The organism is Cerasicoccus arenae (genome assembly GCF_014651635.1).
Lineage (GTDB): Bacteria > Verrucomicrobiota > Verrucomicrobiia > Opitutales > Cerasicoccaceae > Cerasicoccus > Cerasicoccus arenae.
Genome location: NZ_BMXG01000011.1, coordinates 1 through 57,671, shown reverse-complemented (window position 1 = coordinate 57,671; position 57,671 = coordinate 1). Strand labels below are relative to the sequence as shown.

General features: G+C 54.1%; 55 protein-coding genes (1 of these 55 running past the window's edge). 23 read left to right on the top strand and 32 right to left on the bottom strand.

Features of this window, described 5'->3' with window-relative positions; translation table 11 throughout:
- Together IE065_RS10210 and IE065_RS10205 are read left to right on the top strand one after the other, a co-directional pair.
- A protein-coding gene (locus tag IE065_RS10210; protein WP_189514663.1) for a M48 family metallopeptidase crosses the window boundary here: on the top strand, positions 1–1,140 show its 3' portion. 123 nt of this gene lie to the left of the window's left edge; 1,140 of the gene's 1,263 nt are visible here — the last part of the coding sequence; its start codon lies off the left edge, out of view; its stop codon occupies positions 1,138–1,140.
- A gap of 64 nt (positions 1,141–1,204) precedes the next feature.
- The gene (locus IE065_RS10205; RefSeq protein ID WP_189514661.1) at positions 1,205–2,086 is read left to right on the top strand and encodes an endonuclease/exonuclease/phosphatase family protein; all 882 of its coding nucleotides are present in this window, start codon (positions 1,205–1,207) and stop codon (positions 2,084–2,086) included.
- 2 nt (positions 2,087–2,088) lie between these two features.
- Here the strand turns inward: IE065_RS10205 and IE065_RS10200 are convergent, their stop codons facing one another.
- A complete protein-coding gene (locus IE065_RS10200) occupies positions 2,089–3,072 on the bottom strand; it encodes an IPT/TIG domain-containing protein (protein WP_189514659.1) in 984 nt (327 codons plus the stop codon).
- A 29-nt stretch (positions 3,073–3,101) separates the two neighbouring features.
- Between IE065_RS10200 and hemW the strand changes: the two genes are divergently transcribed.
- The 6 genes from hemW (at position 3,102) to IE065_RS10170 (ending at position 10,185) form a co-directional block, all read left to right on the top strand.
- On the top strand, positions 3,102–4,349 hold the full coding sequence (gene hemW, locus IE065_RS10195) for a radical SAM family heme chaperone HemW (RefSeq protein WP_189514657.1): 1,248 nt from the start codon (positions 3,102–3,104) through the stop codon (positions 4,347–4,349).
- Positions 4,350–4,393: 44 nt separating this feature from the next.
- Positions 4,394–6,061, top strand: a complete 1,668-nt coding sequence (locus IE065_RS10190; protein WP_189514654.1) for a tetratricopeptide repeat protein — start codon at positions 4,394–4,396, stop codon at positions 6,059–6,061.
- 107 nt (positions 6,062–6,168) lie between these two features.
- Entirely contained in the window at positions 6,169–6,744 is a 576-nt protein-coding gene (locus IE065_RS10185) for a YceI family protein (RefSeq protein WP_189514653.1), read from the top strand.
- 88 nt (positions 6,745–6,832) lie between these two features.
- Positions 6,833–8,335, top strand: coding sequence for a COG3014 family protein (locus IE065_RS10180; RefSeq protein WP_189514651.1), 1,503 nt, complete (start codon positions 6,833–6,835; stop codon positions 8,333–8,335).
- Positions 8,316–8,771 (top strand): YcfL family putative periplasmic lipoprotein, encoded by a 456-nt coding sequence (locus IE065_RS10175; RefSeq protein WP_189514648.1) that lies wholly within the window; start codon positions 8,316–8,318, stop codon positions 8,769–8,771. Before IE065_RS10180 ends, IE065_RS10175 begins: the two co-directional genes overlap by 20 nt.
- 166 nt (positions 8,772–8,937) lie before the next feature.
- On the top strand, positions 8,938–10,185 hold the full coding sequence (locus tag IE065_RS10170; RefSeq protein WP_189514646.1) for a Y-family DNA polymerase: 1,248 nt from the start codon (positions 8,938–8,940) through the stop codon (positions 10,183–10,185).
- A gap of 22 nt (positions 10,186–10,207) precedes the next feature.
- On the opposite strand, the gene folE2 is transcribed toward IE065_RS10170, so the two are convergent.
- Positions 10,208–11,185 (bottom strand): GTP cyclohydrolase FolE2, encoded by a 978-nt coding sequence (folE2, locus tag IE065_RS10165; RefSeq protein WP_189514644.1) that lies wholly within the window; start codon positions 11,183–11,185, stop codon positions 10,208–10,210.
- A gap of 96 nt (positions 11,186–11,281) precedes the next feature.
- The gene (locus tag IE065_RS10160) at positions 11,282–11,905 is read right to left on the bottom strand and encodes an OmpA family protein (protein WP_189514642.1); all 624 of its coding nucleotides are present in this window, start codon (positions 11,903–11,905) and stop codon (positions 11,282–11,284) included.
- 27 nt (positions 11,906–11,932) lie between these two features.
- Here IE065_RS10160 and IE065_RS10155 point away from each other — a divergent pair, with 27 nt between their 5' ends.
- The gene (locus IE065_RS10155; RefSeq protein WP_189514640.1) at positions 11,933–12,781 is read left to right on the top strand and encodes a sirohydrochlorin chelatase; all 849 of its coding nucleotides are present in this window, start codon (positions 11,933–11,935) and stop codon (positions 12,779–12,781) included.
- A 45-nt stretch (positions 12,782–12,826) separates the two neighbouring features.
- Here the strand turns inward: IE065_RS10155 and IE065_RS10150 are convergent, their stop codons facing one another.
- The 3 genes from IE065_RS10150 to IE065_RS10140 all read right to left on the bottom strand — a co-directional run bounded on the left by IE065_RS10150 (position 12,827) and on the right by IE065_RS10140 (position 16,088).
- Entirely contained in the window at positions 12,827–13,495 is a 669-nt protein-coding gene (locus IE065_RS10150) for a response regulator (protein WP_189514639.1), read from the bottom strand.
- 302 nt (positions 13,496–13,797) lie between these two features.
- Entirely contained in the window at positions 13,798–14,694 is an 897-nt protein-coding gene (locus tag IE065_RS10145) for a UDP-2,3-diacylglucosamine diphosphatase (RefSeq protein WP_189514637.1), read from the bottom strand.
- A gap of 263 nt (positions 14,695–14,957) precedes the next feature.
- Positions 14,958–16,088 (bottom strand): glycosyltransferase family 4 protein, encoded by a 1,131-nt coding sequence (locus IE065_RS10140; RefSeq protein WP_189514635.1) that lies wholly within the window; start codon positions 16,086–16,088, stop codon positions 14,958–14,960.
- A gap of 65 nt (positions 16,089–16,153) precedes the next feature.
- Here IE065_RS10140 and miaA point away from each other — a divergent pair, with 65 nt between their 5' ends.
- From miaA to IE065_RS10125, 3 genes are all read left to right on the top strand, one after another.
- Positions 16,154–17,068 carry a tRNA (adenosine(37)-N6)-dimethylallyltransferase MiaA gene (miaA, locus tag IE065_RS10135; RefSeq protein WP_200163351.1) on the top strand — a complete coding sequence of 305 codons (915 nt, stop codon included), beginning with the start codon at positions 16,154–16,156 and terminating at the stop codon, positions 17,066–17,068.
- A gap of 162 nt (positions 17,069–17,230) precedes the next feature.
- Positions 17,231–20,230 (top strand): DUF748 domain-containing protein, encoded by a 3,000-nt coding sequence (locus tag IE065_RS10130; protein WP_189514631.1) that lies wholly within the window; start codon positions 17,231–17,233, stop codon positions 20,228–20,230.
- A gap of 45 nt (positions 20,231–20,275) precedes the next feature.
- Positions 20,276–21,553, top strand: a complete 1,278-nt coding sequence (locus IE065_RS10125) for a THUMP domain-containing class I SAM-dependent RNA methyltransferase (protein ID WP_189514629.1) — start codon at positions 20,276–20,278, stop codon at positions 21,551–21,553.
- Positions 21,554–21,632: 79 nt separating this feature from the next.
- On the opposite strand, the gene IE065_RS10120 is transcribed toward IE065_RS10125, so the two are convergent.
- The 5 genes from IE065_RS10120 to IE065_RS10100 form a co-directional block, all read right to left on the bottom strand.
- A complete protein-coding gene (locus tag IE065_RS10120) occupies positions 21,633–22,394 on the bottom strand; it encodes a succinate dehydrogenase/fumarate reductase iron-sulfur subunit (RefSeq protein WP_189514628.1) in 762 nt (253 codons plus the stop codon).
- Between the two features lie 37 nt (positions 22,395–22,431).
- The gene (locus IE065_RS10115) at positions 22,432–24,411 is read right to left on the bottom strand and encodes a fumarate reductase/succinate dehydrogenase flavoprotein subunit (RefSeq protein ID WP_189514626.1); all 1,980 of its coding nucleotides are present in this window, start codon (positions 24,409–24,411) and stop codon (positions 22,432–22,434) included.
- Between the two features lie 23 nt (positions 24,412–24,434).
- The gene (locus IE065_RS10110; protein WP_268244958.1) at positions 24,435–25,214 is read right to left on the bottom strand and encodes a succinate dehydrogenase cytochrome b subunit; all 780 of its coding nucleotides are present in this window, start codon (positions 25,212–25,214) and stop codon (positions 24,435–24,437) included.
- Positions 25,215–25,425: 211 nt separating this feature from the next.
- Complete coding sequence (locus IE065_RS10105; protein WP_189514622.1) at positions 25,426–25,959, bottom strand: gluconokinase; 534 nt, start codon at positions 25,957–25,959, stop codon at positions 25,426–25,428.
- Between the two features lie 2 nt (positions 25,960–25,961).
- Entirely contained in the window at positions 25,962–28,049 is a 2,088-nt protein-coding gene (locus tag IE065_RS10100) for a polysaccharide deacetylase family protein (protein WP_189514620.1), read from the bottom strand.
- A gap of 265 nt (positions 28,050–28,314) precedes the next feature.
- On the opposite strand from IE065_RS10100, the gene IE065_RS10095 reads away from it, so the two are divergent.
- The 3 genes from IE065_RS10095 to rpe all read left to right on the top strand — a co-directional run bounded on the left by IE065_RS10095 (position 28,315) and on the right by rpe (position 30,290).
- Positions 28,315–28,938, top strand: coding sequence for a DUF445 domain-containing protein (locus tag IE065_RS10095; protein ID WP_189514618.1), 624 nt, complete (start codon positions 28,315–28,317; stop codon positions 28,936–28,938).
- A 262-nt stretch (positions 28,939–29,200) separates the two neighbouring features.
- The gene (locus tag IE065_RS10090; protein WP_200163404.1) at positions 29,201–29,614 is read left to right on the top strand and encodes a YybH family protein; all 414 of its coding nucleotides are present in this window, start codon (positions 29,201–29,203) and stop codon (positions 29,612–29,614) included.
- A 25-nt stretch (positions 29,615–29,639) separates the two neighbouring features.
- Complete coding sequence (gene rpe / locus IE065_RS10085; RefSeq protein WP_189514614.1) at positions 29,640–30,290, top strand: ribulose-phosphate 3-epimerase; 651 nt, start codon at positions 29,640–29,642, stop codon at positions 30,288–30,290.
- A 31-nt stretch (positions 30,291–30,321) separates the two neighbouring features.
- Here rpe and recR read toward each other — a convergent pair whose 3' ends face one another.
- The 7 genes from recR to IE065_RS10050 form a co-directional block, all read right to left on the bottom strand.
- Positions 30,322–30,918 carry a recombination mediator RecR gene (gene recR, locus IE065_RS10080; protein WP_189514612.1) on the bottom strand — a complete coding sequence of 199 codons (597 nt, stop codon included), beginning with the start codon at positions 30,916–30,918 and terminating at the stop codon, positions 30,322–30,324.
- A gap of 31 nt (positions 30,919–30,949) precedes the next feature.
- Positions 30,950–31,258 (bottom strand): YbaB/EbfC family nucleoid-associated protein, encoded by a 309-nt coding sequence (locus IE065_RS10075; protein ID WP_189514610.1) that lies wholly within the window; start codon positions 31,256–31,258, stop codon positions 30,950–30,952.
- Positions 31,259–31,301: 43 nt separating this feature from the next.
- Complete coding sequence (locus tag IE065_RS10070; protein ID WP_189514609.1) at positions 31,302–32,210, bottom strand: NAD-dependent epimerase/dehydratase family protein; 909 nt, start codon at positions 32,208–32,210, stop codon at positions 31,302–31,304.
- 37 nt (positions 32,211–32,247) lie between these two features.
- A complete protein-coding gene (locus tag IE065_RS10065) occupies positions 32,248–33,396 on the bottom strand; it encodes a bacteriorhodopsin (RefSeq protein WP_189514607.1) in 1,149 nt (382 codons plus the stop codon).
- A 95-nt stretch (positions 33,397–33,491) separates the two neighbouring features.
- The gene (locus IE065_RS10060; protein WP_189514605.1) at positions 33,492–34,187 is read right to left on the bottom strand and encodes a lysophospholipid acyltransferase family protein; all 696 of its coding nucleotides are present in this window, start codon (positions 34,185–34,187) and stop codon (positions 33,492–33,494) included.
- A 63-nt stretch (positions 34,188–34,250) separates the two neighbouring features.
- A complete protein-coding gene (locus tag IE065_RS10055) occupies positions 34,251–34,670 on the bottom strand; it encodes a secondary thiamine-phosphate synthase enzyme YjbQ (protein WP_189514603.1) in 420 nt (139 codons plus the stop codon).
- Positions 34,671–34,676: 6 nt separating this feature from the next.
- Complete coding sequence (locus tag IE065_RS10050; protein ID WP_189514601.1) at positions 34,677–35,489, bottom strand: SDR family NAD(P)-dependent oxidoreductase; 813 nt, start codon at positions 35,487–35,489, stop codon at positions 34,677–34,679.
- Between the two features lie 122 nt (positions 35,490–35,611).
- Between IE065_RS10050 and hpf the strand changes: the two genes are divergently transcribed.
- From hpf to IE065_RS10035, 3 genes are all read left to right on the top strand, one after another.
- Positions 35,612–35,983 carry a ribosome hibernation-promoting factor, HPF/YfiA family gene (hpf, locus tag IE065_RS10045; protein ID WP_189514599.1) on the top strand — a complete coding sequence of 124 codons (372 nt, stop codon included), beginning with the start codon at positions 35,612–35,614 and terminating at the stop codon, positions 35,981–35,983.
- A gap of 71 nt (positions 35,984–36,054) precedes the next feature.
- A complete protein-coding gene (locus IE065_RS10040; RefSeq protein WP_189514597.1) occupies positions 36,055–36,546 on the top strand; it encodes an HAD family hydrolase in 492 nt (163 codons plus the stop codon).
- 553 nt (positions 36,547–37,099) lie between these two features.
- Positions 37,100–37,666 carry a hypothetical protein gene (locus tag IE065_RS10035; RefSeq protein WP_189514595.1) on the top strand — a complete coding sequence of 189 codons (567 nt, stop codon included), beginning with the start codon at positions 37,100–37,102 and terminating at the stop codon, positions 37,664–37,666.
- Here IE065_RS10035 and IE065_RS10030 read toward each other — a convergent pair.
- Positions 37,657–38,139 carry an SRPBCC family protein gene (locus IE065_RS10030; RefSeq protein WP_189514593.1) on the bottom strand — a complete coding sequence of 161 codons (483 nt, stop codon included), beginning with the start codon at positions 38,137–38,139 and terminating at the stop codon, positions 37,657–37,659. The two genes, IE065_RS10035 and IE065_RS10030, sit on opposite strands and share 10 nt — an antisense overlap.
- Before the next feature lie 100 nt (positions 38,140–38,239).
- Here IE065_RS10030 and IE065_RS10025 point away from each other — a divergent pair, with 100 nt between their 5' ends.
- Together IE065_RS10025 and IE065_RS10020 are read left to right on the top strand one after the other, a co-directional pair.
- Positions 38,240–38,761: a cytochrome C gene (locus IE065_RS10025; RefSeq protein WP_189514591.1), complete on the top strand. Its 522-nt coding sequence runs from the start codon at positions 38,240–38,242 to the stop codon at positions 38,759–38,761.
- Between the two features lie 56 nt (positions 38,762–38,817).
- On the top strand, positions 38,818–40,311 hold the full coding sequence (locus IE065_RS10020; protein WP_189514588.1) for a carboxypeptidase M32: 1,494 nt from the start codon (positions 38,818–38,820) through the stop codon (positions 40,309–40,311).
- Between the two features lie 85 nt (positions 40,312–40,396).
- Here IE065_RS10020 and IE065_RS10015 read toward each other — a convergent pair whose 3' ends face one another.
- Complete coding sequence (locus tag IE065_RS10015; protein ID WP_189514586.1) at positions 40,397–41,206, bottom strand: helix-turn-helix transcriptional regulator; 810 nt, start codon at positions 41,204–41,206, stop codon at positions 40,397–40,399.
- Between the two features lie 64 nt (positions 41,207–41,270).
- Between IE065_RS10015 and IE065_RS10010 the strand changes: the two genes are divergently transcribed.
- Positions 41,271–42,695: a family 4 glycosyl hydrolase gene (locus tag IE065_RS10010; RefSeq protein WP_189514584.1), complete on the top strand. Its 1,425-nt coding sequence runs from the start codon at positions 41,271–41,273 to the stop codon at positions 42,693–42,695.
- Between the two features lie 292 nt (positions 42,696–42,987).
- On the opposite strand, the gene rpmF is transcribed toward IE065_RS10010, so the two are convergent.
- The 11 genes from rpmF to hemF all read right to left on the bottom strand — a co-directional run bounded on the left by rpmF (position 42,988) and on the right by hemF (position 55,988).
- Entirely contained in the window at positions 42,988–43,167 is a 180-nt protein-coding gene (rpmF, locus tag IE065_RS10005) for a 50S ribosomal protein L32 (protein WP_189514582.1), read from the bottom strand.
- A 119-nt stretch (positions 43,168–43,286) separates the two neighbouring features.
- On the bottom strand, positions 43,287–43,700 hold the full coding sequence (locus tag IE065_RS10000) for a hypothetical protein (protein WP_189514580.1): 414 nt from the start codon (positions 43,698–43,700) through the stop codon (positions 43,287–43,289).
- Between the two features lie 245 nt (positions 43,701–43,945).
- Positions 43,946–45,853, bottom strand: a complete 1,908-nt coding sequence (locus tag IE065_RS09995) for a hypothetical protein (protein ID WP_189514578.1) — start codon at positions 45,851–45,853, stop codon at positions 43,946–43,948.
- Positions 45,850–47,760 carry a hypothetical protein gene (locus IE065_RS09990; RefSeq protein WP_189514577.1) on the bottom strand — a complete coding sequence of 637 codons (1,911 nt, stop codon included), beginning with the start codon at positions 47,758–47,760 and terminating at the stop codon, positions 45,850–45,852. Before IE065_RS09990 ends, IE065_RS09995 begins: the two co-directional genes overlap by 4 nt.
- Positions 47,761–47,916: 156 nt before the next feature.
- Complete coding sequence (locus IE065_RS09985) at positions 47,917–49,902, bottom strand: response regulator (protein WP_189514575.1); 1,986 nt, start codon at positions 49,900–49,902, stop codon at positions 47,917–47,919.
- 2 nt (positions 49,903–49,904) lie between these two features.
- Positions 49,905–50,342: a response regulator gene (locus IE065_RS09980; RefSeq protein ID WP_189514573.1), complete on the bottom strand. Its 438-nt coding sequence runs from the start codon at positions 50,340–50,342 to the stop codon at positions 49,905–49,907.
- Entirely contained in the window at positions 50,339–52,000 is a 1,662-nt protein-coding gene (locus IE065_RS09975) for a sensor histidine kinase (RefSeq protein WP_189514571.1), read from the bottom strand. Before IE065_RS09975 ends, IE065_RS09980 begins: the two co-directional genes overlap by 4 nt.
- Before the next feature lie 131 nt (positions 52,001–52,131).
- Complete coding sequence (gene hemL / locus IE065_RS09970; protein WP_189514569.1) at positions 52,132–53,433, bottom strand: glutamate-1-semialdehyde 2,1-aminomutase; 1,302 nt, start codon at positions 53,431–53,433, stop codon at positions 52,132–52,134.
- Between the two features lie 55 nt (positions 53,434–53,488).
- On the bottom strand, positions 53,489–53,911 hold the full coding sequence (locus IE065_RS09965) for a hypothetical protein (protein WP_189514567.1): 423 nt from the start codon (positions 53,909–53,911) through the stop codon (positions 53,489–53,491).
- Positions 53,912–53,950: 39 nt separating this feature from the next.
- Positions 53,951–54,985, bottom strand: coding sequence for a uroporphyrinogen decarboxylase (gene hemE, locus IE065_RS09960; protein WP_189514565.1), 1,035 nt, complete (start codon positions 54,983–54,985; stop codon positions 53,951–53,953).
- Between the two features lie 64 nt (positions 54,986–55,049).
- Positions 55,050–55,988, bottom strand: coding sequence for an oxygen-dependent coproporphyrinogen oxidase (hemF, locus tag IE065_RS09955; RefSeq protein ID WP_189514563.1), 939 nt, complete (start codon positions 55,986–55,988; stop codon positions 55,050–55,052).
- A gap of 193 nt (positions 55,989–56,181) precedes the next feature.
- Here hemF and IE065_RS09950 point away from each other — a divergent pair, with 193 nt between their 5' ends.
- Positions 56,182–56,634 (top strand): SRPBCC family protein, encoded by a 453-nt coding sequence (locus tag IE065_RS09950; RefSeq protein ID WP_189514561.1) that lies wholly within the window; start codon positions 56,182–56,184, stop codon positions 56,632–56,634.
- Positions 56,615–56,953 (top strand): ArsR/SmtB family transcription factor, encoded by a 339-nt coding sequence (locus tag IE065_RS09945; protein ID WP_189514559.1) that lies wholly within the window; start codon positions 56,615–56,617, stop codon positions 56,951–56,953. Before IE065_RS09950 ends, IE065_RS09945 begins: the two co-directional genes overlap by 20 nt.
- Before the next feature lie 58 nt (positions 56,954–57,011).
- On the opposite strand, the gene IE065_RS09940 is transcribed toward IE065_RS09945, so the two are convergent.
- Entirely contained in the window at positions 57,012–57,434 is a 423-nt protein-coding gene (locus IE065_RS09940) for a VOC family protein (RefSeq protein ID WP_229792091.1), read from the bottom strand.
- Positions 57,435–57,671: the final 237 nt, after the last annotated feature.

Sequence of the window (57,671 nt, the reverse complement as noted above, 5' to 3'; positions counted from 1 at the left end):
TACCGCGACGTCGTGGACGACGAGACCTACCGTAAATCTGTCGACTACACTTTGGCCAAAAATGCACTGGGCAAGATCGACACCTTTTACGAAGCCATCGTGCTGGCGCTGATTGTGTGCACGGGTTTCCTCGCCTGGCTTTATAATTCACTAACGGCAGTCCTCGGCGAAGGTGTTTGGGGCCAGTCTGTGGTGCTGTTTTTGGTGCTGATCATCATTGGCCTCCCCTCCATTCCCATGGACTGGTGGAGCACGTTCAAGCTAGAGGCAAAGTTTGGCTTTAATAAATCAACCATTGGGCTGTGGATCACCGATAAGATTAAGGGCTTCGTTCTCGGCGCGATACTCGGTATCCCTGTTTTAGCACTTTTGCTGAGCATTTTTAACTGGCTGCCCGTTAGTTGGTGGTTCTGGGGCTTCTTCACCTTCTTCATTTTGCAACTGCTGCTCATGGTGCTGTATCCGCGCCTGATCATGCCGCTGTTTAACAAGCTCAGCCCACTTGAGGATGGCCCCTTACGTGACCGCTTACTGGCACTTGGCGAGCGCACCGGCTTCTCCGCACAGACAATCCTAGTCATGGATGGCAGCAAGCGCTCCTCGCACTCCAACGCCTTTTTCACTGGCTTTGGCAAATTCCGCAAAATCGTGCTCTATGATACCTTGATCGAGCAACTTGAGCCCATCGAACTGGAGTCCGTGCTCGCGCACGAAATCGGCCATTACAAGAAGGGCCACATCCCCAAAACACTCCTCATTGGCTTCTTTACCGGTCTCGGCGGTTTTGCGGTTATGGGCTGGTTGGCCACGCAAGACTGGTTTTACACCAACTTCGGCTTCGACCCCCACTCCGGCATGGCTCCCGTACTCTTGCTCTTCATGCTCATCAGCGGACTCTTCACCTTCTGGCTCTCCCCCCTCAGCAACCGTATGTCACGTAAGCACGAATACGAAGCCGACGCCTTTGCGCGCAAAACGATGCAAGACGACCCGATGCCCCTCATTAAGAGTCTGCACAAAATGTATGAAAAGAACCTGAGCAACTTCACGCCGCATCCAAAATTCAGTAATTTCTACTACTCGCACCCGACCTTACTGGAGCGCGAAGCCGCCTTACGCCAAGAACCCGCGGAATCATAGTTTATCGGGAGACTGCGAGAATCGGCTTCCCTCTCAGCATGGCGTCACTAGAAACTAAGTTTACATGCGAGGCCTGCTTGTTATTTGCGTATTGCTGATCCCCAGTTGGGGTCTGGCCAAGACCGTTCGCGTAGCCAGCTATAATCTCTACAACTACCTAGACACCAATCGCTGGGTAGAGGGGCACTACCGCACTGATTATCCCAAGCCTGAAGTCGAAAAAGACGCTGTCCGCAAAGTCATCCTCACTACCCAACCGGACATCTTGGCCTTGCAGGAAATCGGCGGTCCACTGCATTTGGCCGAACTACAAAAGGACCTGAAAAGCGAAGGACTCAACTACCCCTACGCGAAGTGCCTATCTGGCCCAGATGAGAAGCGGCTCATCGCGGTGTTATCCAAAATTCCCTTCGAGGCCAAGAGTCACACCGATTTGGATTTCAAGTACTTTGACGAACGCGAAGTCATAAAACGCGGCCTTCTTGAACTCTCATTTGGTGAGGACGAACATGCTTGGACTCTCTTTGTGGTCCACCTAAAGAGCCGTTGGACTGATCGAAAAGACGACCCAAAATCAATCAAACGACGCACCGGAGAGGCCCAAGCTGCCCGGGATTACATCAAAAATGAATTCCCGCCAAACGATGCCCCACGCTACTTGGTCGTGGGGGATTTTAACGACGCCAAACGCAGTGCACCTGTGCGCCGTTTTCTCGAAAGTGGAGATAACAAACTGACGCTGTTGACGCCTGCCGCTGACTCCCGCGGCGAAACATGGACTTTTCATTACCGCCGGGAAGACCTTTACGAGCGTGTAGATTTCATCTTAGCCTCCCCCGCATTGACGCCAGCGATAAAAGGCGAAAGAGCAGTCATCTACGACGGGCAACCGGAAACCAGCCTAGCGAGTGACCACCGACTAATTTACATCGATCTTAATCTATAATCTTACTCGTAGATCTCAACGATCGTCGTCTCTTCTACTATTGTAGTTGGCCCGCCACCATTAATCCCACTGCCTTTAGGTGGGTAATTCCAATTGGTTTCCGAGCCAGATGGGTTGCCCACATAGATTGGCACCTTTAACTCGTTGTAACCTGGAGCTGAAATATAGAGGAAGCCCTTGCCCGGCTTGCCACCCTCAATAGGAATATTCCGCGAACGTGCACCCGCTGGAATGATCACTTCGGGCATGATGATACTGTTCGGAATATCCGTCATCACGCTAATCGGCAGGCCAACGCCAGAGGTGGAATATTCAGTGCCAAAGGCAACTGAGGTCAATTCGCCGGGCCGCAAAGAGATCGGATTCGGCAACACCGTCAGCTTGGAAGCATCCACATGAAATTGGCCGAGGCTCTTGACGCCTTCGCCGCTCACGAGTTCAGCACGATATGACTGATTGGGGGCGAGTGCGGGCACGATGAAGGTCAGGGAAGTCGGAGACTGGTAGTTGGTGTCAGCTTCGAACCCACCGATCACGACTTTGTCAAAATCGGTAAAGCCGCTCCCAACCACAGGAATTTCGGCACCCACCGGACCACGGACAGACTCAATGGTCAGCACATAGCGATCCGTGATTTCAAGGTCATAAATGCTGGAGGAAATTTCGTGGTCATTTTCACGCTGATAATTGAGCAGGTAATAATAACGTGCTTCTGACCGCCCTTCAGGCATAACATAATCATATTCGAAGATATTTTTGCCCACATCGCTCATCACCATGTCTCGAACAACACCATCGATGACCACCTTGGGGCCGTACGAGGAGTCAGAGACATAGCCGTCCTCCTTGCTCACCGTCATGCTCAAGGTATAAATGCCCGAAGCGTTTTGGGGCACGCGAGAGCTGGTGAGATTATTAATGGACGGCCCGCAACCTGTAAGTAATGCGGCGGCGGCCGTGAGAATCACGTAAAATTTTGCTTTCATCCTAAGATCAACCTAGACAAACAAAGTCCGTGCTAGTTTCGCAAGCAAAACCCGCCAATGTTCATAATACTGCCTCATTTCGTGGCGGACTTTACCTCCATGTGCCATTTTGCGCGAGCACATGCGATTTTTGTGCCTTTTATCAGGAAGCACCCCGCCGGGCAGACTTACTGCGGTATCTTGAAGGCATTGAGCGTGAACTAGACCAATGGCAGGCTGAATGGGACGCCGCTGCTAGAGCAAACGACACCAGTGGTTTTTTACCAGCGCTTGACGCCCAAGCTGGGCTAACGGTCTTCTTTGGGGGGGGGACCCCCGGCCTGCTCTCCGCTGAAGATCTTGGGAGACTTTGCCAAGCAGTACGCGACCGCGCCCCAGGCCCCATCTCCGAATGGACCGTGGAAATGGCCCCCTCCACCGTAAAAGCTGATAAAGTTGTCGCAATGCGTGAAGCCGGCGTAAACCGAGTTTCTATGGGCGTACAAAGCTTTGACGAAGCCCTATTGGAAAAGCTTGGCCGACGGCACAACCCCGCCCAAGTCTTACGCGCCTATGAAACCCTGCGCGCTGGCGGCTGTGAGAACGTCAACCTTGACCTTATCTTCGCCGTACCGGGGCAGACCCGTGGCCAATGCGCCGAAGACCTGCGACGGACCATTGAACTGGCCCCAGAGCACATCTCCACCTACTGCCTGACCTTTGAAGAGGACACCAAGCTTTGGGTGAAGCTCTCCCGAGGCGAATTTCGGCGTGATGTCGTTCAAGAAGCTGAACTCTACCAGTTTACCTGGGAAACACTGGCTGAGGCGGGCTACCCGCAGTATGAGATTTCCAACTTCGCCAAGCCGGGCTTTGCCTGCGAGCATAACTTGTCCACTTGGCGGATGGGGGCATGGCGCGGGGTCGGCCCGTCGGCGGCAAGCCAATGGCAGCGTTGGCGCTGGGCCAACCCGAGTGACCTCAACGCCTGGCTCGACGGTCTGGATGGCTGGCGCGCTGGAGAGCTCCCTAGCGCCGCCCAAGAGATCGTGCCGCTTACGCCCGAGCTTTTGGCGGCTGATGCCTTAATCTTCGGCTTGCGGCTCAACACAGGGGTCCAGTTAGGCGCTTTACAGGCGCGTTTCCCAAACGTGAACTGGGAACTTTACGCAACCCTCTGGGAACAATTGATCGATGAAGGTGCTCTGACTCGCAACGGCGACTGCATTCAATTGACCGGTGAGGGCCGTTTGCTGGCTGACGCCGTGGCCGGACGAATTCTTGAGGCCGAGGTTTAACTTGGCGGCCAAGGCCTTCATCTCTATTATCTTTAATTATGACGATGAGTCCCCAAGCAAAACGAAGGCTGATCATCGGCGGCGCAGTGCTGACGGTGCTACTCGTGGCGACTCCCTTTGCTTGGCGGGAATTCAAGCAACAGCGGGCAATCAACTTGGCTGAGGACGCACGTATTCTCTTGGAGGATGAAGAATATGGTGCCGCCTGGGAAGCCGCCAAAGCAGCCTATGCGCTCGATCCCAAGAATATCGAAGTCGCCCGCACTCTGGCAAACATCGTCGACCTTGCCGAGCCGAATAAGGCACCTGCCCTCTGGGAAGGCATTTACGAGCTTTCGGGCGAGAAAGCAGACCTACTGGCGTGGTTCGACAGCGTCATGCGGCTCGAGAATAAAGCTGACCTAGCCCGTATGACTGAACGACTCGCAACCGATTTGCCTGACGCATCAGAAGCACTGCATCGACGGGCACAAAGTGCAATCATCCATGGTCAATTGGAGGAAGGTATTCAGCTCTCTCAGCAAGCTGCCCAAGCAGCTGACGCCTCGGCTGACATCCAGTTTGCGTATGTCCAGATCAGCCAACGAAGCAGTGACGCCGAGGTCCGCGAGGCAGGCCTTGTCTGGCTACGCCAAATGGCACAGCGCTCGGATTCAACGGGCCTCAAGGCTGCCCGCTGGCTTCTCAAGGCTCCAAACACCTCGCGCGACCAACTCATTGAAGCTGCTGAAAAGCTCGCCAATCACCCACTCGCCGAGCGCGAAGACATGTTGACGGAAATTGTCATCCGCCGCAGCACTGGCGAGCAATCCATGGAAGAGCTTCTGGCCGATGCCCAAGCCTTGTTTACCCTCGACGATCCAGCAGAGCTGGTCGAGCTCGGGCGTTGGCTTAATCTTCAGAGACGCTCCAGCGACTTCCTCGCGTTGGTTGATTTTGAGACTGCCATTAGTCGGCGAGACCTTTTTCTGGTCTGGGTGGACTCCATGGCCTACAGCGGTCAATGGGAGGCACTTCAACAAATCATCGAGCGTCCTCGACTGCCACTGGATCCCTTTACCATCGTGCTGTTCCGCGCACGTATTCAGGATGAATTAGGCAATGACCGAGTCAGTAATCTCATCTGGGGGCAGGCCATTCTCGCCGCCAAAGAGGATGTCCATAAGCTGACATTCGCTTACGATTACGCCAGTAAGCTCAACTGGAATGAGAAAGCGCGCGACGTGCTGGAACGATTGGCCCTGTTGCCCATGGCCCAACGCAAAGCCTACGAAAAGATAATCGAACTTGATCAGAGCACGGGCGATATGACTGCAATGCGTGACGCCCTTCGCCGCATGGCCAAAAAATATCCAAACGACGTCAGCGTTGCCAACGATCTGGCCTACACCAACCTCCTAATGGGAGAAGATATCGAGGCCTCGGCTGAGACCGCGTATCGCCTCCTGCAAGAGTCTGAGCGCCCCTACTTGGCCAACCTTATGACGCTCGCCCTCGCTCATTATCAGGCGGGCAGAAGCGATCTCGCTTTAGAGCAGCTATATCCGCTGGCCATTGACTGGTCAGAGGTACGGCCCGGTTGGCGCGCCATTTACGCCGCTATTCTCGCCGCTAACGGGCACGACAAGGAGTCCCAATACATCATGAATGGCGTCAACCCAGACGATCTTCTGCCGCCCGAACGCGAAATTTTGAAAAACGCGCGGAAATAGCGAGGGGGGGGCATAAAAATCCCAAAAAAATGCTTCCGGAAGTTGCAAATATTCGGATCATGAACTTATCTCGACATGAAGACATTAAATTATCAATCTTCCTACTTATGAAAAAAGCCATCCTCTTCACACTGGGACTGTTCTCCGCACTAAGTTTATCTGCGGAAACCGTCACCTATGACATCGATCCTGCACACTCCGGCGTTAATTTCGCTGTTCGCCACTTCGTCAACGACGTCAATGGCAGCTTCGGCGAATTTGACGGCACCGTCACCGTGGACACTGCGGACATGACGAAGTCCAGCACCAAGGCCACTATCAAGACCAAGAGCGTTGACACCAACAACGGCAAGCGCGACGGCCACCTTCAAACGGACGACTATTTTGCTGTAGCGAAGTTCCCCGAGATGACCTTTGAGTCCACCAAGTGGGAAAAAGTCAGTGGCGACACCTACAAGGTCACTGGCAACCTAACCATCCTTGGCGTCACCAAGCCTGTCACGATGGACGTGGATTTCTTGGGCAAAGTCGACGGTACAGGCCACTATTCCGGCATGGAAATCATTGGCTTCAAGGGCGGCACGAAGATCAAGCGCTCCGAATGGGGTCTTGATGCTGGCGGCCCGATTGTTGGTGACGACGTGGAAATCTCCGTCTCCGTCCAAGGCCATCGCAAAAAGTAAGGCCCCGTAAAACTTTCCAAGCCCGGTCGCATGAGTGGCCGGGCTTTTTGTTTTTCATTCGAACAGAAACCCGCATGATGGTCGTTCTGTGAGCAAGCAAACTGCCAGTCGCCGAATTCATCTCGCCCTGTTGACGCTGGCTTGTGTGTTGACGGGCTGTGCCAGCTATAAGGACGAAACTCAGGCCCTGCGCCGCGCTTGGATCTCCGGAGATGATCAATACGCCGCCCAGCTTGCTGCTGAGGGCGCTGCTGATAAAGACAACGGCGTCGACCAGATCGTCTTCCGCCTCGAAGAGGGGGCGGCCCTGCGCGCAGCGGGTAACTACACGGGTAGCCTCATAGCTTTTGCCGAGGCAGACGAGGAAATGAAGCAATTCGACGCTGGGGCGGAAATCCGTCTAGCCGCTGAGGCGGGTGCCACCTTGACGAATCAAAGTTTCCTGCCCTATACCGGCACGGCCTACGACAAAATCATGCTCAACACCTATCAGGCGTTGAACTATTTGCAGTTGGGGAACACTGACGCCGCACGCGTCGCGCTCAACCGCGCATTGGAACGCCAGCGAGAGGCTGTTCGCATCAATGCCGAGCGTATCAATGCCGCCGCTGACGCCGCACGAGAGTCCTCCGCCAGCGCCAAGTCAGCCTACAATTCCCGCTACCAGCAACAGGGCGCGCCGCAAAATTACGACGTCGACCGTGCCAATCGCGACCCGCGTTTCCAAAGTAGCATCGCCTCGGTCTATGGATACCTCGACGCGCTCAAGGCCTACGCGCCCTATGTTAACCCGTTTACCGTCTACCTCGACGGTGTGTTCCATCTGGCGACAGCGGAGGACCTGCCCGACCTCGAACGCGCCTTGCAGGACTTCCAACGCACCGCGTCCATGATCGGCCCCAATCCATACTTGGCCGGGGACGAAGTCGCTGTGCATCGCTTACTTTCCGGACAGCCCATGGAACCGACGACCTATATTTTCTTTGAGACGGGCATGGCGGCTAGTCGCGAGGAAACCCGCATCGACATCCCAGTGTTTCTTTTTGGTGCCCGCGGCGTGCCATATGTCGGCGCAGCCTTCCCGCGCCTGCGCCCGCAGGGTAATTACGTGCCCTATCTGAATGTCGCCGCTGGAGCGCAGCAATACCGCACCGCAACACTCTGCAACATGGACAGCGTCATTGCGCAAGAGTTTGACAACGAGCTGCCCATTATCGTGACCAAGACGCTCATCAGCGCCGGAGCCAAGGCCGCGATCACCTATGGGCTCTATGAGGCGACCAAGGATCAGGGCAGTCTGGGCACGGCGGTGCTCATTGCTGGAGCCATCTACCAAGCCGCGCTCAACCAGGCCGATCTGCGCAGTTGGGTCACGTTGCCCAAGGAAATTCAGTTTGCCCGTTTTCCCACGCCGCCTAGTCGGAAATTGACGTTGACCCCGCCCGGCCGTCCGGAGATGATTAATGTCACGCTGGAGCCCGGCGTTATCAACGTCATATACGTTAAAAGCAACAGTACTACTGCCCCATTGCGGGTCACTCAATTCGTCCTTAAATTCGAACCTACCACGCATGAAACGCGACTGCTATAGCCTCCTCGCTCTTGTCCTCATTGCATTCCTTGCCGGATGCGACTCTGTCAACACCGTGGAGCCCGCCAATCCCAAGGCTGAGCCCAACCTGATTGCGATTCAAAAGGTGGAGACCGATCCCGCATTGGCCCGCAAGGTGTCTGTTCAAAACGTGAACGAAGGCAAGGCTGGTGACCTGATCCGCGTCCAAGTGGAGCTGGAAAACATGAATTACGGCCCTGAGGACTTTAATTACCAATTTACCTGGGTCGAAAAAGACGGCTTCGAAGTGCAATCCCCCCCTGCCCTCTGGAAGCCCGGCTTCATCCTGGGCCGCGAACGCATTTATCTGTCGGGCATTGCCCCGAACCCACGCGTCGTCGACTTCCGACTAAAGCTCCTCGCCCGCGAAACCTACAATGCCACCGTTGGTGGCGGGCACGGCCCTCGTAGGTAAGAGCGGAGAGAGTTCTTCTCTCGGCGACAACAGAGGCAGACCAAAAATGGTCTAAGGTTCAGCTAGTTAAGGGCAAAGAATTTCCAAAATAGTAAACAAATTTCCAGTAAAATAATTTGCAATTAATCCGTAGATCAATAAATTGAGAGGCAATGCTTTTGCAGCCATGTCCCTCCGATTTATATTTGTCGATCTGGATTCTTACTTCGCCTCGTGCGAACAGCAGCGCAACCCCAAGTTGCGTGGCCAGCCAATCGGCGTAATCCCGATGCAGGCAGAGACGACGTGCTGCATTGCCGCCAGTTACGAAGCCAAAGCCTATGGTGTAAAGACCGGCACGACAGTCCGTGAGGCGCGTTGGCTGTGTCCGCAAATCCAGTTCGTGATCGCTGGGCACGCTGACTACGTGAAAATCCATCAGCAAGTTATTGATGGGATTCAGGAAAACTGCCTGCCAGCCGTCACCGTGCGGTCGATTGACGAATTTAGCGCCGAAATCCCCCCCAACTGGCGCAACGAAAAAGACGCCCGCGCACTCGCTGATCGCATGCGCCGCACCATCACCAAATGCGCCGGTGAATACATCGGCTGCTCCATTGGCATCGGGCCCAATGTTTTCTTGAGCAAAATCGCCAGCGGCATGAACAAGCCTCGCGGATTGACGCTGATCCGCTCGAACGACCTCCCCGGCCCACTTGCCACATTGGAGCTACGTGACATCTACGGCATCGGCAGGCGGATGCACACCCGGCTTATGCGACGGGGCGTGCGGACCGTTTCCGACCTTTATGCATGCAGTCGCGCAAAGCTTCACTCGATCTGGGGTGGCGTCGGGGGCGATCGTCTTTACGCCGAGTTGCGAGGGGAAATCATTGAGCACGCCGAAACGGTCCGTCGCCAAGTGAGCCATTCCCACGTGCTCCCCCCTCAATGTCGAAATCGGGAAGACGCGTTCGCTGTCATCCACCGCCTCACACAAAAGGCTGCCATGCGCCTACGCAAGCTCGACCACTATGCCGGTAGCCTGTCCCTCGGCGTACGTCTGGGCTTTGATAATCGGTGGGGCATGGAAGCGCGATTTTTCCCCACTCAAGAAAGTCGAATTTTCCTACGCGCCTTGCGTGAGCTTTGGGCAAAAATTCCGCCCGACACGCCCGAGCCCTGCAAAGTCAGCATGGTCCTTGGCGATCTTGTTTCGGCACAAAACTACACCAATCCGCTCTTTACCGAGATGAACAACCCGCGCAACGTGAAGCTCGATCAGGCCATGGATTCGCTCAACAAACGTTTTGGCTCACGGACTCTCTACTATGCGGGTGCGCATAATGGCCGTGACGAGGCCCCCATGCGCATCGCGTTCTCTCACATCCCGGACCTCTCCACCGAAGCCGATGATCTATTGGCCGAGGATTAACAAGCCCAGCGGCTATGCTGAATTAGCAAACGAGATCTTTGAAATCGCTGAAGTCAGCTGAAAAACCACCTTCGCGACCTTTATTGATCACGGCCACCGCATCGTGTGAATGCAAGGACTCCAAGTGTGCGCAGGCGATTTGGAAATCACGAATGCGCGGCTCGGCGTCAAACTGTTCGTAGAGCAGGCGAGCTGCGTCCTCGACAAATTTTACGTAAGCACCGTTGAGCTCGGCAAAGGCTTGCTCGTCCTCACGCTTCACCATGACTTGCGTCTCAGTTTTGATCGCGTTGAGGCAAAGGAGTTGGATTTCTTCCAGGCTAATCAGCTCGCCTTGGCGGACTTCCAGCGACACACGCGCCTTGCTGCGCTGCGAGTGCGGAATGCCATAGATGTTGCGCGCTTCGCGGGCATGCTCCGACAGCTCTGAAGAGCATGGGCAGGCTGACGAGTAGACGAAATCAAAATGGATGACCTTGCGGAAGCGATTCAGGTCGTCGAGGAAACCTTCAAACGACACCTCATAATACTGCCAGCCCTCAAGATTACTGCGGAGGCTAGGCTTGAGAATCGGATAACTGAAGCCCAGCTTGAGGCGGGCACGGCTGCTGCCCAGCTCCTGCTTGTAGCGCAGAAGGATTTCCTCGAGCAGTTCCAAATCGAACACGCGGTCCTGAAAATCGTAGAACACACGCATGATCCGGGACATGTTAATCCCTTTGGAGTCAGCAGCGAGCGAAACGGTGCCCGTAACCGAGGTTTCCAGCGTAATTTGGCGCTGATCTCCCGTCAGAAAGACCAGTGGCAAACGGAAATTGGAAATGCCCACCTGCATAATCGGCACATTAGCGCCATGAATATCAGCGCTGTCAGCGTTTTGCATGTCGGGTAAGGACTCGCGGTAAGCGGGTGTCACCTTGAAATGCGGATCATAGTGAACCCGAGGCTTCGCGGTTGGCGCAGCCTTAATCGGGTCGATGCTGGATAATGGGTCACTCATCTGGAACTTAACGAACCTAGAAAATTAGCACAAAAAGTCCGCTGCGCAACTCCCGTTTTGCGAACCAATACCCTGCCAAGCGCCAAATAGGACGTGTTACTTGACCTGAATCAAGTCGACGCGGCGGTCGTGGGCCGATTCCGGGCTACCTTTAGCGGCGGACTCATTGGCTCCGATCTCACCCATGGCGAGCACTTCGACGCGATCGCCGGGGATACCGAGCTGTTCCAAGTAAGTCTTCACGCTGTTGGCGCGGCGGTCGCTCAGGCCATTATTGTATTCCGTCGTGCCAACTGCGTCCGTATGCCCTTCGGCGATCAGCTTGGCACCGGGGTTACTGCGCAGATAATCCGCAGCTGCATCCACTTTGTAGCGTTCAGCGGGGGGGACGCTTGACTGGTCGAAACCAAAGTAAACCGAGTCCATGACGTTCTGTCCGCCGCCCAGACCGTCGATACCGCCCATGCTATCTGGGCTGGTGTTAAATGAAGTATCGCGCTGAGTTAAATCAAGATCACCACCGGTGTAGCCGCCGCCGGGGCCGCCACCGATGTCCTCATAATTAATCGGGATACCCCCATCACCTGGACGTTTAGGCGAACCCAAAACAGTATCGCCCGGCTTAGGCTCGGTGTCGGAGCAACCGGAGAATAAGAGGACAAATGCGAAAGAGATAAAGGCGAAGTTGAAAACGCGGAACATGCCGACATAGTTTTGCATGCGTCATTTAGGGCGCAAGTTATTTCCATGCCTTCCATAAAAAAATCCGTGACCGAACTATCGCTCTTACTCGTTGATAACGGCTCCTTGCGCCCAAATGCCACATTAACCCTCCGACGAGTGGCCGAAAACCTGACATCTCGCCTTGGTCGACTGGTCGAACCCGTCTCAGTCCTCCATTCCAGCAAGGTTCCACCCGCCCTGCTCGACGAAATGCCCGCTGAGACACTGGTCCCCGCCCTAAGGCGTCGATTACATGCGGGTCAGCGGCACTTTCGCTTGCTACCGTTTTTCTTTGGCCCCAGCCGTGCATTGACGGATTATATTCCCGGAAAGATCACCGTTTTGCGGGCAGAAAACCCCGATTGGCGCGATTTAAACGTAGAAATCGCTGCACCGCTCTTTGATTTGGCAAATCCTGATGACCGTTTGGCGCGCGCCTTAGCGGAGCGAGTGGACTCCGTTATTGCTCGGCGTCAACTTCATCAACCCGCCGTCGCTCTGGTCGACCATGGCAGCCCGGAACCCGCCGTGAACCAAGTCCGTAATGCGGTGGGGGAGCAATTGCGTGGGTTGCTGGGGGGGAGGGTCAGCGTGATTTCAGTCGCCTCGATGGAGCGACGTGAAGGAGCGGAGTATGATTTTAACGAACCGCTGCTTGAGCGCTTGCTACGTCAACCAGACCTTACGGGGCCCGTTATTGTCGCCCTGATGTTTCTCAGTGCAGGCCGTCATGCGGGCGACGGAGGCGACATTGCAGAAATTTGCGCCAAGGCCGAATCTAATGCGAACGGCTTAGCATGTCACCGAACAGAGACTCTGGGCGAGCATCCGCTCATTGAAGAAATTCTGGCTGAACGCGCCATGGTCTCTTAAAGACCCACAACGCGAACCCAACGATCCAGCCGGATGCTGGAAGAATTAGACTGCTTGCTGCGGCGAGCGGACCATGCCCTCAACCAAACCGTGCTGAATGGCGAAACGGGTCAGGCTGGCGACATCGTGCAAATCGAGCTTCTTCATGAGGTTCGTGCGGTGATTTTCCGCCGTCTTCACACTAATGCTTAGTTTTTGAGCGACTTCCTTCGTGCTGTAGCTTTCGGCAATGAGCTGAAGAATTTCGCGTTCACGGGCAGTCAATACTTCGACACCCTTCTTGGAATTGGCGCTTGGGTTGAGCACGGCTTCACGCAGCATTTGCGCGACTTCCGGGCCAAAATAGCTCCCACCGTTGGCAACGATGTCAATGCCCTTGCGTAATTCAGAGAGCGGGGCCGATTTCTCGACAAAACCATGGGCACCAGCCTGCAAGAGCTCACGAACCAGCGATGGATTCTGGTAACCGGAAAATACGAGCACGCGAGTGTTCCGCAATTGCTTGGCAATACGGCGGAGGACCTCTGCCCCGTTAAGACCTGGAAGCATGATGTCCAGCACGATAAAATCAGGCTTCTGCTCTAGGCAGATGGCTAATGCTTCTTGCCCCTCGCCTGATTCGGCAATGACTTCAAAGCCGGGCGTAGAACGGATGATGTCCGCGATCATTTCGCGCACGGCGGTCTGGTCTTCAATAATGGCTACAGTCTTCATGCCGATACGTGATTGGTGTTTTTGGGAGTGAATAGTGGCTTGATCGCCCGAAACTTACGTTTGCGCTGAATCAGTGTAATATAACTGGAGTATTCAATAAATGGAAAGGTAAAATAACCAAACATCCACCACAATCGACCCCAAGTCTTCTTTTTTGACGCTTTTTTAGTAAATAAATGCCTAAAACTAAAGGGCCATGCCCCCCTGAAAACATGGGGTCTGTTAGCCCTACCAAATTAATCCCAGGGTCTCAGCCTCATTAAGCATAAAAGCTTCAATGTATACAAGTCACTCCCCTACCCTCAACTATGAGCCGTGAGTTCTTCTTCGTCCAACTCGTCGAGCCAAATCACATTGGAGTCCTCTTGAGCAACCGCAACCGCCTCACCATTACGAACAGGCGGCAAGGGCGTCTCTAATTGCCGTATAGCCGCCTGTTCATGCAGCCGGATGCAGAATTCGCCATACTCAAGCACTTCCCAGTTCCCTTCTTTGTCCTCCACCAGTGCAGTCAATGACTCGACCCAGTCGCCGGAGTTCAGGTAATGCGTATCCCCGATCATCTTGTCTTCGGGCGTGTGAATGTGTCCACAAATGATGCCCACGCAACCGCGCTTGGCGGCAAGCGCCTGCAAATGCTGCTCGAAGTCGCAAATGTGGTTCACAGCCTGTTTCACCTTGGCTTTGATCGCCTTGCTCAGCGAATAATACTCCTTGCCCCGCATCGCGCGCCATTTGTTGTAAAGCCGATTGATGCGCAAAAGCTGCTGGTAGCCAATGTCCCCCGCAATGGAGATAAATTTGGAATGCGTGGTCACGGCATCGAAACAATCTCCGTGAACAACCAGATAATCGCCTTTTTTGCCGTGATGAACGTATTCCTCGACAATCTGCAAACGATCGAACATCAGCGGCAAATAACCCGCCAAAAAGTCGTCATGATTGCCCCGTAAATAAATGACCTCCGACTTGCGCTTTTCTGCTATTTTCAACACGCGCCGAATAAACCACGTATGGCTCTTTTCCCAGTGCAATTTTCGCTTCAGGCTCCAGCCGTCCACGATATCGCCGTTGAGGATTAATTTGTCGCAACGGGTGTGCTTCAGGAAGAAATTCACTTCCTCGTCCTTGCAGTCCGCAGTGCCAAGGTGGACGTCCGACAGGACGATTGTTTTGAATTTGAGAACTGGTTTTTTCATGGCGTGAGTCAGCTAGCGAGTATGGTCCCGAATGTTAATAACTGTGAATAACCGCGTCAAAACCCAATTGGTGAACAACTTGTGAGTTAACGGAACTGTGACTCGACTGCCGTGCATTCGGCACAAAAGTGCAAGTTATGTCACAACCATCAGGATGCTGGGCGGCATTTGCGCGACGTTTGGGAGTACAAAATGACTTATTCACTAGGCAATACTTATTCCCTAAACACACTCTCAAGGGAGAAATTCAGTCTTTTTTGCGATTACTTCAGCCCAGCAAGCTGCTCTACTTGACTCGCATAATCGCCAATGATCGACGCCCAGGAAAGCGACTCAGCTTTCGCGCGGGCAGCCTGCCGGATGGCGGGCCAATTCGCCTGATCATCCAACAGACGGTCGACTGAACTGAGGAACGCCGCTTCATCCTTAAAGGGCACCTTGAAGCCGTTTTCACCGTCGATCACGTGGTGATTCGCGGCGGCGTAATCATAACCCAAAACCACAAGCTCACTTGCCATGGCTTCCGTTAAGACGTTACCAAACGTTTCTGTGGTGCTAGCGAACAGGAAAAAATCCGCCGAAGCGTAATGCGCCGCAAGGTCTTCCCCACGCTGCATTCCCGCAAAGATGATTTCCGGATGTTTCTTTTCCAGGCCCACGCGCTCCGGGCCATCCCCCACGACGACTAGCTTGGCGGCGGGCAGACGCTTTTTCAGACGCTCATAGGCAGCAATCGTCAGCGGGATATTTTTCTCTGCCGCGACTCGCCCCACGTAAACCACGATTGGGTCGCCGTTCTGCGCGCCCCAGCTTTGGCGAAGCGCGTCTTGGCGGCGGTGTTTGCCAAAAAGCTCGGTGTCGACGCCTCGGCTGAAAATTTTGACGTTTTTAAAGCCAAACTTTTCCAAGTCACGTACCACGTCTCGCGACGGCACAAAAGTCGCCAGCGTACGATTGTGAAACCAACGAAAATAGCCGAGGAGGGTGTTGGCCAGGAACTTGTAGTTGTAGTGGTCGCCGTAGCTGTGGAAATTCGTGTGGAAGCTCGTGACAACGGGAATCCCCAGCTTGCGGGCAATGTTTAACGCGGAAAGGCCCAACGGCCCCTCAGTGGCAATGTGCACTACGTCCGGGCGATTCGCCGTCCAGAGCTTCTTGAGCATCGAACCGGCAAACCAACCAAACTGCATGCCCGCATAACCGGGAATGGGGATCGCGCCAACCAAGTGAACGGGATACGGCTCGCTGGGCGAGCCACTATCCGCCTTCTGTTTAGGCCGGACCAACTCAACGTCGTGCCCTAGCTTGATTAGGTTTCGCACCAACCGCTCCAGCGTCATTGCGACGCCATTTACCTCGGGTGGATACGTTTCAGTAACAAGGACGAGCTTCATCGGCACTACTTAAAGAAAAAGCGTGACTAGGCTATGCTTGAGAGTTTGTCATGCACATAGGGCCTGTGTCACACATAATTAACATACTCGCGGGACCGACCGCAGTCGGTAAAACCGCTCTAGCGCTGGAGTGGGCAACGGCCCATGGCGCAGAAATCGTCAACGCCGACGCCCTCCTTTTCTACCGTGGGATGGATATTGGCACGGCCAAGCCATCTCCCGAAGAACTGGCCCGCGTCCCGCATTGGCTGATCAACATCCGTCCTGTGCACCAGTCCTATTCGATCAAGGAATACGTCACCGACGCCCAAGCCGCCGTGGCGGACATCATCCGGCGCGACAAAAAAGTGCTCATCGTAGGAGGCAGTGGCTTTTACCTGCGTAGCTATTTCGCGCCCGTTGTAGACGACTTAGAGCCAAGCCCAACCATTCGCGCCGAAGTTCAACAACTGGAGGCCCAAGGCGGACTAACCGCAATGCTTGATCGACTCGATACGCTCAATCCTGAAGGCACTCGCCAACTGGATCGGAATAACCCACGTCGTGTTGCCCGCGCCTTGGAGCGATGTCTGATCTCCGGCCAAACCCTTGCTGCGCTAGAAACTGATTTCGCAGCCAAGCCTGGCCCATTCGACGCCTACGTGAAGCGAAGCGTGCTGCTGCTGCGCGGGAATGACGACCTCCACGCGCGCGTTACGGCCCGCACCAAAGGCATGCTCGATGCTGGATTGGTGGACGAGGTTCGCCGTCTAAAGAGCTGGCTGGAGGAAAATCCCGCCGCCGGAAGCTCTATTGGCTACCGCGAAACCCTCGCTTGGCTCGATGCCGGCGAAGCGCAGCACGACGAGTTATCCGAAGCCATCCAACTCTCCACCCGCCGCTTGATCGCCAAGCAGCGTAAGTGGTTCCGCAATCAGTTCACGCCCGATCTCATCATCGAGGGCGACGCCGACGCCTCGGCATTGACCGTCTTTCAATAGAAACCGCGTAGCAATCACTTGCTTTACATCTACCTATCCTCAGTCCCCAGTCTTAGTCTCTCAGTCCCCAGTCTTTCCCCCACTTTAACCTTTAACCTCCAAACTTTAACCTTGTTCCTGTTTGCGCTTCGGAAGGGCTTTAATAGGCTCCCGAAAATGGCGATGAATAAATGCAAACGTTGGGGCAAGCGACTGGGTATAACCGCGGGCATATTGTTTGCCCTCTATATAATCATTGGCTTCTGGGGCGTCCCGTTGATCATTCGCCATGTCCTACTGGCCAAATTCAATGAGCAAGTCGCTGGCCATGGCGAGATAGAGGCCATCCGCTTCAACCCCTTCACATTCCAGCTCAAGCTGGAGCATTTTTCCGGCTATACGCCCGACGGAGCCAAAGATCTGCATTTCAATGAATTTCGGGTGAACATCCAGCCAACCTCTTACTTCGGCGATGAATGGGTGATTCTGGAAATCTACCTCGACCAGCCCTTCCTCAACCTCGTCATCGACGAAAACGGTAATATCAATATCGCCTCGGCGCTCGGGCGATTACAGGAGCACGTTGAAGACATCCAGGCCCATCAGGCCGAAGTCGCCGCCGAGCCTGACGCGGAGCCATTCGTCATCCCTGCTATCCGCATCGACAGCTTCAAAGTGGTCAACGCTGGTTTTCGCGCGCAAATCGATTCCTTTGGCCAGCCGTTCCTCCGAGAGGTGAACAACCTGTCATTCGTCATGGCGGGCGTCCGCACCAATTCTGAACACGACAACCCCTACGCCTTCCAACTTGAGACCAGCAAAGGCGAACACATTGACGTGAAAGGCAACCTGAAGCTCGATCCGCTTAGTTCGTCCGGCTCGTTCTCCATCGAGCAACTTCACTTAAAGGATTTCCTCGTTTTCGCAGGCGACCAATTCGGAATTGAGATGAACAGCGGCACCTTTAATCTATCAATTGATTACACATTTATGCCCTTGGGTAAAACACCACGCCTAGCTCTGGAAAACGGTCATGTGTTGCTCCAGGACCTCTCCCTGCTGCCCAAGGGCGAGACCGAGCCTTTTGAGACCATTGCTCACATGGAAATTCAAGGCCTCGGTATCGACGTCCTCAAAGACGAGATCAATATCGACTCCTTCACCTTGGACGACGCCATGCTCCGCGTGGTGCGGGACAGCGACGGCGTGCTGAACCTTATCCGCTACATCACCCCCCCCGAGCGTCAAGCCGCCATTGCCAGTGCCGCCCAGCAAGAAGCCGTCGCCAAGCAAGCCACAGCGCGAGAAATCCGCCTGGGAGTCGTCTCCGCAGATCAAGACTTGGGTGTCGCCCTGACCTCTGCTTGGGAGCAGGTTCAGGAGCTAGTCGGCCTCAAGTGGGACCTCGCCGTTGGCAAAGTAAATATCTCCAAAGTGGACCTCATTTGGCGGGACGAATTTCTGGCCCGCCCCGCAGAACTGCGCTGGACCGATATTGCCCTGAGCGCAACCAACCTGACCAACGGCACAGCGCCGTTCCCGTTCGACCTTGGTCTCACCATGAATGATACGGGCCAAATCGCCCTGCAAGGGACATTCACGCCAACCCCTGCAGCAAGCGCATTTACCCTCAAGGTCACGGACCTCCCCCTCCCCCCCCTCTCCCCCTATCTGGACAGCCTCGCCCCCGTCCGGCTGACCTCTGGCGCACTCAGCGCATCCGGCAAGTCCGAGATCGCCTTCCCAAACAAAGGCCTCCCGGAGCTCTCCGCAGAAGTTGAGGCACAGCTAAATGACTTTGCTCTAGAGTGGGCTGAGCCCGCAGGCCCGTTCCTATCTTGGCAGAAGCTCTCATTGGCAGGCGGGGCCATCGGCACGCAGCCCATGTCCGCCCTCGCCAGCCAAGTCACCCTGACCGCCCCCAAAATCAACATCGAGCGACTCGCAGATGGCTCCATCCGCCTCCCCCTCCCCCCAACCAAAGCTCCCGAGACAACGCCCACGCCCACCAGCGCCCCCCCCCCTTCGCCAACTGCCAAACCATATTCCTTGCAGGTCGACGAGCTAATCATTGACCAAGGGCACGTCAATGTGCAGGACCAATCCGTCAGCCCAGCGTTCGCCTTTTCCGTCACGGAAATTGACTTCCGCGCCGCGCCATTCGCCGCGCCGGATATCCAGCCGATGACACTGGCGCTGCAATTTGTTTTAGCCAATGGCCCCACGGGCAAAGTCAACGTGGATGGTGCGCTCAGCCCGCTTGAGCCATTCTCGGCCACAGAGTTTAAGGTCCGCACCTCCAACGTCACCCTCGCGCCATTTGCGCCCTACGCCGTGCCCGTCATTGGCCAACCACCAGTCGGCGGCCAGCTCAGTGCAACGCTAGCCTACAGCATCACGACGGGTGCCATCACAGGAGACAACAAAATGCAGATCAACAAGGTCCGCTTTGGCAAACGCCCAGAGGGAATCGATGCGCCTGACTTGCCCCTCGACTTAGGCGTCGCGATTTTGGAAGACGGCGACGGTGTGATGCACATCGACATCCCGATCAAGGGTGACGTCAACAGCCCGGAATTCACCTTGGCCCATATGATTCAATACGCCATCGGCAACGTGCTCGAAAAGCTCGTCACCGCGCCATTCTCTGCCTTGGGTTCGATCCTGCCCGGCGGTGGAGTAGACTCCCCGACCTACGTGCCGTTCCAGCCCGGTCTCACCACACTTGATGCAGAAACCACCAAAGGCTTGGCGGACTTGGCTCAATTTCTCATCGATCGCCCAGCCATGATCGCCACGCTCACGCCCTCAATCGATCCAGAGGCCGACGCCGAAGCCCTCCGCACCCAAAAGTTTGACGCGATGCTCACAGCCAAAATGGCCGAGGATAACGACGATGCCGAAGACGCCACGGAAACACTTTTCGACGCCTTGCCTAAACCAGACAATGCCCCCGACGAAGACCTTACTCTTGAACAGCAGCAGGAGCGCATTCGCAAAAACATTGAAATAACCACGACCGACTTTACCACCCTCGCCCAGGCCCGAATCGCCGCCGTCCGCACCACCATGTTGGCCACCCCCGGCCTCGACGCCGACCGCTTGGCGACTTCCGAAGACACACCCTACAATCAAGACGGCCCCAAAGTCATCTTCGGCGCGAAAGCCAACTTGAATGAGTAACTTTCCCTCGCCCAAGACGAGAAATCCTGCTCAACTGCGCGGCTCATGAAGGAAACCGCACTTCCACAACCCGATTATTACGTCGCCATTTGCCGGGCGGGGCTGGAGCCCGTCGTCGAAGCCGAGCTCAAAGCTTGGGGCCTGGAAATTGCGTTTTCCGGCAACCGCATGGTCGCTTTCCGCGGCGAAGAAGAGGATTTTTATAAGGCCAACATGGGCCTGCGCACCGCGCTCTCCATCCTCAAGCCGCTCCGCCGCTTCAAGGCGCGCAACATGGACATGCTCTATTTCCAGTCGCGCAAGGTAAACTGGCATCAGTTGTTTACGCCAAACTGCACGATGAAAATCGACCTCAAGGGCGACTGGGGAAATCTCGGTAATCAACGCTTTGCGCTCTATCGCGTTAAGGACGCGATCGTCGACACCTTCAACAAGCTCTGCGGCGAGCGCCCCTCAATCGCCACGCGCGACCCCGATGTCCATATTGTCGCCTTTGCAACCAAGGACGAAGTGACGCTCTATATGGATGGTTCCGGCGAACCGCTATTCAAGCGTGGCTACCGCTATGAGCACGGCGAGGCCCCGCTCAAGGAAGACCTTGCCGCTGGTATGCTTCAGCTTGTTGGTTGGGACGGCTCCACGACCCTTATCGACCCGCTTTGCGGTGCGGGCACCCTGCTTTTTGAAGGCTATCTGCTGGCCAATCGCATCGCTCCAAACATTGACCGCGACTTCGCTTTCCAGCGCTGGGAAAACTACAGCTTGCCCGCCTATCGGCGCGCCAAGGAAGCGCTTCGTTCCCTCGAACGCCAAGCTGGGCCTAAGGTGCAGTTCATCGGCTACGAGACCGACACGAAGACCTTTAACACCCTGCAACGCATTGCACAGCGGCATTTCCCACAGGGTGCCTTCTCGCTGCATCCCAAGAATTTCCAAGATGCTGGCCTACGGCTGCCGGGCTCGCAGATCATCACCAATCCGCCTTATGGCGTGCGGCTGCGCCCAGACGACCTCAACGGCGTTTATCGCGACCTCGGCCAATTCCTGAAAGCCACTGCGCCGGAAGGCCGCGCAGCGATGATCACCGCCGCAATGGAAGCCGCTGTTTATGTTGGCCTGCCGGTCAAACAGAAGTGGAAGCTCTTCAACGGCGCACTCGAATGCAAGCTCTTCGCCTACGACATCCCCGCGCCCAAACCACCTCGTGAGCCTAAGCCTGACGAAGAAGCAAAGCCTATCGACGAACAAATCGCCGAAGCCGCTGATTCCATTGATACGTCGAGCTCACCTAACCCTGACGACAGCAAAGACGCCCAAGCCTAGGAACTGTCTTAAATCGGCTATAAAAAACGCCCGCCAATTGATGATTGCCGGGCGTTAGAAATTGTCTAATCAGGGAAACTTAGCATGCCTTGCTGAAGAATTTCCGGACACGTGCTGTGGCGTAATCACGATTCATCTTGGCAATGAAATCCAGCGTAATCTCCTTTGGGCAAACCGCTTGGCATTCGCCATAATTGGTGCAGTTGCCGAAGCCCGCCTTGTCCATCGCTTCGACCATCTTCAGCGTGCGCTCGTCCTTCTCGGCCTTGCCCTGAGGCAATAGGTTGAGATGGCCCGCTTTAGCAGAAGTGAAGAGCATGGCCGAGCCGTTCGGACAAGCCGCCACGCAAGCGCCACAACCAATGCAAGCAGCGGCGTCCATCGCTTTATCAGCAACGGGCTTAGGGATTGGAACTTCGTTGGCATCCTGCGCTGAACCCGTTCGTGCAGTGATAAAGCCACCAGCCTGAATGACCTTGTCAAATGCGGTGCGGTCAACAACTAGATCCTTGACCACCGGAAACGCCTTGGCGCGCCAAGGCTCGATGGTGATCGTGTCGCCGTCCTTAAAGTGACGCATATGAAGCTGACAGGCAGTCGTGGCGCGTTGGGGGCCGTGGGCCTCGCCATTGATCACCAGCGAGCACATTCCACAAATGCCTTCCCGACAGTCGTGGTCAAAAGCCACCGGCTCTTCGCCTTTGCTGACCATCTGCTCATTCATGATGTCGAGCATTTCGAGGAAGGAGGAACCTTCGTCCACTTCGGGCAATTCGTAGCTGACAAATTTGCCTGGCTGATCGCCGTTTTTCTGTCTCCAGATTTTAAGGTGTAGGTGCATGGAGGTTAAAAATTAAAGATTAAGAATTAAGGTTCTCCTACTTATAACTGCGGGTTGCCATGTGGACGACTTCGTAGGTTAGAAGCTCTTTGTTGAGCTTGGGCTCAACGTCATCCCCCTGATATTCCCAGACGCCAGCGAAAGCGAAATGCTCGTCATCGCGCTTGGCTTCTCCTTCGGAGACCAAGCCGCTCTTAACATCTTCATCTTCTGACATCGATTGGTGCTCCACCCGGAAGTGGCCACCGCAGGATTCCTCACGCATCAGGGCGTCGCGACAAAGCAGTTCGCCGAACTCTAAGAAGTCCGCCACGCGGCCAGCGCGCTCGAGCTCTTGATTGAGTTCCGTGCCCTCACCGAGGACGCGGACGCGGCTCCAGAACTCCTTGCGCAAGGCTTGAATATCCTTGATCGCCTGTTGCAGTTCGGACTTTTCACGGGCCATGCCACACTTGTCCCACATAATCTTGCCAAGGCGCTGGTGGAAGCTGCGCGGGCTTTCGTCACCCTTGATCGAAAGAAATTTGTCGATACGGTCGCGGACCGCCTTTTCGGCAGCATCGAAAGCGGGATGGTCGGATTTGATTTTTCCGGCGCTCGCAATGCCTTCTTCACCGAGGTAGTTACCCAGTGTGTAAGGCAGCACGAAGTATCCGTCAGCCAAGCCTTGCATGAGGGCCGAGGCTCCCAAGCGATTGGCACCGTGGTCGGAGAAATTCGCTTCACCCGCAACAAACAAACCGGGGATGTTACTCTCCAAATTGTAGTCTACCCAAAGGCCACCCATCGTGTAGTGGACGGCGGGATAAATCATCATCGGCGTCTCGTAGGGATTATCGCCCGTGATGCACTGATACATGTCGAAGAGGTTGCCATAGCGCTCAGCGATCACGTCCTTGCCGAGACGCTTGATGGCGTCGCGGAAGTCGAGGAACACACCCAACCCAGTTGAGGCCACGCCGCGTCCTTCGTCACAGGCTTCTTTGGCAGCACGGGAGGAAATGTCGCGTGGGGCCAAATTACCAAAGCTCGGATATTTGCGCTCTAGATAATAATCGCGGTCCTCTTCAGCAATGTCGCTGGCCTTAAGCTCGCCCTTTCGGAGTTTGGCGGCGGCTTCCTTGCTCTTGGGTGCCCAAATGCGACCATCGTTGCGGAGCGATTCCGACATCAACGTCAGCTTCGACTGCTGCTCGCCATGGACGGGAATGCAGGTCGGGTGAATCTGTGTGTAGCACGGATTCGCGAACCCGGCACCCTTCTTGTAAGCACGGTAGGCGGCGGTGACGTTGCAGCCCTGCGCATTGGTCGAGAGAAAGAAAACGTTGCCATAACCGCCCGTGGCCAAGACCACGGTATCGCCCGCCCAACGTTCGATTTTGCCCGTAACGAGATTGCGGGTGATGATTCCCTTGGCGTGCCCGTTGACGAGGACCAACTCGAGCATTTCGTGGCGATTATACATCTTAACCGCACCAAGCCCGATCTGCTTGGAAAGCTGCTGGTAGGCACCGAGAAGAAGCTGCTGACCAGTTTGGCCGCGCGCATAAAACGTACGCGAGACCTGAGCCCCACCAAAGGAACGGTTGTCCAGCAGGCCACCATATTCGCGCGCAAACGGCACGCCCTGCGCTACCATCTGGTCGATGATGTTGACTGAGACTTCCGCCAAGCGGTGCACGTTGGCTTCACGACTACGAAAATCGCCGCCCTTAACAGTATCGTAGAACAGGCGGTGGACACTGTCGCCATCGTTCTGATAATTCTTAGCCGCATTGATGCCGCCCTGTGCAGCAATCGAGTGCGCACGGCGAGGGCTATCCTGATAACAGAAACAAGACACTTGGTAACCCATCTCGGCGAGTGACGCCGCAGCAGATGCGCCAGCTAGACCGGAGCCAACCACAATGACGTGGTATTTACGGCGGTTCGCCGGGTTGACCAGCTTGATCTTGGTCTTGTGCGTGGACCATTTTTGGGCCATCGGCCCCTCGGGAATATTGGAATTTAGTTCCATGGCGATTTGCGGAGTTGGGAAAATTAGTGGCTGGAGGGGGGGGGGGTAACCGGAGCGTTAGCCCAAGCCGTTTCTTTGGCGCTCAAGTAAGGCTCGCCGTAACCAGCAAGGACCGAGGCGGGAATCGACGCAAAGCCGAGGAAAATGACCCAGCCGAAGATCGCCGCGGCGCACTTGAGCTTAGGACGCCACGATTCGTTGCGCAGACCAACGGATTGGAACATCGAAGCAACACCGTGGCTCAGGTGCATACAGAGCAGCCCCATCGTCACGATATAAAAAAACGAAATCAGCGGGCTCGAAAAACCGCTGACCATCATCGCAAACACGTCGAAGTATTCGAGCTCCACATGACCAACTTCAATCGCGGACTGCCCGATGGTCTGGTTGTAATCAACCGGCACGACGCGCGTGGTATATTGCAAGATGTGGAACACTACGAACGCGAGGATCAGCACACCAGTAACTGGCATCGTGCGCGCAGCATAAGTGGCGACGCGTGTTTTCTGACCCAGGTAATCTTCCGGGCGGGCAGCGCGATTTTCTTTGGTTAGCAAGATGGCCATCCAAACGTGAACCACGAGCGCACCGAGCAGAGAACTGCGGATCAGCCAAAGCGAAACCGGGGCACCGGGCAAGTGATGCAAATGGAAGGCGTATGCGTTAATCACCTCGGGACCAATGAAAAACTGGAGATTACCCAGCATATGCCCGACAATGAAGAGCACCAGGACTAGCCCGGAGATAGCCATTAAATATTTTTTAACCAGTGAAGGTATACGACAAGATTCAGTTGCGCTCATAGCGGTGTAGGGACTTTTTAATAAAAACTTGCTTAGCGGTTAGCCCATAAACAGTGCTTATGCAAGAGTTTGCCGTGCGGTCAGTAAAGATCAATGCCTTGGCCATCGATTTGGCCGGTTATTAGCATCAACAATCTCACTCATTAATTAATATTTTTGATAATGAGACACGTTCGCTATTGGGCGCTTGGCGTTTGTTTATTGGTGCCAATTAATCCGATCGTAAATCCTGTAAACAAAGCGAAGCAATCGTGTCAGCGTCTATTGCTTCAGCGTCGAATACCTGGCAATCTGTCTCGGTCTCATTGGGAATTTGCAGATCACGATATTGTCCGTCAAGCAGCGAAGCATACTTTGCGGGCTGAAAGAAATGTTCGTCTTCAGCCATTAGCCGATAGGTCGCGCGAAGCTCCGCCAAGGCCCGAGGAATCGTCAGGAAAACGAACTGACAATCACCATGGCTGCGGAGCGTGTCGCGCGTAAAACGCGTCAACGCCGAGCAGGTAATCACGCGCAAACGGTCTGATGGGCGCTGGGCAATACGCACTCCAATGCGCGAACGCCAAGCCTCACGATCGTCCTCATTAAGCGGCAGTCCCGCGCGCATCTTCGCAATAGCAACTGCGGTGTGGAGTTCATCGCCTTCGATGACTTCTACCCGAAAATTTGCCTGTTTCTGGATGACGTGCGCCAGCGTGGTTTTGCCAGTCAAGCAGACGCCGCCAATGATAAGTGCTGGTCGCACGGTTAAGCGAGGTAAACGCGTTCCAAGGCTGATGTGCTCACATTACCTTTTTCATCAACTGCGGTAATGAAGTAGCGACAATCGCCCGCGCCAATTGGCAAGTTGAAGACCACATAATCCGCCGTACGGGCGGGACCGGTCTGCGAGGGATACGGTGTCTGCGAAACGGGCTTGAGGACTTTTTTGCCCTTCTTTGTGCGCAAAGTAAGCGTGACCTCCTTGAGGCCTGAAATGTCATAAACAAACGTCTGGACTGTCGCCTCACGTGGGGCGTCCTTGAGGCAATGATTGCCCCAGGTCTTGCCACCCGGATTTTCCGGTGTCACCCAAGGCGCAAAAATCGTTGGCCCGGTCTTATCATGTTGCCATACCAAATCCAAATCACCGCCGATGAGATGTAGCGCCTTGTTGGCGGCATTAGTCACCTGCTGATCCCAATTTTGCTGTCCCGTCCAATACCAATAGCAACTGGTTTCGGCGGTCAGCATGAGGCGTTGAGCGTCACCAAGTTTTACGTTGTCCGATTGAAAGTCTTCCAGCGAATGTACGCAGTTTTGCAGAGCGGTGAGCACGGCCCAGCTGTTAAGGTCGGGCGAGTAAGCCTGATCGTAACGGCTGAACCATTTCATGAACTGCGGGTCGCCATTGTCGGCCCCAGCCCAACTACCAGGCTCGACGTGAACCGCGTGCTTCGGGTCCGGTGGAAACTGCTCCAGATAATCTTTAACTGTGCACAATTCAAAGCGTGGATCACTCTGGAGCCACTCAACCATCTGCCGCGTGTTGTGGTCGTAATAGCCATCCGTGCCGCCGCCATAGTTGTCTCCATCGCTATGCAGCAGGAAGAACGGCGGATGCTTGGCGTCATACGTGCCGGTTTCAATCATCTGATCATGAATCTGGCCGAGGATCGACGGGTATTGCAACGCGCCAAAACCGCCACGCGCATCTTCGTTGCCGATATAGCGTTCAGCTGGTACGCCGATGATCTTGTGTTCCTTGCCTTCTGGATCCGTATAGACAATCCACTCAGGGCGCAGCATGGATGGGCTGATTTTACTTGCGGCCCAAATGTTATGCAGTTGTAGCCAATCATCGGCTGGTGCGTTGACTTGCTCGGATCGATTCGGCGGGAGCATGCCCTCCTCAAAGCCTGCGTAAGGGTACTCCTTGCAAGCGCGGAAGCGGTGAATGCTGTCGTAAATGACCGCCTGTATGCCGGCCTCGTTCAGCGCCGGAATCATGCGCACGTGGAACGCAGTTTCAGGCGGGAAAAGGACGTCGCTGGCTGGTGCGCCGAACGTGCTCTCAATAATCCCGCGATGCCACTCAATGTGTTTGACGATATTGCGCCCAGGGATGAGGGCCATCAGTGGATGGAAAAAACCAAAGGCAGAAAAATCGCAACGCGGGTTGCCGAGCGTCGTCTTTTCCTGCGCCGCCCAGCGAAGTTGGTCTGCCCATCCGGGGAAGCCGCCCTTGCCATTCATCTGCTCGATCAGAGAACCGCTCCAACTGGTTGACAAGCCAGCGTGCGGCAGGCCACCGTTTACGTAGTGCCGAATCGCCGTCGGAATAAAGCTGGAGTATGCGCCGCGGCGCGTGCCAAATATTTCGCCCTTCTCGCCATCCCAATAATCAGGGTTTGCGGCGTCATAGTAGGGCTGGTGCATGTGCTTGTGGATGCCGTAGTAAATTTTGACCGCCGATGAATTACCCTTGAATACGTGAAGGCGCGGGGCGGCCTTTACCTCGAAGCTCCCAAAAGCCTTTACCCAATCGTCACCATTGGCTTTGCGCCAGTTGGTCTTGCGGCAACCTTCAAATTGAACTTCGTAACGGCCAATGCCGAGCTTGCCGGCAGGTATCTCAATCGAATAGACGCCATTAACGTCGTCGCGGTCCAGTTCCTCTCCGCTGAAAACGATCGGGCCAGACGGGCCGCGAACGATGATTTGCGGAAACGGCGTCGAGCCATCTGCCGTAAAGGATAACATCGCGGCCGGGCTTCGCCGGGTCTCCGCGTCAGCCATCAACTCGCTTGGTATGCTGGTAGCGGTGATCGAATTAAAGATTTTTAGCGTGCTCATGAATCGTAACTTAGGTGCCCAATAACTTAACGCCAATACGCGCGAGAGGAAGCCCCGAGTTCACGTAATCCACGAATGACTCACATTTGTTTCATAAACAAAATTCATCCGACAATCAGACTTCAAAGATGCTTAGAAAAAAATCCCGCATACAATTAGATTTCTTAATTGCCGAACCAGCATTGACACGAAAATGGTCATTAGGCGGAACACGATTTTCGTTGTGAGTCAGCCGACACTGTATGCAATAGTGAGCCTTTGTCCAATGACTCCTGACACCGTAGATGCATTGATTCGCCTAGCGTGGATCCCCTTCGTAACCGCCTTCATCGGTTGGATCACCAACTGGCTGGCCATCCAAATGCTGTTCCGGCCACGGCAGCCGCTAAATTTCCTAGGCATAAAGTTCCAAGGCCTAATTCCACGCCGCCAAGTGGAAATCGCTGATCGCGTGGCTGAGGTCGTCGAACAGGAATTTCTCAGCCAGCATTTAATCCGCGAACAGCTCGCGCATCTGGACGTGCACAGCTACGTCGATGAATTTGTCCGCCGATTAGTCCGCGAGCGCTTGGGCGTAAAACTACGTGGCATTCCACTGGTAGGCAGCATGATCAACGACTCCACCCTGAGCATGCTCGAAAAAATGGCGCTGGACTCTATCCACGAGGAAATCGAACCTCTGCGCAATCGCATCGCGACCGACCTCGAAACGAGATTGCAAGTCCGTGACATCGTGCGCGACCGCATCCTCACTTTTGAAATGGAAAAGCTGGAGGAGCTCGTGCGCCGAATTGCCTCCAATGAATTCAAGCTGATCGAAATACTCGGCGGCGTATTGGGCTTCATCGTGGGCCTCGTCCAAGTGGGCATCCTGCTGCTAATCGGGTAGCTTCATGCGGATCAGCACGAGGCTGTTGGTTAGCATTTTGGGACCTACGTCTCTCAACGCTAAAAAAGGCCGCCGAGAACTACAGGATCAATGACCGAGACATTACATTAATTCGAATGCATTTTCTAATTGTTTTTATTAAATTTTGCTGTTTACGCTTTTCCCGAAATCATTTTAAATAGTGGCATATCCACCAACTAATATGAAAATACTACTCCTCACTTCCATCGTTTTACTCACACTTACCCAAAGTGCTTCTGCTATGAATACTGAAGAAAATTCAATTCTCGCCGCCAACGATCAATTTTACGCCGCACTCAATGCCATGTTTAAGGGCGAGGTCGAGCCGATGAATACCGTCTGGTCGCACGCAGATGACGCTACCTACATGGGACCCGATGGCGTTTACGTGGTCGGCTGGAAAGGAATCGGCGCAGAATGGAAAAAGCAGGCCGACTACAAACTTGGCGGCACAGTAGAGCCCGCCGACATCCATACCATCCCCGGCCATATGCTCGCCGTCGTGCAAAACTACGAAATTGGCCAAAACCTCGACAAGGATGGCAACAAGCTGGAAGTCAAAATCCGCGCCACAAACGTCTTCCGCAAAGAGAAGGGCGAATGGAAAATGATTTCGCACCATGTCGACTTGCTTCCTTTTTTGATGGAGAAATAATCGCTTTGTCGTACAAAGCTATTTCATGAAACGACTGATTGCGCCATCCATCCTTGCCGGAAATCACGCATGCCTCGCCGACAGCCTAGCCGTCGTAGAGGCCACACCCGGCGTAGAATGGGTGCATATTGATATCATGGACGGGCATTTCGTGCCCAACCTGACCTTTGGCCCGCAAACAGTAAAGGACCTGCGCCCCGGCAGTCAGTTATTCTTCGACGTCCACCTAATGCTCGCTCGACCCGACCAATATATCGAGCCCTTCATCCAGGCTGGCGCGCAGAACGTGACGATCCACACCGAGCCATCGTATGACCACCACGCCACCTTGGCGCGCATCCGTGAACTCGGCGCAACGTGCGGCATCTGCATCAATCCCGGCACACCAGTCAACGATCTGCTCCCCTACCTCGACGAGGTGGATTTGATTTTACTGATGACTGTCCAGCCCGGCTTCGGCGGCCAATCTTTCCGCGAAGATGTACTCCCCAAGATCGAGACCGTCGCCAAGTGGCGTGCTGAGCGCGGCTACTCATGGCGTATCGAAGTCGACGGCGGCGTGGATGCCATCACTGGCCCACAATGTCGGGCTGCGGGTGCCGATACGTATGTTTCCGGTTCCGCCTTCTTTAAAAACCCAGATAAGGCAGCCTTCGTCGCCGAACTGCAGGACTAATCCGCTAACTGGCGATTGCGCCTATGGCCGACTAAAATTTCTTCCGTCCTTCGAGAGCGTTCCTCAAGGTGGCGGCGTCGGCAAAGACAATCCCCCCACCGCTAGGCAGGCCGAAACCAATACGACTGATCGAGATATCATCGCGCCCAGCGAGCAATTCGTCCTGAATGTAATGGCAAGTCGCCTCGCCCTCGATGTCATTGGATAGGGCCAAAATCAGCTCATTGACTTCGCCATTTTCAATGCGGGTGGCCAACGGCATGAAGTTCAGGTCATTGGGCCCGACGCCATGCAGGGGCGAAAGCTTGCCATGCAGGACATGATAAACGCCGCGATACGCACCGGAACGCTCGATCGCCATCAGATCGGGCACTGTTTCCACCACGCAAACAATCTCCTTACGGCGAGCAATATCGGCATAGATTTCGCAAAATTCACCCTCGGTCAGATTGCCGGTCACTGGGCAGCGGTGCAGTTTTTCAGCCGCCTCCCGAAGCGCAGAGCAAAGCGGCTCTAGGCGCTCAGGTTTTTCGACAATAAGGTGCATCGCCACACGCTCAGCTGAGCGGTGGCCGAGGCCTGGTAGTTGCTTGAGCAACTGATGGACTTTGTCAAAGGCCGGCGACACGGGTAACAGTGTTGGCGCGCGGCACGGCGCGTTACATCATCCCCGGGAACTGAAAGCCCGAGGTTGCGTCGCCCATCTTTTCCTCATTAAAGGCCTTTGCCTTGACGGCGGCCTCCTTAACGGCTTCGAGCAGGGTGTCCTGCACAAACTCCGCATCCTCCTTGAGGAATTCAGGGTCAAGCTTGAGGGAGAGAAACTCGCCCTGTCCGTTGATCTTGATTTGGATCGCTCCGCCACCGCTGGATATATCCAGCTCAGTTGCAGCGAGTTCTTCCTGCAGCGTCTCAATACGACGCTGCATTTTCTGTGCTTGTTTTAAAAGTTTACCGACTCCGGCCATGACAATAGCGTCTGCGTTCAACGCGACGAGTCAAGCGCAGATACTAAATCAGTGCAGCGTAACCTGCGCGATAATCCGTGTAGATCGGTGCCCAACCAAGCTCACTGCGGAGGCGTTCATTGGACACGCGGCGATGCGGCAGACTGCCAGTGGCATTTGTTCGCGCAGCGCCACGGCGAGTGGCAGCATTCGGATCAAAGACCGGCTTCTCCGCGCTCACTTGCTCAGCAAGCCATTCGACAACCTCGCGCTTCGTCGGGTAGGCTCCATCAACCACGTTGAAAACGCCGCCAGATGAATCCGCCGACGCAAACGCCGCCAAAATAGCCGCCACGATGTCTTCGCAGTGAATGTAATTGAGAATGAAGTCGCCCGACCCAGCAAAAGTTGTTTCCCCACGCTTGAGGGCATCAAGCAGATGGTGACGAGTTGGCCCGTAAATCGCGCCCAATCGAAGAATAAATGCCCGATCCCAGCACCCAGTTGCACTCTGAGCCAGTTGCTCCGATTCACGCAATAAGCCACCAGAGGCAGACAGCTCCGCAGGCACATCGATTTCGGTAACCAACTCACCATCGCTTTGTGGATAAACGCTTGTTGCGCTGGTGTAGACGAACGTCCCCACGGTGGCTCGTCTAGCCCAAGTGATGATAGACTCCATGCCGCCAAGGTAAGACTTACGGTAGCCATCCATCCCATTGCCAGCAGAGCTAACGCAGTTCAGCACGAAGTCCTGCCGAAGATCGACTTGATCGTGCCAATCAGAGGCGTCCAAGTCGCACTGAACAACTTTTTCCGCGAATGCAGAGGCTTCCTGAGCGCGTTCGGAATTGCGGGTAAGTGTCGTTACACGGGCACCAACCGAGGCCAGAGCTTGGCCAACAGCATTTCCCACGTATCCACTGCCCAAAATCAGCACTGGGCGGTCTGCGAAATTATACGTTGTCGTCATTCCCTCCTACGCGAATGCAATGCGTAGAAGGAGGCAACTAATTATTCGTGAAGTTCTTTGGGCGTTTAAAGGCGGGCTTGGCTTTACCGTCGTCAACATCGCTACTACCGCTAGCAGAAGAATCCTTACCATCAAGCCCTCTCGACACTTTAGCGGTCACGGCAGGCGCACCAGCAGGAACACGATCAGTAAACGGTGAAGCCGAAGCGCGCTTGGCCTTGCCAAAGGACGGTTTGAAAAGAATGCGGTCGGTGCGGGTAGAAACACTTTCCCACAAACCGAAGGTGATGCCCGAAAGCAGCACCAGATCCACGAGGTTCAACGCCAGACTAAAGAGCGTTATGCTATTCGTCAGGTGCGACAGCAGATTAATCACTGGATACAAAAACCAGCCGCCAATAATAACGAATACGATAACCGACACGCCCTGCTTAAGCTTACCTTGAAGTGCACTCGCCCCCCTACCTAAAGTGTAGAACAAGAGCAGCGTAAGGCTCCCAGAGAAAAGGAACGGGAAAACGGATAATCCGAGTTGCTCAAGGCGTCCGGAAACCAAATTTGACAGGCCGATAAAGAGGAAAATCCCCGAGCCTAGCCCAAACATAGTCAGGTAAAGTTTCTTATCCTGAGCCGGCACCTTGATGACACGCGAAAGAATGTAGAAGAGGACTGGCGCAAAGACTGCCCAACAGAAGCCACGCATTGCAAGCGTGGGTTGCCCCGTTTCTCCGCGAAGGAAGCTCGCATAGGTCTTACTATAGATAAAAAACATGAACGCGATCGCGATCAACAGGCCGCCGTAGGTCGCCATGGAGACGAAGCGCACTTTTTTCTTATCTTTAAAGGCTTTGCCAAAGAGAAACAGGCCCATGCAACCCCAGATAACCGCGTCGCCCAAAAAGGAATAATACGTCGCATACTCCGTTGCGGTAGCCGTGACCTGTGCCGGAGGCGTTGTCTCCTCAACCGTGACTGCAGCGACTGGTTCTTCCTTCTTTTCTGCAACAGGCTTGGAAGCAACCGTCTTCGTGTCCGCCTTTTCGTTAGTCTTGGCGACAGGGGCCACTGGCTTGATGGGCGTCTTGACAACAGGCTTTGCAGGGGGGGGCGTTGGCGCAGCAGCCACTGGGCTTTCTGCCTTAGCTAGAGGTGGAAGTTTTTCTACGAGAGTTGATTTTTCAGCCATTGGTTCTATACGAGTTCAACTCTGGATCATCGTTAGATCATCAGAAAAGGTAAAGCACAAACCTCACCAACTGACAGGCCATGTCCCTACATATATTATGCCCCACCTCGTAGGGTATTTATCCCTTTCGATATGTAAATAATTTGTTTGTCATTTTTAACACTTAATCGCGTTTCCAATGCCATTTTCGTCGCATTGAGTGCATTGGCTAGCTGCGCAGTGGTGCGCCCCCCCCCCGGAGAGAGCGGCTCGCCAATTTCGATTTCCGCCTCGGGCAATTCGTGTTTGCCCAAATGAAGACGTCGCCACACCGGTAATGCAGTCACTCCAGGAGCCTTGCGCAAAATGATCTCCAAGCCTTCTTGTAGGGGCACATCCTCCCAATCTGGCACTAATCGCCCTTGCGGGTAGAGGATCAGGCATCGCCGGGTGGATGGCTCTTGGAGCAGGCGCACCGCGTGCAGGAGACCAGCCCCACGACCACGGGCGGAGTCTAAATCAACCCCGAACACCCCGCATTTTTGGAAAAATGAAAATTGCGCCAAGTTCTTGGCCTCCATCATCAGTCGGTTATCCATGCCGAAATGGCGCGTCAGCGAGAAGTCGAGCAAGCCGTCCCACCAGCTCTGATGATTGCCAAAGAACACCAACGGATACGGGGCCTCTGAGGCCAGCCAATCCTGCCACCCCGCAAAACCGCCCACCCGCACGGAATAGAAACGCTGACGGTATTTCCAACGCAAATACGCCGCCAGTAAGGCCGACCGCCAAGCGCTTTTGGATTCCGTCATCACCATGTATTCAAGATGAGCGCTCCAGCCGCCGAAGCAAGGCTCTCTCTCGAAGAAATGAGCCTACTCGCCGTTGAACGAGAGTACGATGCGACGGGTGTGCGGGGCGTCCCGGTGCTCCCAGAGATAGACCCCTTGCCAGGTGCCTAGACAGACACGCCTGGCCACGAAGGGGATCACCTCCGAAGTACGGGTCAACGCCATTTTGATGTGGCTGGTCATGTCGTCCGGCCCCTCCATCGTGTGACGGTAGTTCGGGTCGTCCTCGGGGACGAGCTTGTCCATAAAGTAATGCAGATCCGCCCGCGCGGTCGGGTCTGCATTCTCCATGATAACAAGGCTACAGCTCGTGTGCTGGCAAAAAACCGTGACCGTGCCGGCCTTTAGACCGGAATCCGTGAGCGCCGATTTAATTTGCCCAGTAATTTCGTAGGTTCCGCGCCCGTGGGTCGTAATCGAGAGCGTCTGGGTATAATTGGCCATTATCGCCTATTTCCTGTCCGGATGGCGAATTTTACGCATCAGCTTGCCCGCCTCGTTGGTGAGGAACGTCCGCGGCAGGTGCTGGGAGAAAAAGCACATCAGCTTATTCATAAAGCCGCAGATATCGTGTTTTTTCTGCTTCGCAATGGCCTCAAGACAAGTATCGATGACCTGTTCGGTTTTGACCACGCCGGGCGGTTTGCCCGTAAATCCAGCTGCTTCAAAGAAACCAGTGTCAGTAGGACCAGGGCAAATAACGATCGTATTCACTTTAGTTCCCTTCAGGTCATTACCCAGCGCGAGGCTCCAATTAAACACAAACGACTTCGTGGCACCGTATACGGATAACACAGGCGTCGGCTGGAAGGAGGCCGTCGAAGAAATCGTCATCACCGTGCCGCCGCGCTCAAGCAACTGAGGCAACACAATACCGGTCAATTGGACAACGGCACGGACATTCAAGTCGATCACGGCGAGCTGCTTATCCAATTCGATATCTTGGCTAAATCCGTAAGCCCCTACCCCCGAATTGTTTACAAGAAGCACTTCTCCAGCGCCGCCGTTTAATTTGAGCCAATTAATGACTTTGGTGCCAACATCTGCCACAGCCGAGGCCTGCGAAAGATCACCGGCAATGTGCGTGAGCACGCCATCGGGTAAATTAAATTGAGGTTCCGACCGAGAAATGTTGCATATCTTCGCAGACGGGTTTAACTTTGAAATTGCAGCGATGAGACCGCGTCCAATTCCAGAAGAACCGCCCGTTACAATAACGGCGGTATATTTTTGTACGGCACGGGATAAGCTATCGTTGTTCATGCATGGAACCTTGCGTTCTCGGAAGCGTCTAAGAAATAAGACGCGTCCTAATTAGCGTGATCTAAAACTGAGTTGCTCCTTTATTGGAGCGAAAACCAAAGAACCACAAACGGAAAATGCCAATGAATACCAAAGAAGTCATCATAAGCGGCGTTCACCTCGATCTTACGGACTCGCTCAAGCGAATGGTCCGGGAGAAAGCGGAAAAACTATTTAACCATGAAGAACGTATTATCCGACTTCGAGTGGAGCTCGAGACCAATAGTAGTCACAAGGGCAGCCAAGATGAATTCATTGCGAAAGGACACATAGACATTAACGGCCCGTCGATGGTCGTCTCTGATAAGAGTGACGATCTCTACAAGTCAATCGACGGTATGATTAACAAACTCGACCGCAAACTGCGCCGCCGCGCTCGCCTCATCAAGGTGAAACGCAAGCACACGCACGAGGTCGACATCCCCGCCGATCTTCCCAAGGTGGAAGTCGCCTAGCCTGCGCAATCATTCCTACTATTGCTTGGCCCGCCGTTTTATTCGGCGGGCCTTTTCTCTCTATGGATGCAATGAGCAACAACATTAGGCATATTATCTTCGATTGGGGAGACACGCTCATGAAGGATGATGCATCCAGAAACCAAGCGATGTATTTGTGGCCTGAAGTATGTGCAGTAGATGGAGCCGAAACCGCATTAAAGGAATTGTCTGATCACTACATTCTTTCCGTCGCAACAAATGCTACCGAGTCAGATGCAGAGATGGTCATGAAGGCTCTGAACCGCGTAAATCTTGGAAATTACATATCAAGCATTTTCACCGGTAAGACCATCGGCATGAAAAAGAGCGAAATTGAGTTTTGGAAATTCATCGAATCAGACCTTCAAGAGGCACCAGACAATATCCTGGTCATTGGAGATTCATTTGAAAGCGATGTAGCCACTTCAACATCTGCGGGATTCCAAGCATTTTGGTTCAATCCTCACTCACAAGAAAAGCGAAGCGGTGAAAGGTATCAAACGATTCACCACCTGAGCGAAATAAAACCAAAAATAGAATAAATCATTGGAGAAAATTCCTAGATTGTGTTCAAAAAAAGGGCATGTCCACCTTTGACGATATGCAACAAAATGAGAGTCCTATCTAGGTTTCTAACGACAATTGGACTTCTCCTACTCACGGGGTGTTCTCACACGGAGAGCGTGGGGCCAATTGAGACCGGCCAAACATACGCTATTACAGGCCCAGGCGGCTATTGGAACCTAAACGTTGATGGCTCAATAGTAAAACTAGATGGACCCATATCGGTGAGAATTCTGGAATTACATTTACCAGCCTGGGCGAAAGTCGAGCTAATGGGAGTCAGCCACGCACCGTTTTGGATTAACTTGCAAAACACCGCTTCGATAATAGAAATAAATCATACGGAAGAGCCTAACCAAGCACTCTTGGAAGTGCCTCCTAATGCTACGATTACAGTTGATGAGCGAAAAGTTTCAATACAGTAGAATCACGCTCACGCAGCATAATCCAATCTCAGCCACAAACCGAACAAATCTGTGGTCACAAACGCTAAGGCCCCGCCATACTTTTTACATTCGACCAGAATAATGTATGAAAGAAATTCGATTCAGTTTATTTCAAAGTATTAAGCAATCTGAGCAGAAGTTTGATTACTTTATCGCAGGTCTAGTCGGAACCACGTTTGCATATTCGGTTCAGCAATTTGAATGGAGGGGAGTTAATTGCGGGCTGGGATTGCTTGAGCCTGTTGCATTGTGCCTGCTACTTCTATGCCTTTGGTTTTCGATGAAGAAGATAGAGAAGGCGATTGCACTGGCTGATCTAAATCATGAAATCCTAGAGCACAAAGAGAATGCTGATATGTACCATCGCATGCAAAATGAGAAAGAAACGATGAATATCGATACCGGAGAGCTACTGACCCGAACAGACTTAAAAGACCGCATGCGCGAATCTCAACAAAAGGTCGTTCAGAAGCGCGCTGAAGGCGATCGCGCAGCGGCACCGATCAGGCGCTATGAAAAGCTGAGAACTGCTTTTCTAGTTCTGGCATTTGTAGCTCTTCTCGTCTCTAAGTTCCAACCTAAAAGCGAGAAAGAGTCCAACCAGTCGGCATATGACAATGACTTACCTGCTTCGCACTCCAGTCATGCATAGCCTCCACGTTGGCCGGAACGCATCCCCGCCTGGGCAATCGCCGCATCTCGCAAACCTTCCAATGGGCCGTCGCCCATTTTTCGGCCAAAACGGTTGAGGAAATACATTAATGCCTGCGCCCAACGAGGGATGCTGGAATGCGTCACGTCGAGCACTTGCTCAACACGCGTAGTTTGACCATTTTTGCGCGGCAGCAGGTGGTAAGTCTCGTCGACATAGCCCTTCATCTCCCGCGGGCGGTGCCGGATGGTTATCCGCTGGCAAGGCTCCAGCGCCAAGACCTCGCAGTCGCTCACGCCTTCCTTGGTGAGCTTGAACGTGGCGGAGAAAGTATCGCCGACCTGTAATTCTCGCCCCAAACTCGGGCAGGAGACGCATTTCGGGTTCCACAGCTCCATATATTCCGCATAACGCAGCATCTCCCAGACTTTGTCTGGCGGCAGCGATATATCGATGCGGGAGCGTAAGATCATGTAGAGCGAGCGATTCAGCTTGTATCAACCGCGATCGTAGCCTTGCTGATTCGTTTCCCACTCGCAACAGCGAAGGCAAATTTGCTAAGAAAACCTCACCATGCCATTTTACGAGTTCTATTGTCCCAAAAATAACACCGTTTACACCTTTTACGCACGTAGTCTCAAACATGCTGGCAAGACCCCGCGCTGCCCGGACAATCCAAAGTTTCCCCTCCAAAAGCAGGTCTCCCAGTTTTCATTCGTTAAGGCATTTGGTATCGAAGGAGACCCCGCGCTCGACGACTCCAAATACGATGACCCGCGCTACGAACAGGCCATCAATGAGCTCGAACGTGAATTCCAGGGCATGGACGAAAATAACCTCGATTCACGCGAGCTCGGTAGCCTCATGCGCCGTGTCGGAGAGATCACTGGCAGTTCCCTCCCCCCCGCCATGCAGGAAATGGCCCGCCGCCTTGAGCTCGGCGAAGACGCTGAAAAACTAGAGGATGAATATGGCGACGATCTTGCAATGGACCCTATGGCTGCCGCAGAAGGCTCTCGCAAAAAACTTTTTCGCCGCTTTAAAGGCCCACACAAAGATCCCCAAGTTTACGAAATCGAGGAGTATGTAGATTAGCGCGGAATAAGCCAGACCGCCACTCATTCTGACTCAAGACAAACGTCATAGGACCCATGGACACTTTTAACCGACTCACCGCCGCCCTCAAACGCATCGGCCTGCTAGATTCCGTCTCCGCCGTGCTGGGATGGGATGAGCAAGTCAATCTCCCCCCTAGCTCTGCCTCGCTTCGCGCCCAGCAAAATGCTGCCGTGGCCGAAGTCGTCCACCACGCCTTTACCCGCCCTGAAATCGGAGAGTGGATCACCGAGCTCGAATCGACCGAACTCAGCGCGGACGCCGCTTGCATCGTCCGGGAATCCCGCCGTGAGTACGATCGCGCCGTCAAGCTTCCCGCAGACTTTGTTCGCCGCAAAACGGAAGCCGCCAGCGAGGGCTATCACGCTTGGACTGAAGCTCGCAAAAAGAGCGATTTTTCCGCCTTTTCGCCCATGCTCCAGAGGCAGATTACCCTCGCCCACGAGGAAGCAGGCTATCTTGGTTGTAGCGAGAACGTCTACGATTATTGGATCGACCGCTTCGACCCAGGCATGTCAGCGGGCGTCTTTGCTTCCCTGTTTGACGAGTTGCGCGACCCATTGCGTGACTTGTCCGAGGCCGTTCTCACCGCGCCACGCAAGGCCGACATTTCCATTTTCAAGGGCTTCCCCGTTGACGCGCAGGAGTCGTTTCTCCGCGAAGTGCTAACCCGCATTGGCTTCGATTTCAACTACGGCCGGCTGGATGTTGCGGTGCACCCCTTCTGCGGTGGTAATGGCTGGGACACCCGCCTGACGACCCGTTTTGCGCCAGACAACCCCCTCGATTCACTCTTCAGCGCGATTCACGAAGCTGGCCATGGCATGTATGAGCAAGGCCTCCGCATTGGTAATCGCAAAAGCTTCGGACTCCCACTGGCCAACTCCGTTGGCATGGGCGTCCATGAATCGCAGAGCCGTCTCTGGGAAAACCAAGTTGCCCGCAGCGAAGCCTTTTGGGCCTTTTATGAGCCACGCTACCGGGACGCTTTCCCGACTCAGCTCAAGGGCGTTTCCTCGGCAGACCTGCGCCTCGCGATCAACGCCGTGCAACGCCAACCCATCCGTGTCGACGCCGACGAGGTAACCTACAACCTCCATGTCATTCTCCGCTTTCAGATCGAGCGCGCGCTGTTCTCGGGTGAGCTCGATGTCGCGGGCGTGCCTGCGGCCTGGAACGAACTGAGCAAAGAACTTCTCGGCCTCACACCAGAGTCGTTTGCGATGGGCTGTCTGCAAGATGTCCACTGGTCCGAAGGCTTCTTCGGCTACTTCCCAAGCTACTCCTTGGGCAATGTCCTCGCCGCACAACTCTGGTCCGCCGCAAACACCGCCCTGCCCAAGCTGCAAGACGAGATCGCCTGCGGCAACTTCAGCAGCCTGCTTGGCTGGCTCCAGAAAAACGTCCACCGCCACGGCAAACGTTTTGGCACCCGCGAACTAGTTCGCCAAGCCACGGGCGAAGAAATCTCCCCTGCCCCGCTGATCAACTACCTCCGCGAACGCTATAGCGTGTTGTATGGGGTTTGAGGTTAAAGGTTAAAGAAAAATCCCGTGTAAAGGTCGCGCAGGCGCGGGGACGCGCCTGCACTACCTTGGACAACGCCCCAACGCCTTAGCTTCGCCGCAAGGCACGGGGACTCATGCCAGTAGCATCGCGAACGGCACGGGCAAAGTAATTCGGGTCAGTAAAGCCAGCAGTTAACGCGATTTCCTGGATCGGCGTTACGGTTTCCCGCAGGAGATTCAGTCCGCGCTGAAGGCGTAGATTTTGCAAGTAAGACGAGGGGTTCAGCCCGTGCGCCGCAGCAAATTGGCGGAATAATGTGCTCCGGTGAATTGCCAACTCATCGGAGAGCGCGGCGACCCCGAATTGCGGGTCCATAAAATGCTTATCAATAATTGCCTTGGCCCGACTCGCGATCGAGTCAGCAGGTGGATGCGTCACCTGGACTGAGGCCTCCGCAAGGATTTGATGCCCGATATTGGCAGCGTGAATTTCCCCTTGAACCGTCGAGCGATGAAGCGCCTCGGCAATTTCCAGAAACAACGCCTCTGGGCAAGCGCCAGCACGGCAGGTGCGCTCATGGAGGCCAAAGCCATTGATCCATTCCTCAGCGGAGGCGTGATCAAAGGTCACCCAGCAATAACGCCAACTTTCCGTAAGCACACGCAGCCAATGGTGGTCACCTGGGCGATAGAGGAAAATCCACTCAGGCTCAAGGGTCACCCAATCCTCCCCAGTGTAGAATTCCCCCCGACCAGAGATACCCCAAAACAGCTCGACAAACCACTTCTGCCGGGGCTCCTCGACCCAATCCCGATCCAGCTCATAACGGCCAACCGAACGCACGCGCAGGGGGAGCACTGGCGCGGCAGGCGTCGCCGAACGGTAAACCACCAAACGTTTCTGCTCTCGCAACATAAATGCTAGATTAGCGACAACTTTCCTATCAGCAACGACAAACATTGGCGCTATCTTTATTGGAATGAGCAACTTGAAACCTACAATTGTTATTATCGGTGCGGGCAGTCTGTTTTTCGGACAGAAGGCAATCTGGTCCATGAACCACCTCGGTGGCCTCAAGGGCGGCCACTTGGTCTTGGTTGATACCGACCCGGACAACCTCGACCGCATGGTGCGCTTGGCCAAGCTCGCCGCCGAAACCTCGGGCTCTGGCTCGACCGTAACGGGCACTGCCGATTACCGCGAAGCACTCCCAGGCGCAGACTATGTCGTCCTCAGCTTTTCCGACCGCAACGCGCATTTCCGCAAAATTGATTGCGAGATTTCGGCCAAGTACGGCATCCGCATGTGCTCGGGTGACACCATTGGGCCCGGCGGTGTTTTCCGCGCCATGCGCGAGTTTCCTGCGATTCTCGAAATCGCCCATGCCGTCGAGGAGCTTTGCCCGAACGCTTGGCTGATCAACTACATCAACCCGTCCGCCGTGATGGGCATCGGCCTCATGCGCCACTCCAAGGCCAAAAGTTTTGCGCTCTGCGACACGCACCACCTGCCGCACAAGAAACTTGGCTACATGGAAATGATAGGCATTGATAAATCCAAAGAAGCCGATTTCGACATGCGCATTGCCGGCGTGAACCACTTCACCTGGATGCTCAGCGCAACCTACCAAGACCGCGACGTATTACCCGACATCCACAGCGCTTTTCACACCCTGGCTAAAGACGAAAAAGACGAGGGCTACGCCAAGAGCCGTTTCAATAACTACATCACTGCCCATCTGGCCGATGTCTTTGGAGCTGTGCCAACCTGCACCGGCCACACCAAGGAATACGTGCCGTATTATCAGGGCCGCAGCGCAATCCAAGAGGCGATTCCGCCGCTGTCGGTATTCGACTGTGATGAACGTGCCGAAAAAACCGCGGAAATGTGGAGCACCATCGACGCCTACCTTGCTGGAGAAAAGCCGATGACCGAGTTCCACGAAAAACTCGGAGCCGACCATGCCACGGACATCATCAACACCATGGTCGTGGAAGACGGGCGCAATTATTTCATCAATCTGCCCAACTTCAACCGCGACACCAACGTTCGCCCAGTCGGTAATTTACCCGACGACGCCTTCCTCGAACTGGAATGCACGCTCGACAGCAATGGCCCACGTCCCCTCCCAGTTGGCGAGTTCCCGATGGGTCTCCGTGCCCAACAAATGCTCATCCTCGACGTGCACGAACTCACGATCGAAGCCATCATGAAGCGCGACAAAAACCTGCTGGTCCGCGCCCTCGCAATGGATCCGCTCGTCAACTCAATCGCCACGGCCAAGGTCGTCATCGACGAACTATTCATCGCGCAAGCCGAGCTGTTCGGCGATTGGGACAACAGCGAAGAATCCACGCCCACACCTGAGCTCGCCGCCGCAAGCGCTGGGCCCCAGCTATATTAAACAAGCACGCACCCGCGTGTGCCGTCGGCGAAGTATTCCGCATCAACCGACGACTGACTTAAAACGAACTGCCCGATGCCACCCATCGGGCAGTTTCATTGTACTGGCAGCACACCCCGTCGCTACTCAATCCGTCATTTCAAGGTAGCACTGCCCCACGGAGCACCCCCATGTCCCACGGAACAAACCCATGCCTAGCAATGGCGCAGATACTCCGCGCGACCTTAGGCGTGGGCATAAAAAAAACCCGGCCAATAATAGCCGGGTCAGAGAAACAGGTCGTGTAACTGGCTTACAGTTCGACTTCAAGCACTTGGCGACCGCGATACATCCCATTGGTTGGGTTGACGTGGTGCGGGCGGAAGGCTGTGCCGTCCGTGCTGTCCTTGGCGAGCAAAGGTGCCTTGAAACGGTTCGCGCCACGGCGAAGGCGGCTGCGCTGCTTGGATTGCTTACGTTTGGGTTGGGCCATGACTAAAGGTGTTTGGTGGTTCCGACATTTGGAAAAAGGGAGAAAATGGACGCCCACGCGATGTGCGTCAAGGGTATTTATTGGGAAATATTGATCCTCGCAAACCGTGAGAATTTGCCTCAGTTGGCCCCGTTGTCGATGATAATTTTGACCAGCGGGAAGGAATGCGTGCCGAACTTCACGACAATCGTCCGCGTGCGCCCAGGCTCCATCCGGACCGAGAAATCTTTCGGGTAACGGCGAGTGCCGTCGGCGAAAATGCCCACGAACTCCTCAGGGTCAAGGATTTGGCGGCTGCTGAGCTGGTTTTCCAGTGTTATCATGGCATAACGATCGCCCGAGGGCGTGCTCATGGGTCGGAAATTGCGCAGGAGCACATAGGTGCGATCAGGCACGATGCGGGTGTCTTCCTCGAAGAACAGCTCCGATGGATCGATGTCATAGCGGTCAAACGAAACGACGTCATTGGGGTCCAACGCGAAAACGCGGGCCGCGAGCAGACTCACGAGTAAGAACAGACGGACTGATTTCATACAAATAGGTTAACAATGATCATCCCGCCTGCAACCCCTTCCTCCTTGTTTGCACGCCCCAAAACGCATTTTTTGGCCACACCCCAAAGTAAAACTTTGCTGTAGTTTCCATTTCTGAGGCATTTTAGGCTAAAAAAGAGCATAAAAGTATCAGTTCCCAAAAACAACGAAATCGGCCCTCAATCCCCTTAGCAATTGGTCTCGGAGGCCATTTCCGGGGGATAAATCACCCCCTACCCCCCCCTTTAGCTCCCCGACTTTTCATTAAAGACATCCGCGAGCAACTTCGTGACTTCGTCATCGGACAAACTACTGGCAAGCAAAGCATCTCTGGCGGCAGCTTTGTCTTTCCATTGCCTCAAAATATTTGCCGCGCTGCGGTTGCGATCTCCATCATCCTTAATATCTACGACCCAATCGAGCGCAGAGATAGGATCACTACTGCTAATGGAGTTCACGAGATTCTTAACGGCAGCCTCACGGCTCTCCCCCTCAGGCAGCTCAGAAATCCAAATAGAGGCCTCATAGGTATCGTGGTCCAACCATTCGCGTGACACCCGATCGGTCAGCATTTTTTGCTGATCTTCAGGGGCGTTTTCCAGCCAATCAGCGGCCTCCCGGGGACTGTAGTCGGCCCAGCTACGCATGAGGTTTCGCTGTTCGTTCGTGTCTAGCTTAGCAAAACCATCGGCTCCAAGGTGCGCAAAAAGCGTCGAACCGTCTTCCCGCGCCCAACTGCTGTAGGTCTCCTTGATCAGACGCGACTGCAGGTCGGGGTCCGGGAGTGAATTGATCCAGGCGAGGGCCTGTTGTGGGTCATTCTGAACTAGCCTATTAGCTAAATTCGAAACCGCGCTTCCCTGCATCTCCCCGTCCATACTCAAAAAGTAGGCTTTGGCCGCTTCGGGGTCCTTATTAACGTATTCGGAGAGGACATTACGCATGGCGTTGTTTCTATCCTCTCCTTCAGGCATCGCCTCAAACCACGCAATTGCAGCTTCTGGGTCCTGTCGCGCCCAGTTGTAGGATAGATTAGACAGAGCGCGAGTATAGGCCTCTCCGTAGGGCAGACTATCGATGTAGCTGAGGGCCATTTGCGGGTCTTTGCGCACCATACGGTTGATGGCAGTGGAGATAAATTCGTCCTGCACTGCGCCGTCTAAATTGGCATGGGCCCAGTCCATCACTAACACCGGATCTTTATCGGCAGCACGCCATGCACTCATGTATTGCTGAGGATCTTTTTCCAGAGCCAGTGCCCCCAAAGCGCCCTCAACGTCATCGTTGATCCAGCGCTCGTAGATGCTTCGCAGGACGCTTTTCTGATCGGCGTTGCTGGCCAACTCTCTGGCCTCCGTCATTGCCAAATCGCGGTTTTCGTCCATCAAAACATTAAAATAGGCCTTGAGAGCCTGTTCATAGGCATCACCGCGAGGGACCAGTTCGAGCGCTTCTTTGGCGGACTCAATGTCCTGCTTGGCCCATAGATCAATGATATGGGCGTAGTTTTTCGGGCCATTTCCATCCGCCTTACCGTAAGTAAGCTGGAGAGTAAGGGCCTGGGCGAGATCAACTTCGGCCAAGGAATAGACCATGGTGCGTAGGCGCTTACTTTGGGTATTGGTGTCAAGCTGTGCCCAAGCGATCATCGCCCCAGCTTGGTCTTCCAGCACCCAGTTCTTGAATATGAAATAACCAAGGGTGGAGACATCGTCAGGGTCAGGCTGCTCGAGGAAATACGCATAGGCCGCGTCACGGTTGACGTCGACCCAACGCCCGTAGAGTAAGTTCATCGTGCTGCGATCAGCATCTTCTGCCCGAGCTTGCCCAATGGCGCGCACGAGCTCATCCTCAGACATGGACATCACGATCATGCGGGCATTCAGCTTACTGGCAGTACTGTCCTTTTTCAGAATACCGCCTAGCAGTTGGTATTTCTCCTCAAAGCTGACCGACATTGCTTCATGGTAAATGGCTTCCGCGACTTCGCGGGTCGACTTTCCCTTGGTTTTGGCCTGCCACTCAGGGGAGGCGTCAACCAACTGAATGGGGTCGAGATCCTCATCAAACTGCGGGCGTGCATTGGGTGCGTTCAGAAACCAACCCAAGGCAAAAGCAATGGCGAGGAGGATAATGCTGAAGGCGTACTTCATTTCTTATCGCCTTCCCCAATGAGCTTATTGATCTCCTCAACTGGTAGATCACTTTTGCGCAACGCAGCCTCGGCTGCGGCTGGGTCCTTCGCCTTCCATTTATTATAGCTGTTCTTGGTGAGGTTCTGGCGTATGCTATCGTCGGAGACGCCTGTCGCCCAGTCAAAGGCACTGGCGGGATCGTTGCGCAATGTCTGGTTGACGATATTGCTGATGGCCGCATCCCGCCCTGGGCTCACCTCCAGAGTCGCAATCCATTCTGAAGCCTCCAAGCTATCATGGCGCAACCACTGCTCGCTGATACGACCAATCGCATCTGACTGTGCATCGCCTTCCAATGTTTGCGCCCAATCAGCGGCTTGGGCGGGGTTTTTCCTAGCCCAGTTATAGGCAATATCCGAGGTGGTGCTCTTGGACAGCTCTCCCCCGAGGGCCGTCCAATAGGCAAGCGCACCCTCAGGATCTGTCCTGCTCCAATCTTTGGTCAACTCCTCCTCCATCTTCTGGCGGATGTCCTCCTGGTTCACTCCTGCGATAAGCTGCGCAGCAAAGTCCGGATTATATTTGGCCAACCCATCACTCAGTTCGCTCATATGTCTATTGGTGCGCTCCTCTGAACCTAAGGATAAATAGAAACGTAGTGCTTCCTCGGGATGATTCTCGGCATAATACTCAAGCGCTCGGGCCTGACCATTGGTTTTCTCGCTACCGGGGGGGAGGGTATCCACCCACGCCATGGCTGCCAACGGATCATTTTCCGCCCAGGTGCGAACGAGGTTGTTGACAGAATTGCGATAATTGGAACCGAAGGGTAATTGATCGACCAGAGCAGCAGCCCGCACGGGATCACTTTTCGCTAGTCGGTTGACAATATTTCGCACGAGATCGTCCTGCCGACGGCCATCTGTGTATTCATCAATATAGCCCATTAGCGACTCGGGATCGTCCAAAGGGAGTCTCCAACTCTGCGCACCGATAATCTGACTGCGCATGGTCGCAGACGGTATCTGCTCCAGCGAGGCAAAGGCCATATCCATGTCCTTCCTCAACCAGGTAGAGTAAACGCTCTCCAGCATCCGCTTGCGGTCGTGGTAGGTACCCAATTGCTGGGCCTCGTTCAGAGCGAGGTTGGGATCATCTTCAGCCAAACCAGAGAAATAGCCACGCCACGCTGTCTCCCGTTCACCTCGGTCTGAAATAGACTCAATCGCCGCTCGAGCAGCAGTGGGATCATCCCGCACCCAATTTTTCATGAGCGCATTATATCGCCAAGCAATATTACCTCCCACCTTGCCGGATTTGATCAGCTTCATGGCTCGAACGGGATCTTCCTTACCCAAATAGTTGATCAGTCGGTAATAGGCGCTGCTCTGCTTTGACTCAGGAAGCCTTTGCACGGCTTTGAGGGCTCCGTCGATGTCGGTCTCCGCCCATTGAGTAAAGAGTTCTCGGGTCAGACTATAATTCTTTTTTTCGTCGGCGCTCAAGTAGGCCAAGACGCCATCAGGGTCGATCTCCACCCAACGCTCCATCAGTAATCGTCGGGCATAGCTACTATCCGCCTGCTCCATCGCGGCACGTAAATCTCCTGCGCGCATCGCCATGATTACTTGCAGGGCCATGGTCACATTGTCCATGGAGGGATCCGCGCCGATTGAATCGACCACCGCCAAACGCTCATCGAAGCTCCGGGGAAGACGAACCCGACCATCAATAGCAGCCTCTTCAACCGCAGCGTCCGTTCCTTCCACAAAATCCTCGCCGGCGCGCGCCGAAGTGGAATCTGAATAGGTCGTCAGACTGAAATCCGACGACATGTGTGTGGGGGGGGTAAGTGAGCCACGCATCAACCAGCCCCCTGCGAGGGCGACAGGAGCGGCAACAACGAGTATCCAGTAAATTTTCACAAGCCAGCAACAATCATCATAGCGTATTTCAATTAGGCAACAAAATCCGGAATCGGTTCCTGGCAATCCTCCCTAGAATTAATATACTGATAGCCAGTTATCGAACTAAGCGTGTATTCGGCAAGACTGCCGGCGCTGAGACAACAGCAAAGCTTGTTATTCTGCGAACTCCTGCGAAACGAAATCAGTGAGCGTAGCCTCACTAATGACCTCCATCAGTTCTTCATGAGAATAAGGCTTACGCAGCAGCTTCGTGAACGGTGCGATATCTGTTAGCTTCGCCTGCTGCTGATCCATGTTCCCCGTCACCAAGACACATGGGAGCTGCGGGTGCATTTCGTGTAAAATGGAGATCAGCTTATCGCCATTGAGGTGCGGCATGTTATAGTCGCAAATGGCTAGATCGTATTCCTCGCACGTGCTTTTACAGTATTCCAGAGCCTGAACCGGGTCATGATAGGCATCCACTTCAAAGCCATGTAATATCAACAATTGCGTCGTAACCTCCGTCAACGCGATCTCGTCGTCGACCAAGAGGATACGTAGTGCGCTTGGCGTTACGGGCGTCGTTTTTTTCTTTTCTTTGACCACTGTGCTATGTCGCGCTTTAGGCAGTATCACTGAGAAGCACGCGCCGTGCCCAACCTCGCTGGTAACCGTCATTCGGCCGCCATGTGAGCCAATAATCCCCTGCGATGTAGCCAAGCCGAGCCCTGTGCCTTCGCCCTTCCTTTTCGTGCTGAAAAATGGCTCAAATATCCGCTCCTGAATATTTAAGGGAATCCCACTGCCATTGTCCTGAACCTCCACGCAAAAAAAGCCGTATCTGTCCTCGTCATAGCCATTTCGCTGATCCGAAACCGTTTCGCGAATGCGCACTTGGATCACTCCCCTCACATCCTTCACTGCATGTGCGGCGTTGTTGAGCAAATTGGTAATGACTTGGCTGATTTGCCCCGAATCCGCATCAATGACCGCTTTATCCAGCTCGTAATACGTTTCAATGAGCGTATGCTCTGCGACAACCGCGCGGATAAAATCTACTGACTCATTGACGACTTCCACCAAGTCCACCTTGGTGATCTCAGGATTCGTTAAGCGGCTAAAAAGCAAAACCTGGCGGATAATTTCGCGCGCACGTTGCGATGCCCGGCTAATGTGATCGGCGTTGCTCAACACGAATTCAACATTCTCAGGGTCGCGTTGCGTGAGTTCATTGTAGCCAATAATCGCCGCCAGCACGTTATTAAAGTCGTGGGCAATCCCTCCAGCCAAGGAACCCAAAGTATCCATACGCTGAGCCCGCCGCAACTGATCTTCCATCTCGCGGACACGCATTTTTGCGGTTACGTCATTGAAAGTGCAAATGATGCGGCGTGGTCGGCCGTCTGGCTCGCGCAGCACTACAATACCTTGGTTTTCAATCCATCGATCGCCAGACTCTGCATGCACGATGCGAAAGGCTGCCTCGAAGTGCCGCTTCGAGTCCGTTTGCCGTATAAAATTACTCCAACGCCGCTGGAAGTAATCACGATCCTCCGAGTGGATAACCGCATGTAATAACCCCAACGAAATCGGTCCCCTGGGCAGTGACTGACCACTTATTTCGCGCCACCGTTCGCACACGTATGCATGCTGCTCCGGCAAATTGATATCCCATACAGCAATGCCCGCCGTGTGCAGCGCAAGGTTCAGGCGCTCTTCGCTTTCCTTAAGCTGGCGCTGGGCCTCATCAAGTTGGTCCCGCTGACTAATATGCCGCAACGTACGTTCGACCGCGGGCCGGAGGTAATCGATAAAATCGGCCTCCTTGATGATATAATCCTCCGCACCAAGTTTCATCAGTTGGACGGCCACGCGCTCGTCACCAAAACCAGTCAGCATGATAAACGGCGGTGAGCCAAGGCTGGCCCAATGCTCAGTCACGAGTTCTTCGGCATTGGTGTCCGGAAGCTTATAATCCAGCAATACGAGATCGTATTCTTGCTGGGTATCGCTCAGCTCCTTAATCGCTTCCGCACCACTGGAAACCGCCATAACCTGATAGCCATCCGCTCTCATGCGACGCATGATGAAATGCTGCAACCCAAAGTCGTCTTCGATAAGCAGTATTCGATACTCTCTGTGCTGCGTATTATTCATGATTAATCAAGTCGAGGCACTTGGACTATTGAAAGGAATAATCCAAGATTACGAACAGCGCCAATAAATTTTTCGTAGTCCACTGGTTTGGTTACATAATAACTACAACCCAACTCATGACAACGCGCAATTTCCGACGGATCGTCGGTCGTTGTCACCATGATAATGGGTATTCGTCGGAGATATTTGTCGGCTTTTAAAATCTGCAACACCTCAATCCCGTTCATTTTAGGCATGCGGATATCCAGAAAAATCATAAACGCTTTGTCAGTAAGTGACTTTTCCTTGCAAGACTTCGTGAAAAAACCGAGAAGCTCCTGCCCATCCTCAAATTCCATAATGTTGTTGGCTATATTACAACGATTGAGGTTCAGGCGCATGAGGCTTCGGTGCCCGACATCGTCGTCGGCAAGAATGATGGTAACCTCCTGATTATTCATAACGATTGATGTGTGAAATATGGTTGATTAAGGCTGGCTGAAGACAGTGCATTCGCCCGCTCGTGGAGTGAGATATCATCGATGGATAACTCGACATGAAAGCTAGAGCCGCTATCTACAGTGGACTCGAGCGAGATGTTTCCTTCCATACGCTGAGCTAAAAGACTGCAAATACTCAGGCCAAGACCATCGCCATCTGAATCTTTAGGGTTCAGGCGATGGAAAACCTCAAATATTTTCTTCTGGTGGCTTTCCGCAATCCCCATGCCGTTATCCACCAACGTGTAGCGAATACGATTCTTTAGCTTTTCCGCATGAATTTTCAGACGAAGAGTCCGATCCGTCGAACGATATTTAATCGCGTTGTCAATGAGGTTGCGGAAGATCTGGCTCACCATCGTTATATCGCCATAACATTTAGGCAACGAATCAACCTCTACCTCAGCCCCGATTTGATCGAGTTGATAGGATAAGTCCTGAAGCAGGTCTCCGAAGAGCTTGTCCATGTCAATTTCTAGGGTGACCATCGGATAGCGCCCCAGCCGGGAATACTGTAGCAGGCCCTTTAGCAGTCGATCCATTCGCCGGCCACTCGTCGAGATGAAGTGCAGAATTTCCGGCAAATCTTTCTTCAGGATATGTTCTACTTTCGGAGGCAATTCGTCAAATTCGTCCAGCACAGCAATCAATTCTTTAATCGAGAAATCGAGTTCGCCACTAAAGCCAATGATATTGACCAGTGGCGAACGTAAATCGTGTGAAGCCACATAGACGATCTGTTGTAGGTCTTTTGTTTTCTGCTCCAACTCACTGATTAATTTCTCCTGCCGCTGCTGAAGCTTTTTCTGGGCGCTGATGTCTACGATCTGAGAAATGAAAAACTTGGGCTTATTCTCCTTACGAATCAGCGAAACACTCAGCTGGACGAAGACGATGTTGCCATCCTTCCGAAAATAACGCTTTTCAATGGAATATTCATCAATTTCTCCCACAAGTGTTTGTTTTAAGAGCTGCAGGTCGGAGTCTAGGTCATCTGGATGGGTAATCTGTTGAAAATCCATTTTCAGGAGTTCTTCCTCGGTGTAGCCCAGTAATTCACAGATTTTCTTGTTCACCTGCATCCATTTCCCCTCTACTGACACTAAGGCCTTTCCGATTGGCGCATAAGTCATGGCTGTACGAAACTGATCTTCACTTTCGATCAAGCGTTTCTCCGCTAGCTCACGCTTGGTGATTTCCGCCTCCAACGTCTTGGCTGTCGGTGCCCTTAATAGCTGGGGTAATAATGATAATAAACTGATAACGGTAGCCACCGAGACAATCGCGGTCAGTGCTTTCAGCAGGCCCAATAAGCGGTAGGCTGGCCACCAGTAGACCACGGCTTCCATCAAATACGTCAAACCACACATCAGGATGAATACTATAAACAAGTAAAACACGCCTCGATTTGCGACGTGCGGGCGATGCCGTAGATACCAGAAAATCGTAAGCGGGATTGCGATGTAGGACATCCAGATCACAGCGTCCAAAACAATATGCATCCAGCCATGGAAAATGCTCCAGCCACCGTTGTGCCAATGGGCATGAAAACCATCCGTGTTGAAAGCAGTCGACAAGTCGGCAGTCGATTTCACCAACTCAAAGTAGAGGTAAGACACTAATGGTCACATGTAATTCTTTTAATTTTTCTTTGCAAGTGCCATATCGCTTTTCAATAGAAAGAATCGCCCGGTGAACACCTCAATGCGAAAACGACATGCATATGAATACCAGTAACTTAAGCCGAAATCTATCGCGTAATTTCCTTCATTCCATGACATAGCACCTCAATGGTTTGCTCAATGTCGCTATTCGTGTGCGCCGTGCTAATGAAGCATGTTTCATAGGCCGAAGGAGGCAGGTAAACGCCATTTTCCAACGCATAATGGAACACCGTGTTGAACATCGATTTATCACTGGTCAGCGCGCTTTCAAATTGCGTAACGGGTGCCTCGGTGAAAAACAGTGCAAACATTGATCCAACCTGAGGCACTTGCAGAGGCAAACCAAGTTCCTTGGCAACCCCCTCCAACGCATCGCGAATCTGTGCACCAGCGGCCTCAAGGCGCGTATAAGGATCCTCAGTAATCAGCAGATCGAGCGCGGCAACACCAGCCGCCATTGCCAGCGGATTACCACTCAGCGTGCCTGCTTGATAAACCGGCCCTAGCGGAGCGAGCAAGTCCATGATCTCGGCCTTACCGCCGAAGGCACCGACCGGCAGCCCCCCCCCGATGATCTTGCCCAGCGCAGTCAAATCTGGCGTCACACCCTCCCGCTCTTGCACGCCGCCCAAGGCCACACGGAAGCCAGTCATGACTTCATCAAAAATGAGCACTGTCCCGTGTTGAGTGCAGACATCACGGAGCTTCTGCAAATAACCGGGCAGAGGCAGGATCAGGCCACAGTTGGCCGGATAAGGCTCTACAATGATGGCTGCAATTTCATCCGGGTGCTCCGCAAACGCGGCTTCCAGCGCCGCCACATCGTTGTAGGGCAATACAATGGTTTCCGCCGCAAAACTTGGTGGAACGCCAGCGCTATCCGGCGTGCCCAATGTCAAGGCCCCCGACCCCGCCGCCACGAGAAGCGAATCCACATGCCCATGATAGCAGCCAGCGAACTTGATAATTTTATTCCGCTTCGTGTAACCGCGTGCAAGGCGGATTGCAGACATCGTCGCCTCAGTCCCGCTGTTGACCATCCGGACTTTCTCCACCGACGGAACCAGCTCGACTACGCGCTCGGCCATCGCGACCTCATAGGGGTTGGGCGTCCCAAAGCTCGTCCCGCGATTCAACGCCTGCGCAATCGCCTCACGCACTTCCAGTCGATTATGCCCGTGGATGGCTGGCCCCCACGTGCAAACGTAGTCAATCAACTCCTGGCCATCAGCCGTCGTTAACCGACTGGCCTGCGCCGACCGCGTAAAAAATGGCGCTCCACCCACCGAGCGAAACGCCCGAACGGGGGAATTAACGCCGCCTGGAATCAGCTCAAGCGCGCGTTCAAACAATTCGGCAGAGGTTAAATACTCGGTTGATAAAGCCATGCCTTCCACGCTGTCCAATACCGCGCACCGGTTGAAGCCTAAAAGTTACCTCAATTCAAAACCATCCGCCAGATGACTTCGGCGCAGCCCCACGATCGAAATCAACCGTCACGCTCGAAGCAGACGCCAATACCGTCATTTTACGAGTCCCGTCAAAGGTCACCGTGCACGGAATCGCGTCTTGGGAAACAGGATGCAGCGTGAGGGTCTTCTCTTTGGCGTGGTAAACACCCTCGTAAATACTGGGGCCACCAATGTTCATATTCACCGTAGCCTTAAATTTCCGATTCCCGTGGAATTCGACCACGACATTGTCTACCGCCAATCCTACGCCATCACCGCTCAGTGAGGTCGAATGCCAGTGACCAACCAAACGGCTAACGGTTGAAAGCTTTGGTGGGCCATGACGATGGCCTGCAGGCAATGCCATTAAGCCCGCCGTCGAGAACAACAGGCAAAGAAGAATCAAACAACGCATGATCCAAGCATTACGGAAAAGATCACTGAGGGCAAATGCCTAATTCCCATTCGCCGCGACAACGGTATTCACCAGCGTTTCAACGCACTCGACGTGGGCGCTCGGGAGAATGCCATGACCGAGATTAACGATGTGTCCGGGCGCATTATTCATCGAGGTAAGGAGCTCTTTGGCAGCGCGGTGGACGATATCTGGGGTCGTGCTGAGAAGCGTGGGGTCAAGGTTCCCCTGAAGGGCAATATTCGCCGGAGCAAGCTCTCGCATACGCGGCAAATCGACCGTCCAGTCCATCCCAAGCACCTTTGCGCCACTGGCGGCAAGGCTGTCCACATGATGCGCCATGCCCTTGGCAAAGAGAATGATCGGCGCGCCCACAGGAAGCTCGTCAATGATCTGGCGAATCCACCGCAACGACATGTCATGGTAATCTGTCCCGGCGCAGGCGGCGGCCCAGCTATCAAATAACTGCACGCAGTCAGCCCCGGCGGCGAGTTGCATTTTGAGCAGCTCTGCGACTGCGGAGGCGAGCTTCGTCATCAGTGATTCAAAGGCTTTTCGGTCCTCGTAAAACAGCGCCTTAATCCGGGTAAAGTCTTTCGAGCTCCCCCCCTCCACCATGTAGCAGGCCAGCGTCCAAGGTGACCCCGCGAAGCCCAACACAGCCTTATCGGCCCCGACTTCTTTGTCCACCAAACGCAGGGCGTCGGCGATGTAGGCCAGCTTTTCACTGACGACGGAGGCGGGCGCGAGTTTCTCAATATCGGCAGCGGTTTCGAGTCGGAAATCCATCCCTATCCCCCCCTCCTCACGGAAATAGTAAGGCTGCCCAAGCGCTTCCGGCACAATGAGGATATCGGAAAACACAATCGCCGCATCCAACGCAAATCGCTTCAGCGGCTGGAGAGTGACTTCGGTCGCCAGCTCCGGCGTTTTGACCATCGTCACGAAGTCATACTGCTCCTTGAGCTTGCGATACTCAGGCAGATAGCGCCCGGCTTGGCGCATAATCCAGATAGGTGGCCGGTCAACCGTTTGGCAGTTCGCCGCAGCGAGGAATCGTTCTTTGGATGTCATTGAAAAATCAGAATGGTGATGGATGATTTATTAGCCGCGGATGAACAATGCGGCTCGCTGGTCGTCACTCAACATCGATCTCCAGCGGCTCGCCGTTTTCGCCGACCCAATCGCGGGGCTTGATGAAGTCCAGTAACGCGCTTTCGCGCGACCCAGGGGCGGTTTGGTGGTCGTATTCCCAGCGGACGAGGGGGGGGAGGGACATTAGGATCGACTCCGTGCGTCCACCGCTTTGCAGGCCAAACAAAGTGCCCCGGTCGTAGAGCAAATTAAACTCCACGTAGCGCCCACGACGATAGAGCTGCCACTGACGCTCGCATTCACCGAAGGCGGTGTCTTTGCGGCGCTTGATAATGGGCGCGTAGGCAGCGGGGAAAGCCGAGGCAACGGACCGCATGAAGCCAAAGGCATGCTCGAAACTGTGCTCGTTAAAGTCGTCAAAAAACAGCCCACCAACACCACGCGCTTCGTCGCGATGCTTCAGGTGGAAGTATTCGTCGCACCACGTTTTAAAGCGCGGGTAAAGCCCGGTCCCAAACGGCAGGCAGGCTCGACGGGCAGTCTGGTGCCAGAGCTGGGCGTCCTCCGTAAAACCATAGTAAGGCGTCAGATCAAATCCGCCGCCAAACCACCACACAGGCGGCTCGCCGTCTTTCTCCGCCACGAAAAAACGGACGTTGGCGTGGCTCGTAGGCGCATAAGGATTACGCGGGTGAATGACCACCGAGACCCCCATTGCGCGGAACGAACGCCCTGCCAATTGAGGTCGGTGCGCGGTCGCGGATGCAGGCAGTGACTTGCCTCGCACATCGGAGAAGTTCACCCCCGCCTTTTCAAAAACCTCGCCATCGGCCAGCACGCGGGATTCGCCGCCGCCGCCCTCTGCCCGCTCCCATTGGTCTGCCCGGAACGGCTGCCCTAGCGAAAGGGCTTCCAGTGTCGCGCAGAGGGAATTCTGGTAATCGCGGAGAAAGGCGCAAACGGCGTCCGGGTCGATGTGCATGAGGGGTAGGAAAGAGGTTAAAGGTTAAAGGTTAAAGGTTAAAGTAGATGCGTGTAGCTGCTCCTCGAAAGGGGGGGGTATGGAGTCGGGATAGCTCAAAGGGGGGGGGACAAATGGGGGGAATCGGTTTTTATGCAACTTTTTGGTTGCGTATTCGGGGTTTGCCACTGAATATGCAACCAATTAGTTGCCTATGAAACACACCATCATCAAACAAATCGAAATTGCTGCGCCGGTGTCCAAGGTCTGGCGCGCATTGACCGACCACCGCCAATTTGGCGAGTGGTTCCATGCTAAGATCGACAGCCCATTTGTCGTGGGCGGAACCTCGACTGGCAGCGTTAACTGCTCCGGTTGCGAAAGCCATGAGTGGAAAGTGATTATCGAAAAAATGGAGCCCGAGACTTACTTTGCCTATCGTTGGCATCCGTTCGGCGTCGACGACAAGCGCGACTTTGCCCAGGGACGCGCGACGCTAGTCGAATTCCGCCTAACGCCAATTGCCACTGGAACCCTGCTCCAAGTCACCGAATCCGGCTTTGAACACCTGCCAGATGATCGCCGCGACGAAGCTTTCCGCATGAACACCGGCGGCTGGGAAATGCAGCTCGAAAACATTGCGCGCTATGCTGCCGAAAACCGATAGCCCGCAAGACGTCGCCCGATACGCGCCGATCTTCGCCGCCCTCGGCGATGAGACGCGCCTGTCGCTGGTGATGAGGCTCAGTGACCAGCGCAAGCAGACTTTGTCTACATTGTCCGCGGACACGTCCCTCTCCCGACAGGCGATCACCAAACACCTGCGTGTGCTGGAAGGCGCGGGCCTCGTGCAATGCGAACGCCAAGGCCGCGAAAGCCGTTACGCGCTCACCCCCGGCCCCTTCAAAGACATCGACGAATACATCAACTTCGTTTCCGACCAGTGGGGCAACGCCCTCGACTGCCTCAAAGACTTAGTCGAGTAACCACTTAAAAAGCTTCCACCTTCTGACTGACTAGTGGACTTAAAAGTGCGGCGAGGCTTTAGCCCTTGCCACCACTGCCTTGATCGACTTTCCGTTGGTTCATTTTCAGGAGGTGGTTTGGATTGACCACAAATTCATATTTAAACCCATCACGGTCAAAAAAGAAAGTTGCATAATAGCCTTCGCCATACTCGGGGCAATCACAGGGTGCATCTTGGATGCTGCAATGCCCTTCTTTTTCAAGTGGAAGTAAGACATCTCGGTAAAAGCGATCCACATCCTTGCGATCCGATGCACTAAATGCTATGTGATCATGGTGCCCAAGAGCTCCTCGACAGTATTCTTTATCTTTAAAACCTTCACGAACTTGGCAGATACTGATTTCATGAGGCGTCTCAAGATCCCACCGTTTCCAATCTTCGTACCCGTATTCTTTTCCGTAGCTGGAATCTGCCAATTCATACCCGAAATACTTGAACATCGCACTGTAAAATGGTGACGAGCGCGCAACGCAAGAAACGTTGATCGTCATATGATGTAGAAGACCTCGATGCTGGTTCATTTTATCGTCGAACGTTGAAGGGTGGCACGGCGTTAGCGTTGTCACCACAGACTTCCATGAGAAGGCATTTCAAGTTTAAGTTTCAAAATTTCAATTTTGGGTGTTCATCCCTTGGTGTGTTGGGGCTTTGTGCTGAGGTTGGTCTTCCGGTTTGTC

Coding starts and splice junctions, on each gene's coding strand:
- rpe (WP_189514614.1), top strand. CDS start 29,640: ATGAAACGACTGATTGCGCCATCCATCCTTGCCGGAAATCACGCATGC.
- IE065_RS10025 (WP_189514591.1), top strand. CDS start 38,240: ATGCCATTTTACGAGTTCTATTGTCCCAAAAATAACACCGTTTACACC.
- IE065_RS10110 (WP_268244958.1), bottom strand. CDS start 25,214: ATGAGCGCAACTGAATCTTGTCGTATACCTTCACTGGTTAAAAAATAT.
- IE065_RS10200 (WP_189514659.1), bottom strand. CDS start 3,072: ATGAAAGCAAAATTTTACGTGATTCTCACGGCCGCCGCCGCATTACTT.
- IE065_RS10040 (WP_189514597.1), top strand. CDS start 36,055: ATGAGCAACAACATTAGGCATATTATCTTCGATTGGGGAGACACGCTC.
- IE065_RS09950 (WP_189514561.1), top strand. CDS start 56,182: ATGAAACACACCATCATCAAACAAATCGAAATTGCTGCGCCGGTGTCC.
- IE065_RS10050 (WP_189514601.1), bottom strand. CDS start 35,489: ATGAACAACGATAGCTTATCCCGTGCCGTACAAAAATATACCGCCGTT.
- IE065_RS10035 (WP_189514595.1), top strand. CDS start 37,100: ATGAAAGAAATTCGATTCAGTTTATTTCAAAGTATTAAGCAATCTGAG.
- IE065_RS10145 (WP_189514637.1), bottom strand. CDS start 14,694: ATGAAAAAACCAGTTCTCAAATTCAAAACAATCGTCCTGTCGGACGTC.
- IE065_RS10020 (WP_189514588.1), top strand. CDS start 38,818: ATGGACACTTTTAACCGACTCACCGCCGCCCTCAAACGCATCGGCCTG.
- IE065_RS10130 (WP_189514631.1), top strand. CDS start 17,231: ATGAATAAATGCAAACGTTGGGGCAAGCGACTGGGTATAACCGCGGGC.
- IE065_RS09985 (WP_189514575.1), bottom strand. CDS start 49,902: ATGAATAATACGCAGCACAGAGAGTATCGAATACTGCTTATCGAAGAC.
- IE065_RS10150 (WP_189514639.1), bottom strand. CDS start 13,495: ATGAAGACTGTAGCCATTATTGAAGACCAGACCGCCGTGCGCGAAATG.
- IE065_RS10060 (WP_189514605.1), bottom strand. CDS start 34,187: ATGACGGAATCCAAAAGCGCTTGGCGGTCGGCCTTACTGGCGGCGTAT.
- IE065_RS09945 (WP_189514559.1), top strand. CDS start 56,615: ATGCTGCCGAAAACCGATAGCCCGCAAGACGTCGCCCGATACGCGCCG.
- folE2 (WP_189514644.1), bottom strand. CDS start 11,185: ATGAGTGACCCATTATCCAGCATCGACCCGATTAAGGCTGCGCCAACC.
- IE065_RS10015 (WP_189514586.1), bottom strand. CDS start 41,206: ATGTTGCGAGAGCAGAAACGTTTGGTGGTTTACCGTTCGGCGACGCCT.
- IE065_RS09980 (WP_189514573.1), bottom strand. CDS start 50,342: ATGAATAATCAGGAGGTTACCATCATTCTTGCCGACGACGATGTCGGG.
- hemF (WP_189514563.1), bottom strand. CDS start 55,988: ATGCACATCGACCCGGACGCCGTTTGCGCCTTTCTCCGCGATTACCAG.
- IE065_RS09965 (WP_189514567.1), bottom strand. CDS start 53,911: ATGCGTTGTTTGATTCTTCTTTGCCTGTTGTTCTCGACGGCGGGCTTA.
- IE065_RS10090 (WP_200163404.1), top strand. CDS start 29,201: ATGAATACTGAAGAAAATTCAATTCTCGCCGCCAACGATCAATTTTAC.
- hemE (WP_189514565.1), bottom strand. CDS start 54,985: ATGACATCCAAAGAACGATTCCTCGCTGCGGCGAACTGCCAAACGGTT.
- IE065_RS10125 (WP_189514629.1), top strand. CDS start 20,276: ATGAAGGAAACCGCACTTCCACAACCCGATTATTACGTCGCCATTTGC.
- IE065_RS10185 (WP_189514653.1), top strand. CDS start 6,169: ATGAAAAAAGCCATCCTCTTCACACTGGGACTGTTCTCCGCACTAAGT.
- IE065_RS10155 (WP_189514640.1), top strand. CDS start 11,933: ATGCCTTCCATAAAAAAATCCGTGACCGAACTATCGCTCTTACTCGTT.
- IE065_RS10115 (WP_189514626.1), bottom strand. CDS start 24,411: ATGGAACTAAATTCCAATATTCCCGAGGGGCCGATGGCCCAAAAATGG.
- IE065_RS10170 (WP_189514646.1), top strand. CDS start 8,938: ATGTCCCTCCGATTTATATTTGTCGATCTGGATTCTTACTTCGCCTCG.
- IE065_RS10190 (WP_189514654.1), top strand. CDS start 4,394: ATGAGTCCCCAAGCAAAACGAAGGCTGATCATCGGCGGCGCAGTGCTG.
- IE065_RS10175 (WP_189514648.1), top strand. CDS start 8,316: ATGAAACGCGACTGCTATAGCCTCCTCGCTCTTGTCCTCATTGCATTC.
- IE065_RS10160 (WP_189514642.1), bottom strand. CDS start 11,905: ATGCAAAACTATGTCGGCATGTTCCGCGTTTTCAACTTCGCCTTTATC.
- IE065_RS10075 (WP_189514610.1), bottom strand. CDS start 31,258: ATGGCCGGAGTCGGTAAACTTTTAAAACAAGCACAGAAAATGCAGCGT.
- IE065_RS10100 (WP_189514620.1), bottom strand. CDS start 28,049: ATGAGCACGCTAAAAATCTTTAATTCGATCACCGCTACCAGCATACCA.
- IE065_RS10000 (WP_189514580.1), bottom strand. CDS start 43,700: ATGAAATCAGTCCGTCTGTTCTTACTCGTGAGTCTGCTCGCGGCCCGC.
- rpmF (WP_189514582.1), bottom strand. CDS start 43,167: ATGGCCCAACCCAAACGTAAGCAATCCAAGCAGCGCAGCCGCCTTCGC.
- IE065_RS09940 (WP_229792091.1), bottom strand. CDS start 57,434: ATGTTCAAGTATTTCGGGTATGAATTGGCAGATTCCAGCTACGGAAAA.
- IE065_RS10065 (WP_189514607.1), bottom strand. CDS start 33,396: ATGGCTGAAAAATCAACTCTCGTAGAAAAACTTCCACCTCTAGCTAAG.
- IE065_RS10010 (WP_189514584.1), top strand. CDS start 41,271: ATGAGCAACTTGAAACCTACAATTGTTATTATCGGTGCGGGCAGTCTG.
- IE065_RS10030 (WP_189514593.1), bottom strand. CDS start 38,139: ATGATCTTACGCTCCCGCATCGATATATCGCTGCCGCCAGACAAAGTC.
- IE065_RS10140 (WP_189514635.1), bottom strand. CDS start 16,088: ATGAAGCTCGTCCTTGTTACTGAAACGTATCCACCCGAGGTAAATGGC.
- IE065_RS10095 (WP_189514618.1), top strand. CDS start 28,315: ATGACTCCTGACACCGTAGATGCATTGATTCGCCTAGCGTGGATCCCC.
- IE065_RS09995 (WP_189514578.1), bottom strand. CDS start 45,853: ATGAAGTACGCCTTCAGCATTATCCTCCTCGCCATTGCTTTTGCCTTG.
- IE065_RS10205 (WP_189514661.1), top strand. CDS start 1,205: ATGCGAGGCCTGCTTGTTATTTGCGTATTGCTGATCCCCAGTTGGGGT.
- IE065_RS10070 (WP_189514609.1), bottom strand. CDS start 32,210: ATGACGACAACGTATAATTTCGCAGACCGCCCAGTGCTGATTTTGGGC.
- IE065_RS10120 (WP_189514628.1), bottom strand. CDS start 22,394: ATGCACCTACACCTTAAAATCTGGAGACAGAAAAACGGCGATCAGCCA.
- IE065_RS10055 (WP_189514603.1), bottom strand. CDS start 34,670: ATGGCCAATTATACCCAGACGCTCTCGATTACGACCCACGGGCGCGGA.
- hpf (WP_189514599.1), top strand. CDS start 35,612: ATGAATACCAAAGAAGTCATCATAAGCGGCGTTCACCTCGATCTTACG.
- hemL (WP_189514569.1), bottom strand. CDS start 53,433: ATGGCTTTATCAACCGAGTATTTAACCTCTGCCGAATTGTTTGAACGC.